The 56,474-nt window shown below is 73.0% G+C and carries 54 protein-coding genes and 1 pseudogene (1 of these 55 running past the window's edge); 20 read left to right on the top strand and 35 right to left on the bottom strand.

Going from position 1 to position 56,474, the window contains the following annotated elements; genetic code table 11:
- Window positions 1–506: the 5' portion of an NADH-quinone oxidoreductase subunit B gene (locus tag A8711_RS09980; protein ID WP_043328197.1), read on the bottom strand. 55 nt of this gene lie to the left of the window's left edge; only the first 506 of its 561 coding nucleotides appear in the window; its start codon is at window positions 504–506; the stop codon falls past the left edge of the window.
- A gap of 169 nt (window positions 507–675) precedes the next feature.
- Here A8711_RS09980 and A8711_RS09975 point away from each other — a divergent pair, with 169 nt between their 5' ends.
- Window positions 676–1,605, top strand: a complete 930-nt coding sequence (locus A8711_RS09975; RefSeq protein WP_069088033.1) for a hypothetical protein — start codon at window positions 676–678, stop codon at window positions 1,603–1,605.
- A 49-nt stretch (window positions 1,606–1,654) separates the two neighbouring features.
- On the opposite strand, the gene A8711_RS09970 is transcribed toward A8711_RS09975, so the two are convergent.
- Window positions 1,655–3,133, bottom strand: a complete 1,479-nt coding sequence (locus tag A8711_RS09970; protein WP_069088051.1) for an aminotransferase class V-fold PLP-dependent enzyme — start codon at window positions 3,131–3,133, stop codon at window positions 1,655–1,657.
- 28 nt (window positions 3,134–3,161) lie between these two features.
- Window positions 3,162–4,529: an MFS transporter gene (locus tag A8711_RS09965; RefSeq protein ID WP_069088032.1), complete on the bottom strand. Its 1,368-nt coding sequence runs from the start codon at window positions 4,527–4,529 to the stop codon at window positions 3,162–3,164.
- Between the two features lie 123 nt (window positions 4,530–4,652).
- Between A8711_RS09965 and A8711_RS09960 the strand changes: the two genes are divergently transcribed.
- Window positions 4,653–5,009 (top strand): hypothetical protein, encoded by a 357-nt coding sequence (locus A8711_RS09960; protein WP_043328193.1) that lies wholly within the window; start codon window positions 4,653–4,655, stop codon window positions 5,007–5,009.
- Window positions 5,010–5,011: 2 nt separating this feature from the next.
- On the opposite strand, the gene A8711_RS32780 is transcribed toward A8711_RS09960, so the two are convergent.
- Entirely contained in the window at window positions 5,012–5,419 is a 408-nt protein-coding gene (locus tag A8711_RS32780; protein WP_255365605.1) for a hypothetical protein, read from the bottom strand.
- Here A8711_RS32780 and A8711_RS32775 point away from each other — a divergent pair.
- On the top strand, window positions 5,418–5,654 hold the full coding sequence (locus A8711_RS32775) for a hypothetical protein (RefSeq protein WP_146074908.1): 237 nt from the start codon (window positions 5,418–5,420) through the stop codon (window positions 5,652–5,654). The two genes, A8711_RS32780 and A8711_RS32775, sit on opposite strands and share 2 nt — an antisense overlap.
- A 58-nt stretch (window positions 5,655–5,712) precedes the next feature.
- On the opposite strand, the gene A8711_RS09950 is transcribed toward A8711_RS32775, so the two are convergent.
- Window positions 5,713–6,024 (bottom strand): MGMT family protein, encoded by a 312-nt coding sequence (locus A8711_RS09950; protein WP_043328189.1) that lies wholly within the window; start codon window positions 6,022–6,024, stop codon window positions 5,713–5,715.
- A gap of 13 nt (window positions 6,025–6,037) precedes the next feature.
- Between A8711_RS09950 and proB the strand changes: the two genes are divergently transcribed.
- Both proB and A8711_RS09940 read left to right on the top strand, forming a co-directional pair.
- Entirely contained in the window at window positions 6,038–7,195 is a 1,158-nt protein-coding gene (gene proB / locus A8711_RS09945; RefSeq protein ID WP_051611346.1) for a glutamate 5-kinase, read from the top strand.
- A 74-nt stretch (window positions 7,196–7,269) separates the two neighbouring features.
- Window positions 7,270–8,511, top strand: coding sequence for a glutamate-5-semialdehyde dehydrogenase (locus A8711_RS09940; protein ID WP_064446638.1), 1,242 nt, complete (start codon window positions 7,270–7,272; stop codon window positions 8,509–8,511).
- 883 nt (window positions 8,512–9,394) lie between these two features.
- On the opposite strand, the pseudogene A8711_RS33150 reads toward A8711_RS09940, so the two are convergent.
- The 6 genes and pseudogenes from A8711_RS33150 to A8711_RS33145 form a co-directional block, all read right to left on the bottom strand.
- Window positions 9,395–10,264, bottom strand: a pseudogene (locus A8711_RS33150) (hypothetical protein); the annotation flags it as partial.
- Window positions 10,265–10,394: 130 nt separating this feature from the next.
- On the bottom strand, window positions 10,395–11,642 hold the full coding sequence (gene moeZ, locus A8711_RS09930; protein ID WP_176722780.1) for an adenylyltransferase/sulfurtransferase MoeZ: 1,248 nt from the start codon (window positions 11,640–11,642) through the stop codon (window positions 10,395–10,397).
- A 41-nt stretch (window positions 11,643–11,683) separates the two neighbouring features.
- On the bottom strand, window positions 11,684–12,529 hold the full coding sequence (locus A8711_RS09925; RefSeq protein ID WP_069088031.1) for a DUF3152 domain-containing protein: 846 nt from the start codon (window positions 12,527–12,529) through the stop codon (window positions 11,684–11,686).
- 78 nt (window positions 12,530–12,607) lie between these two features.
- The gene (locus A8711_RS09920; protein WP_069088030.1) at window positions 12,608–13,462 is read right to left on the bottom strand and encodes a DUF3152 domain-containing protein; all 855 of its coding nucleotides are present in this window, start codon (window positions 13,460–13,462) and stop codon (window positions 12,608–12,610) included.
- A gap of 5 nt (window positions 13,463–13,467) precedes the next feature.
- Window positions 13,468–14,463: an alpha/beta fold hydrolase gene (locus tag A8711_RS09915; protein ID WP_069088029.1), complete on the bottom strand. Its 996-nt coding sequence runs from the start codon at window positions 14,461–14,463 to the stop codon at window positions 13,468–13,470.
- Window positions 14,464–14,502: 39 nt separating this feature from the next.
- Entirely contained in the window at window positions 14,503–17,613 is a 3,111-nt protein-coding gene (locus tag A8711_RS33145; RefSeq protein WP_069088028.1) for a hypothetical protein, read from the bottom strand.
- 149 nt (window positions 17,614–17,762) lie between these two features.
- Between A8711_RS33145 and A8711_RS09905 the strand changes: the two genes are divergently transcribed.
- Both A8711_RS09905 and A8711_RS09900 read left to right on the top strand, forming a co-directional pair.
- The gene (locus A8711_RS09905) at window positions 17,763–18,401 is read left to right on the top strand and encodes a TetR/AcrR family transcriptional regulator (RefSeq protein WP_069088027.1); all 639 of its coding nucleotides are present in this window, start codon (window positions 17,763–17,765) and stop codon (window positions 18,399–18,401) included.
- Window positions 18,402–18,466: 65 nt separating this feature from the next.
- Complete coding sequence (locus A8711_RS09900; protein WP_030502928.1) at window positions 18,467–18,694, top strand: DUF3107 domain-containing protein; 228 nt, start codon at window positions 18,467–18,469, stop codon at window positions 18,692–18,694.
- A gap of 45 nt (window positions 18,695–18,739) precedes the next feature.
- On the opposite strand, the gene A8711_RS09895 is transcribed toward A8711_RS09900, so the two are convergent.
- Window positions 18,740–19,426: a ferritin-like fold-containing protein gene (locus A8711_RS09895; protein WP_069088026.1), complete on the bottom strand. Its 687-nt coding sequence runs from the start codon at window positions 19,424–19,426 to the stop codon at window positions 18,740–18,742.
- Between the two features lie 285 nt (window positions 19,427–19,711).
- Between A8711_RS09895 and A8711_RS09890 the strand changes: the two genes are divergently transcribed.
- Together A8711_RS09890 and A8711_RS09885 are read left to right on the top strand one after the other, a co-directional pair.
- Window positions 19,712–21,364 (top strand): DEAD/DEAH box helicase, encoded by a 1,653-nt coding sequence (locus tag A8711_RS09890; protein ID WP_069088025.1) that lies wholly within the window; start codon window positions 19,712–19,714, stop codon window positions 21,362–21,364.
- Window positions 21,365–21,543: 179 nt separating this feature from the next.
- Window positions 21,544–22,692, top strand: coding sequence for an SAM-dependent methyltransferase (locus A8711_RS09885; protein ID WP_043328170.1), 1,149 nt, complete (start codon window positions 21,544–21,546; stop codon window positions 22,690–22,692).
- 8 nt (window positions 22,693–22,700) lie between these two features.
- On the opposite strand, the gene A8711_RS09880 is transcribed toward A8711_RS09885, so the two are convergent.
- Window positions 22,701–23,129, bottom strand: a complete 429-nt coding sequence (locus A8711_RS09880; RefSeq protein ID WP_069088024.1) for a hypothetical protein — start codon at window positions 23,127–23,129, stop codon at window positions 22,701–22,703.
- A 192-nt stretch (window positions 23,130–23,321) separates the two neighbouring features.
- On the opposite strand from A8711_RS09880, the gene A8711_RS09875 reads away from it, so the two are divergent.
- Window positions 23,322–23,741: a helix-turn-helix domain-containing protein gene (locus A8711_RS09875; RefSeq protein WP_043328166.1), complete on the top strand. Its 420-nt coding sequence runs from the start codon at window positions 23,322–23,324 to the stop codon at window positions 23,739–23,741.
- 8 nt (window positions 23,742–23,749) lie between these two features.
- On the opposite strand, the gene A8711_RS09870 is transcribed toward A8711_RS09875, so the two are convergent.
- The 11 genes from A8711_RS09870 to A8711_RS09820 form a co-directional block, all read right to left on the bottom strand.
- Window positions 23,750–24,784 (bottom strand): hypothetical protein, encoded by a 1,035-nt coding sequence (locus A8711_RS09870; protein WP_069088023.1) that lies wholly within the window; start codon window positions 24,782–24,784, stop codon window positions 23,750–23,752.
- Window positions 24,777–25,007 (bottom strand): heavy-metal-associated domain-containing protein, encoded by a 231-nt coding sequence (locus A8711_RS09865; RefSeq protein WP_043328162.1) that lies wholly within the window; start codon window positions 25,005–25,007, stop codon window positions 24,777–24,779. Before A8711_RS09865 ends, A8711_RS09870 begins: the two co-directional genes overlap by 8 nt.
- Window positions 25,008–25,130: 123 nt before the next feature.
- Window positions 25,131–27,251: a RecQ family ATP-dependent DNA helicase gene (locus A8711_RS09860; protein WP_069088022.1), complete on the bottom strand. Its 2,121-nt coding sequence runs from the start codon at window positions 27,249–27,251 to the stop codon at window positions 25,131–25,133.
- Window positions 27,252–27,298: 47 nt separating this feature from the next.
- Entirely contained in the window at window positions 27,299–28,048 is a 750-nt protein-coding gene (locus A8711_RS09855; protein ID WP_069088021.1) for an SDR family NAD(P)-dependent oxidoreductase, read from the bottom strand.
- A 119-nt stretch (window positions 28,049–28,167) separates the two neighbouring features.
- A complete protein-coding gene (locus A8711_RS09850) occupies window positions 28,168–29,277 on the bottom strand; it encodes a branched-chain amino acid ABC transporter permease (RefSeq protein ID WP_069088020.1) in 1,110 nt (369 codons plus the stop codon).
- Window positions 29,274–30,164 (bottom strand): branched-chain amino acid ABC transporter permease, encoded by an 891-nt coding sequence (locus A8711_RS09845; protein WP_069088019.1) that lies wholly within the window; start codon window positions 30,162–30,164, stop codon window positions 29,274–29,276. The genes A8711_RS09850 and A8711_RS09845 overlap by 4 nt, the downstream gene beginning before the upstream one ends.
- The gene (locus A8711_RS09840; protein ID WP_069088018.1) at window positions 30,161–30,895 is read right to left on the bottom strand and encodes an ABC transporter ATP-binding protein; all 735 of its coding nucleotides are present in this window, start codon (window positions 30,893–30,895) and stop codon (window positions 30,161–30,163) included. The genes A8711_RS09845 and A8711_RS09840 overlap by 4 nt, the downstream gene beginning before the upstream one ends.
- Window positions 30,895–31,638: an ABC transporter ATP-binding protein gene (locus A8711_RS09835; RefSeq protein ID WP_043328151.1), complete on the bottom strand. Its 744-nt coding sequence runs from the start codon at window positions 31,636–31,638 to the stop codon at window positions 30,895–30,897. Before A8711_RS09835 ends, A8711_RS09840 begins: the two co-directional genes overlap by 1 nt.
- A 3-nt stretch (window positions 31,639–31,641) precedes the next feature.
- A complete protein-coding gene (locus A8711_RS09830; protein ID WP_069088017.1) occupies window positions 31,642–32,847 on the bottom strand; it encodes a substrate-binding domain-containing protein in 1,206 nt (401 codons plus the stop codon).
- 216 nt (window positions 32,848–33,063) lie between these two features.
- A complete protein-coding gene (locus A8711_RS09825) occupies window positions 33,064–33,309 on the bottom strand; it encodes a hypothetical protein (RefSeq protein ID WP_069088016.1) in 246 nt (81 codons plus the stop codon).
- A complete protein-coding gene (locus tag A8711_RS09820; protein WP_043328146.1) occupies window positions 33,306–33,608 on the bottom strand; it encodes a DivIVA domain-containing protein in 303 nt (100 codons plus the stop codon). Before A8711_RS09820 ends, A8711_RS09825 begins: the two co-directional genes overlap by 4 nt.
- A 283-nt stretch (window positions 33,609–33,891) precedes the next feature.
- Here A8711_RS09820 and A8711_RS09815 point away from each other — a divergent pair, with 283 nt between their 5' ends.
- Complete coding sequence (locus A8711_RS09815) at window positions 33,892–34,119, top strand: GntR family transcriptional regulator (RefSeq protein ID WP_069088015.1); 228 nt, start codon at window positions 33,892–33,894, stop codon at window positions 34,117–34,119.
- Window positions 34,120–34,379: 260 nt separating this feature from the next.
- Here A8711_RS09815 and A8711_RS09810 read toward each other — a convergent pair whose 3' ends face one another.
- On the bottom strand, window positions 34,380–35,498 hold the full coding sequence (locus tag A8711_RS09810; RefSeq protein ID WP_043328144.1) for a glycerophosphodiester phosphodiesterase: 1,119 nt from the start codon (window positions 35,496–35,498) through the stop codon (window positions 34,380–34,382).
- A gap of 106 nt (window positions 35,499–35,604) precedes the next feature.
- On the opposite strand from A8711_RS09810, the gene A8711_RS09805 reads away from it, so the two are divergent.
- A complete protein-coding gene (locus A8711_RS09805; protein WP_069088014.1) occupies window positions 35,605–36,939 on the top strand; it encodes a TrkH family potassium uptake protein in 1,335 nt (444 codons plus the stop codon).
- A complete protein-coding gene (locus A8711_RS09800) occupies window positions 36,929–37,597 on the top strand; it encodes a TrkA family potassium uptake protein (protein ID WP_064446653.1) in 669 nt (222 codons plus the stop codon). Before A8711_RS09805 ends, A8711_RS09800 begins: the two co-directional genes overlap by 11 nt.
- 62 nt (window positions 37,598–37,659) lie before the next feature.
- Here A8711_RS09800 and A8711_RS09795 read toward each other — a convergent pair whose 3' ends face one another.
- The 7 genes from A8711_RS09795 to A8711_RS09765 form a co-directional block, all read right to left on the bottom strand.
- The gene (locus tag A8711_RS09795) at window positions 37,660–39,282 is read right to left on the bottom strand and encodes a serine/threonine-protein kinase (RefSeq protein WP_069088013.1); all 1,623 of its coding nucleotides are present in this window, start codon (window positions 39,280–39,282) and stop codon (window positions 37,660–37,662) included.
- A 71-nt stretch (window positions 39,283–39,353) separates the two neighbouring features.
- Window positions 39,354–40,886 carry a fused MFS/spermidine synthase gene (locus tag A8711_RS09790; RefSeq protein WP_176722783.1) on the bottom strand — a complete coding sequence of 511 codons (1,533 nt, stop codon included), beginning with the start codon at window positions 40,884–40,886 and terminating at the stop codon, window positions 39,354–39,356.
- 60 nt (window positions 40,887–40,946) lie between these two features.
- Complete coding sequence (locus tag A8711_RS09785; RefSeq protein ID WP_064446656.1) at window positions 40,947–41,984, bottom strand: hypothetical protein; 1,038 nt, start codon at window positions 41,982–41,984, stop codon at window positions 40,947–40,949.
- A 184-nt stretch (window positions 41,985–42,168) separates the two neighbouring features.
- On the bottom strand, window positions 42,169–42,978 hold the full coding sequence (locus tag A8711_RS09780; RefSeq protein WP_064446657.1) for an inositol monophosphatase family protein: 810 nt from the start codon (window positions 42,976–42,978) through the stop codon (window positions 42,169–42,171).
- Window positions 42,971–43,423: a response regulator gene (locus A8711_RS09775; protein WP_043328130.1), complete on the bottom strand. Its 453-nt coding sequence runs from the start codon at window positions 43,421–43,423 to the stop codon at window positions 42,971–42,973. Before A8711_RS09775 ends, A8711_RS09780 begins: the two co-directional genes overlap by 8 nt.
- Window positions 43,420–45,138, bottom strand: a complete 1,719-nt coding sequence (locus A8711_RS09770) for an ATP-binding protein (protein ID WP_069088049.1) — start codon at window positions 45,136–45,138, stop codon at window positions 43,420–43,422. Before A8711_RS09770 ends, A8711_RS09775 begins: the two co-directional genes overlap by 4 nt.
- Window positions 45,139–45,170: 32 nt before the next feature.
- A complete protein-coding gene (locus A8711_RS09765) occupies window positions 45,171–46,364 on the bottom strand; it encodes a PP2C family protein-serine/threonine phosphatase (RefSeq protein WP_064446658.1) in 1,194 nt (397 codons plus the stop codon).
- A 311-nt stretch (window positions 46,365–46,675) separates the two neighbouring features.
- Here A8711_RS09765 and A8711_RS09760 point away from each other — a divergent pair, with 311 nt between their 5' ends.
- Entirely contained in the window at window positions 46,676–49,054 is a 2,379-nt protein-coding gene (locus A8711_RS09760) for a M28 family peptidase (RefSeq protein WP_069088012.1), read from the top strand.
- Window positions 49,055–49,151: 97 nt separating this feature from the next.
- Here A8711_RS09760 and A8711_RS09755 read toward each other — a convergent pair whose 3' ends face one another.
- Window positions 49,152–50,036: an NAD(P)-dependent oxidoreductase gene (locus A8711_RS09755; protein ID WP_069088011.1), complete on the bottom strand. Its 885-nt coding sequence runs from the start codon at window positions 50,034–50,036 to the stop codon at window positions 49,152–49,154.
- 29 nt (window positions 50,037–50,065) lie between these two features.
- On the opposite strand from A8711_RS09755, the gene A8711_RS09750 reads away from it, so the two are divergent.
- From A8711_RS09750 to A8711_RS09740, 3 genes are all read left to right on the top strand, one after another.
- Window positions 50,066–50,416, top strand: a complete 351-nt coding sequence (locus A8711_RS09750; RefSeq protein ID WP_069088010.1) for a helix-turn-helix domain-containing protein — start codon at window positions 50,066–50,068, stop codon at window positions 50,414–50,416.
- A 109-nt stretch (window positions 50,417–50,525) separates the two neighbouring features.
- Complete coding sequence (locus A8711_RS09745) at window positions 50,526–51,119, top strand: YciI family protein (protein ID WP_069088009.1); 594 nt, start codon at window positions 50,526–50,528, stop codon at window positions 51,117–51,119.
- A 10-nt stretch (window positions 51,120–51,129) separates the two neighbouring features.
- Window positions 51,130–51,864, top strand: a complete 735-nt coding sequence (locus A8711_RS09740; protein WP_069088008.1) for a hypothetical protein — start codon at window positions 51,130–51,132, stop codon at window positions 51,862–51,864.
- A 631-nt stretch (window positions 51,865–52,495) separates the two neighbouring features.
- On the opposite strand, the gene A8711_RS31975 is transcribed toward A8711_RS09740, so the two are convergent.
- On the bottom strand, window positions 52,496–53,704 hold the full coding sequence (locus A8711_RS31975; protein WP_124779088.1) for a hypothetical protein: 1,209 nt from the start codon (window positions 53,702–53,704) through the stop codon (window positions 52,496–52,498).
- Between the two features lie 264 nt (window positions 53,705–53,968).
- Here A8711_RS31975 and A8711_RS32425 point away from each other — a divergent pair, with 264 nt between their 5' ends.
- Window positions 53,969–54,307 (top strand): hypothetical protein, encoded by a 339-nt coding sequence (locus A8711_RS32425; protein WP_124779087.1) that lies wholly within the window; start codon window positions 53,969–53,971, stop codon window positions 54,305–54,307.
- Window positions 54,308–54,805: 498 nt separating this feature from the next.
- Here A8711_RS32425 and A8711_RS31970 read toward each other — a convergent pair whose 3' ends face one another.
- Window positions 54,806–55,168 carry a hypothetical protein gene (locus A8711_RS31970; RefSeq protein WP_069088004.1) on the bottom strand — a complete coding sequence of 121 codons (363 nt, stop codon included), beginning with the start codon at window positions 55,166–55,168 and terminating at the stop codon, window positions 54,806–54,808.
- Window positions 55,169–55,363: 195 nt separating this feature from the next.
- On the opposite strand from A8711_RS31970, the gene A8711_RS31965 reads away from it, so the two are divergent.
- Both A8711_RS31965 and A8711_RS09710 read left to right on the top strand, forming a co-directional pair.
- On the top strand, window positions 55,364–55,675 hold the full coding sequence (locus A8711_RS31965; RefSeq protein ID WP_233607908.1) for a tyrosine-type recombinase/integrase: 312 nt from the start codon (window positions 55,364–55,366) through the stop codon (window positions 55,673–55,675).
- Window positions 55,676–56,082: 407 nt separating this feature from the next.
- Window positions 56,083–56,474: IS5 family transposase (locus tag A8711_RS09710; protein ID WP_141707656.1), on the top strand; the 392-nt coding region annotated here is incomplete at its 3' end.

Here is a 56,474-nt window from a genome sequence, read left to right as displayed (position 1 = left end):
ACAGCGTCCGCCGGAGAGGCGAGCGCGTCGGGGCGGGCCACGCCGCCGACGCCGGACTGCTCGGCGGCGATCTTCTCCTGGAGGCGCAGGATGCCGTGCAGCAGCGCCTCCGGGCGCGGCGGGCAGCCGGGCACGTACACGTCGACCGGGATGAGCTGGTCGACGCCCTTGGTGACCGAGTAGGAGTCCCAGTACGGGCCGCCGCAGTTGGAGCACGCGCCGAACGAGATCACGTACTTCGGTTCGGGCATCTGGTCGTAGAGCCGCTTGACCGCCGGGGCCATCTTGTCGGTGACGGTGCCGCTGACCACCATCAGGTCGGCCTGCCGGGGGCCGTGGGCGAACGGGATCACGCCGAGCCGCATGAAGTCGTGCCGGCCCATGCTGGTCGCGATGAACTCGATGGCGCAGCAGGCCAGGCCGAAGTTGAACACCCAGAGCGAGTAGCGGCGGCCCCAGTTCAGCACGAACCGGATCGGCTCGCCGAGCACGCCCGGCAGCTGCATCTCCGACCTCCCGCTGTCCGTGAACCCCGAGCAGACAGTCAACCACAGCGGTCCGGTGTCGTACCCACGACAGGGAACCCGGGCAACTGTCCCCGGGGCCGGCGGGTGTCTTCACTGTCGGGCGGACGGAACCACCGCCGCCCACCACGGGGATCACGGAGGACCTGTCATGACCACACGTACGGCACGAGTCGCCACCGCGCTGCTGGCCGGGGCGGCAGCGCTGTTCGCGCTGGCCACGCCCGCCGCCGCCACGAGCGGCACCGCTGCGGCACGGCTGACCGTCGACACCGGGCCGCTGGTGCTGACGCCCACCGACCGGGGGTACGTCGGCACGCTGACCGCGACGATCAGCAACCGGGGCCGGGCCGACGGCGTCGCCGACCTGCGCATCACCGAGCCGGCCGGCGCCTCGTTCATCGGCCTCGACGACGGCACGCCGTGGTTCACCGAGGACCTGGTGGACAACCGCCGGGTCATCGGCAGCTTCGGCGGCCGGGTCGCGGCGGGCGACAGCCGGGCCCTGCGGCTCAACTTCCAGGTCTGGACGACAGCGCGCGCCTACCCGATGATCGCGCCGGGCGGCTCGATCGCGGTGGTGCCGGGCGGCGGCGCCCGGGTCGCGGATCGCGACTCCTTCCCGACCGTGTTCCGGTCCACCTCGGGCAGCGTCCGCGCGCCGCGCGTCTACCGGCAGGCCACCGAGACGGACCTGACCGTAAACGGTCGTGACGTGACGCTGACCCGCCAGGCCGACGGAAGCCTGCTGGGCCGGATGCCGGTGACGGTGCGCTACGGCAACGACGCGCCGTCGTTCCGGCTCGCCGCGCGGGCGGCCCTGCCCGCCGGGGTCGAGGTCTGGAGCACCGATCCGCAGGACCTGCCCAGCTTCCCGGACTCGTTCGACGTCCCGGGCGGCCGGTTCATGCCCGGCGAGGAGCGCACGTTCGACGTCGTCCTGCGGGCACCGGCCGGAACGCCGGCCGGCGTGCTGGGCAACGGCACGTTCACCGTCGAGGCCCGCTACGTGAACGAGCCGGTCGCAGACGTCGACCCGGCGGACAACACCACCACGTTCAGCGTCGGCGCGGCCGGCTGAGACACCGCACGACGCGGCCCGCCCGGAATCCGGGCGGGCCGCGTCCGCGTCACCAGGCCGGGCGCTGGAGCAACCCGACGAACTCGGCGAGCAGCCGCTCCCGCAGCCGGGCCGGCGCGGCGTCGAGCAGCGTGTTGACCACCGCCATCCGCTCCGGCGCACCGGCGTCGGCCGCCAGGCCGAGCCCGCCCGCCAGCCCGGCCACCAGATCGGGGGTGAGCGCCTCCGGGGTGAGGCTGCCGGCCAGCGCCAGCAGCTCCGGCGGCAGCACCACCGGCCCGGCGGCGCGGGCCGCCGCGACCGCCTCGGCCAGCGCCGGGCCGAACTCGGCCACCCGGGGCGCCACCGCCGCGGTCACCGTGAGGTGCACGCTGGCCGGCAGATCGGCGTACGTGAGCTGGGGCTGGGTGTGCCAGCCGCGCGCGGTCAGCTCGTCGACCAGCACGAACAGGTCGAGCCCCGGATCGTCGCTGGTGAAGCAGACGACAGTGGTCTCCGGTTCGGCCATCAGCCGCAGCCCGTCGGTGGCCCGGATCGCGTCGGCGAGCCCGGCGACCGCGTCCCGGGTCGCGGCGGCAAGCCGCAGGTACCCGTCCTCGCCGAGGTGCCGCAGCGTGGCGTACGCGGCGGCGATCGGCCCGCCGGAGCGGGTGGAGGCGATCACCGGGTTGACCATCGTGTACCCGGGCCAGTCCGCGTACGCGAAGAACTGCGGGGCGCGCAGCGCCGGATCGCGGTGCAGCAGCACCGAGACGCCCTTCGGCGCGTACGCGTACTTGTGCAGGTCCACCGAGACCGAGGTGACCCCCGGCACGGCGAAGTCGAACGGCGGCACCGGCGCGCCGAGCCGCCGCAGCCAGGGCAGCGCCCAGCCGCCGAAGCAGGCGTCCACGTGGCAGCGCACCCCGGCGGCCTGCGCGACGGCGGCGATCTCGGTCACCGGGTCGACCACCCCGTGCGCGTACGACGGCGCGGACGCGACCACCAGCACGGTCTCCGGGCGGATCGCGGCGGCCACCGCTGCCACGTCCGGGCGCAGCGTCACCGGGTCGACCGGCACCGTGTCCAGCGCGACCCGCAGGTAGTGCGCCGCCTTGGCGAACGCCGCGTGCGCGCTCGCCGGCGCCACGATCCGCGGCTCGGTCAGGTCGGGGCGGGCGTCCCGGGCCGCCTTGACGGCGAGCAGCAGCGACTCGGTGCCGCCACTGGTGACGCTGCCGACGACATCCGGCGCGCCGGTGCCGGGGCCGCCGCCGAGCAGCCGGGCGGCGGCGCCGACGAGCGCGTTCTCCATCGCCAGCAGCGACGGGAACGCGGTCGGGTCGAGGCCGTTGACGTGGGCGCTCTGCGCGTACGCGGCCTGCGCCAGCTCGTCCAGACCGGCCACGCCGGGGTCGTAGACGTACGCGAACAACCGCCCGCCGTGCGTGGGCCGGTCGGCGTCCCGCAGCGCGCGGATCTCGCCGAGTACGTCCGCCGCGGGCATCCCCTGGGCGGGCAGCGCACCGGCGCCTGCCGTGTCGGTCATCGGGTGGTTCCTCTCGTGGACGGGGTGCTCACGCCCGCGCGGCCGGCGCGGCGTCATCGGCCTCGGGTGCGGCGGCGGTCAGCTGGGCCGGGGTCAGGGTGTAGCCGCGCAGCAGCACCAGCGGGATCGCCACCAGCAGGGCGGGCAGCACGGTGAAGCCGAGCAGCACACCGAGCCGGGCCGTGTCGGACTGGACGGCGGCGGTACCGGTGGACGAGGAGACATAGCCGGAGAGCTGCAGCACCAGCCCGTAGATGCCCGGCCCCAGCGCCAGCCCGAACGTCTCCCCTGCGGTCCACAGCCCGGTGAACACCCCGGCCTGCCGCCGCCCGGTGCGCGCCGTGTCGTACGCGATGCAGTCCGGCAGCATGGCCAGCGCGAACACCTGCTGGCCCGCGTACCCGACGCCGATCACCGCGACCACCGCGTAGGCCGCGGCGGCGGGCAGCGCGGGCGCGGCGACCAGGGTCAGCGCGCCCACCGCGAAGATCAGCGACGCGGCGACCAGCGAGGCCCGCTTGCCGAGCCGGGCACCCGCCCGCGACCACAGCGGCATGACCAGCAGCGCGGGCGCGACGAAGCAGGCGAACAGCAGCGTCGGGCCGCTGTCCGGCTCGCGCAGCACCTGGCCGGCGAAGTACTTCACCCCGGCCAGCACGGTGGCCACCCCGGCGGACTGGATCACGAAGCAGATCAGCAGCACCCGGAACGGCCGGTTGCCGGTGGCGACAGCGAGCTGGGCGCGCAGGCTCGGCTCGCTCTCCCCCACCGTGCCGGTCGGCGCGGACCGGGTGCCCAGGAACACGCCGACGGTGCCGGCGACGATGAGCGCGGCGACGAACAGGCCCATCCACCGGTGACCGGGCACGCCGTCGCCGCCCGCGCTCACCACGGCCGGGGCCACCGCGCCGGAGACCAGGATGGCCAGCGCCAGCACCGCGATCCGCCAGGTCATCAGCCGGGTACGCTCCGCCGGGTCGGCGGTCAGCTCGGCCGGCATGGCCACGTACGGCACCTGGAAGAACGCGAACGCGGTGGCTGTCGCCAGGAACGCCAGCGCCACGTACGCGGCGGCGGCCGGACCGTTCGCGAACGGCGCCGCGAAGATCGACGCGAACAGCACGGCGAGCGCCAGCCCGCCGACCAGCAGGTACGGACGGCGGGCGCCCCAGCGGGAGCGGGTCCGGTCGGAGATCCGCCCGGCGACCGGGTTGACCAGCACGTCCCACGCCTTCGGCAGGAGCACCAGCAGCGCGGCCAGCCCGGCGGCGACGCCGAGCGTGTCGGTGAGGTACGGCAGCAGGAGCAGCCCGGGCACGGTGCCGAACGCGCCGGTGACCAGGGAACCGAGCGCGTATCCGAGGTGCACCCGGCGGGGCAGGCCCGAAGCTGTCATGGAGCCGAATGCTACTCACGTTATGGCTCGCGTCACATCCCCTCCCGGACGCTGCTTGTTCGATGCCGCCAGGCGCTCGCGAGTCGCAACAAGCCGCAGGTCGGCACCGTTACCCTGTAGGGCATGGACCCGGCCCGATCCGTTCGCAGCTCGCGGGCACCGTACGAGGCCCGCCCCGGCCGCCGTGCGGTCGTGGTCCCCGCCCTGAGCGAATTGCAGGGCCCGGTTACCGGCATCGTCGAGTTGCCCCACCGGCTGTTCTGGCAACCCGACCGGCACGTCGACCTCGACGTTCCGGGGCTGCTCGCCTGGATGTACGAGACGGTGCTCACCGAAGCCGTTCATCCCGACGAGCTGCGCACCTGGCTGCACGGACCCACCCTCGTCCGGCTGTGGCCCGAGCTTTACGTGCCCCGCGGTGTCCGCCGCGCCTGGGAAGAGAGCCACCCGGTGCTGCGCGCCCGGGACGTCGCCGCCTGATGTCACCCGCGCCGGACCCGTTCCAGCACGAGGTCGCCCGTATCGCGCTCGCCGTGGCCGGCCGACACGGCTTCGCCCTCGCCGGCGGCCAGGCCCTCATCGCCCACGGCATCGGCGCCCGTCCCACCGAGGACGTGGACCTGTTCACCGATCTCGACGGCGGGGTCACCGCAGCCGCCGAGCTGGTGCACGCCACCCTGCTCGATGCCGGGTTTCAGGTCGAGACCATCGCCGAGCCCACCGAGCTGGACGATGTCTTCTACGGCTTCGAACACGACATGACCGAGTTCGAGGTTCGCCGCGACGACCGGACCGTACGACTGCAACTCGTGCAGCGCCAGCCCGATCGTGCTCGACGTCGGGCCGGTGCTGCACCTGGACGACGTGATCGGCACCAAAGTCGCCGCCATGGTGACCCGTGCTCAACCCCGCGACTACATCGACGTAGCCGCCGCGCTCCGCCGGTACAGCAGGAACGACCTGGTGGACCTCGCACGGCGTGCCGACCCGGCGCTCACCGACGAAGAGTTCCAGGACGCGCTGCAGCGCCTCGACCGCCTCCCCGACACTGTCTTCGCGCTCTACCGCCTCACCCCGGCTGAGATCCACGACCTCCGGCACGCGTTCTCCGAGTGGCCGCGATGACTCGGCCCCGTTGAGCGGAGTCGCGATCGATCGACCGGCCGCCTCCGACGCGGTCGGGTCACCCCTCGTCCGGCGACCAGGACGCCGCCGCCAGGTCCACCCGGTCGCCGCGCAGCGGGCACCCCTCGGCGAGCAGCCGTTCCCGCGCCTTGCGCTCGTGACCCGGCGGCAGCCGGCCGGCCGAGTTCACCACCCGGTGCCACGGCACGCCGCCCCCGTGCCGCGCCATGATCGAGCCGACCAGCCGCGGCGACGCCCGCCCGGAGCGGTCGGCGAGCGCGTCGGCCACCGCCCCGTACGACATCACCCGGCCCGGCGGGATCCGCTCGACAAGTGCCAGCACCGCCTCGACGTACTCGTCAGGTGTCACGAGCTGCCACGATATGGGAACGCGCCGCGGCGTCACAGACCGCAGCGCGCAGAATGGTCGGGTGCGCGAAGCAGTCACCTCGGCCCGCCGGATCGTCGTCAAGATCGGTTCGTCCTCGCTGACCACCGCGACCGGCGGCCTGGACGACGCCCGGGTCGACGCGCTCGTCGACACGCTCGGCGGGCTGGCCGCCGCCGGACGCGAGGTGGTGCTGGTCTCCTCCGGCGCGATCGCCGCCGGTCTCGCCCCGCTGCGGCTGCCCCGGCGCCCGCGCGACCTGGCCACCCAGCAGGCCGCCGCCAGCGTCGGCCAGGGCCTGCTGATCGGACGGTACGCTGCCGCGTTCGCCCGGCACGGCCGCACCGTCGGGCAGGTGCTGCTCACCGTGGACGACGTGACCCGGCGCGCTCACTACCGCAACGCGTACCGGACGCTGCGGAAACTGCTCGACCTGCGGGCCGTGCCGATCGTCAACGAGAACGACACGGTGGCCACCGAGGAAATCCGGTTCGGCGACAACGACCGCCTCGCCGCGCTCGTCGCCGCGCTCGTCGACGCCGACCTGCTGGTGCTGCTCTCCGACGTCGACGCGCTCTGGACCGGCAACCCGGCCCGCCCGGGCAGCACCCGCATCACCGAGGTGCACGGCGAGGGTGACCTCGCGGGCGTGGACATCGGCGGGGCCGGCCGGGCCGGGGTGGGCACCGGGGGCATGGTGACGAAGGTGGAGGCGGCCCGCATCGCGACCGGCTTCGGCATCCCGGTGGTGCTGACCGCCGCGCCGCTGGCCGCGCCGGCGCTGGCCGGGGAGCCCGTCGGCACGTACTTCCACCCGAGCAGCCGCCGTCCCGCCGCGCGCCTCTTCTGGCTGGCGCACGCCACCGCGCCCCGGGGCCGCCTGCACCTCGACCCGGGCGCGGTACAGGCGGTGGTCGGCCGCCGAAAGTCGCTGCTGCCCGCCGGCATCACCGCCGTCGACGGCGCGTTCACCGCCGGGGACCCGGTCGACCTGGTCGACACCGCCGGCGCGCCGGTGGCCCGCGGGCTGGTCAACTACGACGCGGTGGAACTGCCCGGCCTGCTCGGCCGTTCCACCTCCGAACTCGCCGCGGCGCTCGGCCCGGCGTACGAACGTGAGGTCGTCCACCGCGACGACCTCGTCCTGCTGTAAGCAAGGGCCCCTTATTAACAGACGTCTGTTAATAAGGGGCCCCTCCTTAAAACACCTCCGAAGGAGTACGCACGATGAGCGTCGTCGAGCAGGCCCGGCGAGCCCGGGACGCGGCGGAAGCCCTGGCCACGGCCACCCGTACCGTGAAGGACGCCGCGCTGCACGCGATGGCCGACGCGCTCGTGGCGCGTACCCCCGAGGTGTTGGCGGCGAACGCCGCGGACCTGGCGGCCGGGCGCGAGGCCGGGCTGTCCGCGGCCGTGCTGGACCGGCTCGCGCTCGACGAGGGCCGGGTGGCGGCGATCGCCGACGCGCTGCGCCAGATGGCCGCGCTGCCCGATCCGGTCGGTGAGGTGGTACGCGGCTCGACGCTGCCCAACGGCCTGGAGCTGCGCCAGATCCGGGTGCCGTTCGGGGTCGTCGGCATCGTCTACGAGGGCCGGCCGAACGTGACAGTCGACGCGGCCGGGATCTGCCTGAAGTCCGGCAACGCGGCGCTGCTGCGCGGCTCCTCGTCGGCCGCGCACTCGAACGCGGCGCTGGTCGAGGTGCTGCGCGACGCGGTCGCCGGCGCCGGACTGCCGGCCGACGCGGTGCAGCTGCTCGACTCCAGTACCCGTGACTCGGTCAAGGAACTGATGCGCGCCCGCGGCCTGGTCGACGTGCTGATCCCGCGCGGCGGCGCGTCGCTGATCCGCGCCGTGGTCGAGGAGTCGACGGTGCCGGTGATCGAGACCGGCGTGGGCAACTGCCACGTGTACGTCGATGCCGCCGCCGACCTCGGCAAGGCGCTGGCGGTCACGTTGAACGCCAAGACCCAGCGCCTGTCCACCTGCAACACCGCCGAGTCGCTGCTGGTGCACCGCGACGTCGCGGACGCGTTCCTGCCGGCGGTGCTCGCCGCGTTCGCCGAGGCCGGGGTGACCGTGCACGGCACGCCCGAGGTGGCCGCCCACTCCGACGCCGTGGTGCCGGCCACCGAGGAGGACTTCGGCACCGAGTACCTCTCCGCCGACATCTCGGTCGCCGTGGTCGACTCGCTCGACGCGGCGGTCGCGCACATCCGCCGGTACGGCACCGGTCACACCGAGGCGATCGTCACCGACTCGCAGCGGGCGGCCCGGGAGTTCGTGGCCCGGGTGGACTCGGCCGCGGTCATGGTCAACGCGTCCACCCGGTTCACCGACGGCGGCGAGTTCGGATTCGGCGCGGAGATCGGCATCTCGACGCAGAAGCTGCACGCGCGCGGCCCGATGGGCCTGCCGGAGCTGACCAGCACCAAGTACGTGGTGACCGGCGACGGTCACCTGCGCTGACCGACCTTGCCCGTTGTGGCGCGCCGGCGCCACCCCCGCACCTCTGATGCCGCCACTTCCCCGAACTGGTGTTGATCATCAGCTGGCCGGGCTAGGCGATCTGGAGTGGATCTCCGTCGGCCGGTGCGGCGGGGTCGACCGGCGGAACTGTGCCGGGCTGCGGCGGTGCGGCGATCACCTGGGCGGTGGGCTCCGATGGCGGCGTGACCAGCGGAGGCAAACCCGGGGACACCGGGGCGGCCGGTGGCACCGCAACCGCCGGAGGCAGAGCGGGCGGCACCGGGCCGGGCAGCAGCTCCGACACCAGCTGCGCGGCAGGCCCGGCGCTCTCGTCGGGAAGCAGATCGGGCGTGACGATCCAGGCGGACCACGGCCCCTGCCCGCTGTCCGCACCGGCCGACACCTCAGCACCGGCCGCCGGATCAGGCCCTGCTCCCGATCCGGGCATCGCATCCGGCCCGGTGTCCGGACGGAACCAGGTATCCGGCCCGAGACCCGGGGCCGGAAACAGCTCCGGCGCGCCGTCCGACAGCGCGGGCGCGATCCCGGCCGACGGGTCGGTGCCGAAACTGGACGACAGGTCGGAGCCGAAGCCCGCCGAAGGGTCGGAAGCGGGACCCGCCGATGCGACCGATGCCTCGGCCGGGCCGGTCAACGGGCGAGCCGGGCCGGTCAACGGGCGAGCCGGGGCGGGCTGCGGAGACACGGGCGCAGGCGACGCGGGCGTGGAGGCGGGCGGCCCAGAGTCGGGCGCGGGCGGCGGAGACGTCGATGCGGGGAGCCGGCGCGGGCGCGGGGCCGGCACCGCGGGCGGCGGGGGCAGCTCGGCGGGGCGCGGCGCCACGAACGGCGCGCCGGACACCGGGACCTCGGGCGTGTTCGGACGGCACGCCCGGATCGCCCGCAGCGTGGTGTGCACGTCGAACTGGTGACCGTCGTCGCTGTCCCAGCCGCCGTCGCTGCGCTGCGTCTCGGCGAGCCGCCTGCGCGCGGAGACCAGCAGCCACTGCTCCTCGCCGACGTCGACCCGGCGCAGTGTGGCGGCGAGCCAGGCCACGTCGGCCGGGGACATCTGCGGGATCCGGTCGGCCAGCACCGCCTGGATGCGCGCCGACTCGTAGTACATCTGCTGGCGGTGCAGCACCGCGGCGGCGAGCCAGCCGGCGGGCAGGAAGGACGGCCAGCTCCCGTCCGGCGCGAGCTGGGCGGCGAGCGCCTGGGCCGCCGCCTGGACCACACCGGCGTACGCGCCGCCGACCCGGTGGTCCAGCGGCCCGGCGGCCCGGGCGTCCAGCCCGGCCACCGTGAGCCAGAATCCGGCGTTGGCGGTCTGGTAGAGCCGGGCCTCCGGATCGCCGGGGGTGGCCCATTCGGGGGCGAGCCCGGCCAGCGACGGATCCTCGTCCCAGCCGCCGTCTGGTAGTTGCCGGGCGGCCAGCCAGTCCAGCGCGTGCCGGGCCGCCGGGCGGCCGAGCGCGCCGAGGTCGTCCAGCTCGGCCAGGCGGAAGCAGGTCGCGTCGATCGAGGCGACTTCGCCGTCGAGTACGGCGGGCCAGCCGCCGCCCGGCGCCGGCCCGGACTCGGCGGCGTCGAGCACGTCGGACGGCACCGGAGCGCCGGTGCGCAGCCGGGAGAGACGGGCGCGGTCCACCGCGTCTCCGTGAGCGACGACGAATCCGATCGCCGCGTCCAAGTCCACCACGGCCCTGACGGTACTGGCGCGGCCGGGGTTACGCCTCGGTAGCTCGGTCAGGGCCGGTACCGCCCACCGGTCGCCGAACGCATCCACCTGCGGGTCGGGCGACCAGGCGTTTGTCCACGCCACGGGGTACGGAGAGCACGATGGGCCCGCCCGGGGAACCGGGCGGGCCCATCGACGCGACTCAGTACGACGGCAGGGACGGGTCGATCTGCTTGACCCAGGACAGCACACCGCCCTGGACGTGCACGGCGTCGTTGAAGCCGGCCGCCTTCAGCGCGGCGAGCGCCTCGGCCGAGCGGACGCCGGACTTGCAGTGCAGCACGATCTGCCGGTCCTGCGGGAACTTCGCCAGCGCCTCGCCGGAGAGGATCTCGCCCTTGGGGATGAGCGTCGAGCCGGGGATGCGGACGATCTCGTACTCGGCGGGCTCGCGCACGTCGACCAGGAAGATGTCCTTGCCGGAGTCCTGCCAGTCCTTCAGCTCCAGCGCGGTGATGGTCGAGTCGACCACCGCCTCCTGCGCCTCGTCGGAGACCGCGCCGCAGAAGTCCTCGTAGTCCTCCATCAGGTCGGTGAGGGTCGGGTTCTCGCCGCAGAGCACGCAGTTCGGGTCCTTGCGGACCTTGATCTTGCGGTAGCTCATCTCCAGGGCGTCGTAGACCATCAGCCGGCCGACCAGCGGCTCACCGATGCCGGCGAGCAGCTTGATCGCCTCGTTGACCTGGATCGACCCGATGGACGCGCAGAGCACGCCGAGCACGCCACCCTCGGCGCAGGAGGGGACCATGCCGGGCGGCGGCGGCTCCGGGTAGAGGCAGCGGTAGCAGGGCCCGTGCTCGGCCCAGAACACCGACGCCTGGCCGTCGAAGCGGTAGATCGAACCCCAGACGTACGGCTTGCCGAGCAGCACCGCGGCGTCGTTGACCATGTACCGGGTGGCGAAGTTGTCGGTGCCGTCCACGATCAGGTCGTACCGGGAGAAGATGTCCCGGACGTTCTCCCGGTCCAGCGCGGTGTTGTGGATCTCCACGTTGACCAGCGGGTTGATCTCGCGGATCGACGCGGCGGCGGACTCGGCCTTGGAGCGGCCCACGTCGGAGACGCCGTGGATGACCTGGCGCTGCAGGTTCGACTCGTCGACGGTGTCGAAGTCGATGATGCCGAGCGTGCCGACACCGGCCGCGGCCAGGTAGAGCAGGGCCGGCGAGCCGAGGCCGCCGGCGCCGACACAGAGCACCCGGGCGTTCTTCAGCCGCTTCTGCCCCTCGACCCCGACGTCCGGGATGATCAGGTGGCGCGAGTATCGGCGGATCTCGTCTACGGTCAGCTCGGCGGCGGGTTCGACGAGCGGGGGCAACGACACGGTGGACTCCCCGGGATCGGCGGTGTGACCGCGCCATTGTCGCTCGCCCGGACGGGGATCGGCCATGATGAGGGACACTCGGCCCGAACTGCGGGACCGGGAATAACTCAGACCCCGTCGGTGGGCTCGCCGGAGTATCGGGCCCCGTCGACGTACGGCCAGGCGTTCGGCAGGCAGCCGTCCAGCCCGTACGTCTGCTGCTGCATCACCGGGGCGGGCGCGCCGGGCGCGGGGCACGCCTGGTGCAGCTCGCCGAACTCGTGCCCGACCTCGTGGTTGATCACGTAGGTCCGGTAGACGTCCAGCGGGGCGCTGTAGTCGGGCACTGCCGTCATCCAGCGGGCCAGGTTGAGCACGACCCGGCCGGGCAGCCGGCAGGAGGTGTACCGGTCGGTGCGCAGTCCGCCCTCGGCGCACATCCGCTCCGAGGTGACGGGGGTGGCGAGGTAGACGGTGAAGTCGGCGGCGGCCGCCTCGGGCACCCGCTGCACCCGCAGTTCCCCCGAGGCAATCCAGCTGCGCGGGTCGCCGAGCACCGCGTCCACGGTGGCGGCGAAACCGTCGGCGTCCTGCCCCGTACCGTGCTCGACCTCGACCCGGTAGCGGCGCAGCGGCCCGGCGTGTCCGCGTACCGGGGATCGGCCCTGGGCCACGGCGAACGTGCCGGGGCCGGCGGTGGGGTAGCCGGTCGGCGGCGCGGCCGGGACGTCGGCCTCGGCGGCCCCGCGGGCGAGCGACGGCTCGGCCGCGAGCGACGTCCCGCCGGGCCCGGGGGCGTTCAGCCGGGTGACGCCGACCGCTCCGCTGCCGGCGGCCAGCAGCATCGCCAGCAGCAGCACCGAGCGGCGGCGACGACGGCGCATGCGGCGCACCGTGGGACGCTCGGCCGGGTGACGGGGCGGCGGTCGGCGGCGCGGCTCGGCGTGCATGTCGTAAGGGGACGACGAGGTCATGACATCAGCGTGCCATGCAATTCGGGCATTTAGCTGCTTTTGCCGCCTATGCCGCGAATGTTCTTCACGAACCGGCGGTCACAGGCTCGGCCCGGCGTACCGCTTCCCGCCCACGTAGGGCCACGGGTTCGGGCGGCAGCCGTTGAGGAAGAGCGTCTGCTGCTGCATCACCGGCGCGGCCCGCCCCGCCCGCGGACACCCCTCGTGCCGGTGCCCGAGCTGGTGGCCCACCTCATGATTGATCACGTAGAGCCGGTAGTCGTCGAGCGTCATCCCGGCGGCGACGAGGTGCGGCGCGGAGGTCCGCCACCGGTCCAGGTTGATCACCACCTTGCCCGGAACCCGGCAGGACGTGTACGGCACGCCGCCCACGCGGATGTCGATCCCGCCCGCGCCACACAACCGCCGCGCCGTCTCCCGGGTGGCCAGGTAGATCGTGAAGTCGTACCCGCTGCCCGGCCCGACCCGCTGCAACCGCAACCGGCCGCCGTCCACCCAGCTCCCCGGGCCGGCCAGCGCCCGCTGCACCGCATCGCCGAAGTCGCGGACCTGCTCGCCCGAGCCGTTCTCGACCGCCACCCGGTACCGCTGCAGCGGCCCGGATCGGCCCAGCACCCCGCCGGGCCGGTCGTCGTAGCCGAAGCTGCCCCGCCCCTTCGCCGGCCCCGGGTCGGACAGCGTCAGCACCGGCGGCGAGGAACTGGGCGTCACCACCGGCGACGGGGACACGCTCGGCGGCGTCCGCGTCGGCGCCGGAGGCTGGGCCACGAACCCGTCGGTGACCCGCGTCCCCGCCCCCGCCGACGGAAGTTGCAGCGCCGCGCCGACGCCGACCGCGGCGACGGCGAGGAAGGCGCACACCACGAGGGCGGAGCGCCAGGGACGAGCGGAGGCCCGGGACCGGGCGGTGCGGGGAGGGCGTGAGCTGGGCATCCGGCTCAGCCTGCCATGTCGCGCCCCGTTCCGCTCTCCCCCGCACCGGCGTCCGGCGACGACGGCTCGCCGAGCAGCCCCAGCACCGCCCGCGCCACCGTCCGCGGGACCTCCAACTGCGCCACGTGCCCGACGCCGTCGAGCATCAGCAGCCGGCTGTCCGGGATCACGCGGGCCGCCTGCGGCGCCACCCGGACGTCGACCAGGCGGTCCTGCCTTCCGCCCACCACCAGCGTGGGCGCCCGCACCGCCGCCGCCTGCCGCCACAGCGCGCCCTCCCCCGGCAGGTACGAGCGCAGGAAACTGCCGACCAGTCCCCGGAAGGTACGCACGTACGCGGCGGCGTGGTGCGCGGCCTCGTACCGGACCCGGATCTCGTCGATCGCCTCCTGCCGGCGCTGATCGCTGATCCGGGTCAGGTCCGCGACGCACGCCTCCATCACCTGCTGCGCCGCCACCTCGGGCGTGAACTGGGCCAGCCGCCAGGCGGCCAGCCGCTCACCACGGGGGATCGCCAGCAGCGGAAGCATCCGCCCCTGCAACGAACGCCGGAAGTCCAGGAACGGCAGGGCCGGCGAGATCAGGGTGAGCGTGCGGACCAGGTCCGGCCGCAGCGCCGCCACCCGGACCGAGATCGCGCCGCCGAGCGAGTTGCCGAACAGGTGCACCGGCCCCCGGTCGGTGTGCTCGATCCAGCGGATCACCCGGTCGGCGAAGGCCGGGATGGTGTAGCGCGGTCCGGGCTCGCTGCGCCCGAAGCCGGGCAGGTCGATCGCCTGGCCGTCGAGCCGGCCGGCGAGCAGGCCGGCCAGGTCGGTCCAGTTCTGCGCGGACCCGCCGAGGCCGTGCACGTACAGCGCCGGTTCCGCGCCGGGCCCGGTCGCCGGGGTCTCCCGGACGTGCACGAGCGTGCCGTCGAGCCGGACGTGCCGGCCGGGCCAGGGCGGCGGGACCTCGTGCGCGGGGAGGCTGTGCTCCGGCCAGAGTGCGGCGCGTTTCATGTCTCCAGTCTTCCCCGCGCGCGCCGTACCGCACACCGTTCAGGCGAGCAGCGCCTCCAGCCGCCGGTTCACCGCCGCCAGCGTGGCCCGCACGACCGCCTGCCGGGGATCCCCGGCGACCAGGGCCGACCCGGCCAGTTGCTCCACCCAGCCGTCGCAGACCAGCAGCACGACAACGGTCGCCACCTCGCAGTTGCCGAACGGCACCACGGCGGCGTGCTCCACGAAGCACCGGCCGTGCTCACCGGCCGGGACGCCCCGGCCGAGCAACTCGTCCACCGCCGCGGCCGCCGCCACCGCGCACAGCCGCAGCACGTACCCGTCGACGGCCGGCCCGGTCGCGTGGCCCTCGGCCGTCCGGTCGCCCGCGATCAGGCGGACCTCAGTGGTGGCGTCCAGGCCGAACGTGCTCACCAGGACGTGCTCGATGACCACCCGGGGCCCGGGCGCGCCGCCGGTGTCGAGCGGTCGCGACGGCGCGGTCTCCGTCGTGGTCATCTGCCCACCGGAGTACGAGGTGCCGAGCGTCACCGGGCTGCCGGTGGACATGCCGGTCGGCGCGGCGGCCAGCGACGTCTCGTCGACAGCGGCCCGGCCCCGGTGGGTGGCCTGCCGGCGGCGGCGCGGCGGCTCGTCGCCCTCGGCCGGGGCGTCGGCCGGACGCGCGGCGCGGTCCGTGCCGCCGAACCGTCCCTCACCGGAGCGGTTCGCGGCCGGGCGCACCACACCGGTACGCGGCGGCGTCTCGTCCCCGGCCGGTCCGGGCTCGTCACCGTTGCGGGGCGCGGGCACCGCCGTCCGCGTCTCGTCCGGCAGGGCGCGGGCGTGAATCGGCCCGGGTGAACGGCCCTCGCCCGCCCGTGCCTCACCGGCCCGGTCCAGCCGGGCCGATCGGCGGCGCAGTGGGGCCGGCGGCGGCACGACCGGCGCGCCGGGCAGGTTCTGCGGCGCCGCCGCCAGGCCCATCCGCTCCTGGAGCAGCCGGGCCACCAGGCGGCTGACCTCTGCCGGGTCCGCGCCGTCGGCCAGGTCGAGCCGGAGGCTGTGCGCGCCGGCCGGGGTACGGCGCAGCGCCGCGTCCCGTACGCCGGCCACCTCGCGGACCGCGTCCAGGATCGCGTTGACGTCGAAGCCCTCCGGGCGCTCACGCAGCGGCGCGGGTTCGTCGTCCCGGCGCAGGTGGGTGGCGATGCGGGCGAGTTCGGGGGTCTCGGCGGACGGTTCCACTGCAGGCGGCTCCGGCACGACTGGCACGTCCGGCTCGGCGGGGACGCGCTGCGGCAGCACCACTGGGGCCGGTTCCTCCGGTCGGGGCTCGGTGGCCGCGTCGGCGGCCGGCACGGGTTCCGGCGCGGACCGGCGGGCGGCGTAGGGGGGCGCGCTCGCCGGCTGGGGCGCGGAGGTGCGGTCGGTGTGGGCCGCGCCGCTCGTGGCGGGGACGCCGGAGGTCGGCCCGGCCGGCACACCGGAGATCGGCCCGGCCGGGACGCCGGACGTCGGCCGGGCCGGCACGCCCGAGATCGGCTGTGCCGGGAGGCCGGACGTCGGCTGCGCCGGGACTCCGGAGATCGGCCGGGCAGGGGCGGCCGGCGGCTGCCGGGGATCGTCGGCGGTCTCACCGGTGGCCCGGGTCGCGGGGTTGGCGACGGGCGCGGCGGCAGGCGGCGGCCCGGCGGGCGCGGCGGGGTAGCCGGGGAACGTCGGCGTGTACCCGCCGGCCGGGGCGGGTGGGGCGCTCGCCGGCTCGGGACCGGTGGCCGGGTTCACCGGCGGGACCGGCACCGGCGGCCCGGCCCACGAGGGTCGCTCGTACCCGTGCGGCGGCTCGCCGTCGCCCCGGGCCAGCCGGAACGGCCGGGTCGCCTCACGCGCCGGCTCCGGACCGGTGCCCGGCTCGGACTCGTACTGACGCGGCGGTTCCGGCTCGTACGGCCGGGTCGGTTCCGGTCCGGCGGCCGGCTCGGCGCGCAGCGGCTCGTACGGCCGTACCGGCTCGGGCCGGGGCGGCTCGTAGCCGGACGGCGGCTCGACGCGGGCCGGCATGTACGGCCGCACCGGCTCGGGCGCCCACTCGGCCGCGCGCTCGTCGCGGGCCGGCCGGTCGTCCCAGCCCGCCCGGTCGTCCCAGCCCGCGCGGTCGTCATGGCCGGCACGGTCGTCGTGGGCCGCGCGGTCGTCGTGGCTGGCACGGTCGTCGTGGCTGGCACGGTCGTCATGGGCCGAGCGGTCGTCGCGGGCGGCGCGGCGGCCGGCGGTGTCGTCCTCCCGCTCGCGCCGGTCGGCGGGCTCCGCGGCGCGGCGCGCCGCCGGCTCGTCGGTGCGGGCCCACGGCGGGGCCCAGCCGTCGCCCCAGCTCGGGCGGTTCCAGGACGGTCCGGACCAGTCGGGTTCACCGGCGCCCGGGTCGTCCGCGGCGGGCTCCCGGGAGTCGGCGGCGGCCCGGGGCCCGGCGGCGCCCGCCGGTCCGTCCGGCGGGCGGACGTCGCCCACGGGCTGCGCGGAACGGCCGGCCGGATCGGCGGACGGCTCGCCGGGCGCCCGGTCGGCCCAGCCACGGGAGAGCGACGGGGTGGACTCGGTGTTCGGCGCGTGGAAGCCCGGTGGCACCTCGAAGCCGGATGCGGCGGCGCCGACCGGCGGCACCTGCAGGGCCGGGGGCGCGGAGGCGGGGCCGCTCTCGGCCCAGCGGGGCGCGGCGGCCGGGTCGTCGGCGGCGTGCCGGGAGCCGGCGGCGTCGGCCGGGTTCACCTGCTGCTCGGCCGGGGGCACCGGTCGCGGGGCCGGTACGGCCAGCCGCTCGCCGTCGCTCTGCCGGGGCGGTTCGTCCGCCGGCGGGGCACTGACCGGCGCCTGGCGGGTCACGCGCGACTCCTCCCCGGCGTGGTGCACGCCGTTGACGTGGCGGCCGTTCACCGGTCCCGGCTCCGGTCGGCCGGGTAGCGGAGCCGGCAGGTCACCGTGCCGGGGCGAGGAGGCGGCCCAGCCGCCGAGATCGCCGTAGGGCCAGCCGCCGGGCGCCGGAGCACCACGGGACCAGCCGTTCGGCGGGGGCGCCCAACCGCCGCCGGTACGGGCGGGTTCGTCCTGCCGGCCCGTCCCGTCGCCGTGCTCTCCCGGGGTGGCGGCTCCGGGTTGCCCTGTTTCACTCACCGCGCGCTCCTTGGTCGCCCCCGCTGAGGCTACCGTGTGGTGACAGTGGCGATAAGTTACAGCGGCGGGCCAATTCCGCGACGGGTTCACGAACCCGCACCGGTTCGGGTGATACGTGCCGGCTCGTACGCAGATACTCGGAGGTTCCCATGACCGCAGTGGGGAACGGTGCACAGACCGCCGGTCGGCCCACCCGCCTGCCCCGCTCGGCACGCCGTAAGCAGCTGCTCGCCGCTGCTCAGGAGGTGTTCGTCGCGCAGGGCTACCACGCCGCCGCGATGGACGACATCGCCGRGCGGGCCGGGGTCTCCAAGCCGGTGCTCTACCAACACTTCCCCGGGAAGATGGAGCTCTACCTGGCGCTGCTGGACACGCACTGTGACGCGATAGTGGCAAACGTGCAGGGCGCCATGAGCAGCACCAGCGACAACAAGGAACGGGTCAGCGCCGCGGTCCGCGCGTACTTCGACTTCGTCGACCACGAGAGCGAGGCGTTCCGGCTGGTCTTCGAGTCCGACCTGCGCAACGACCCGGCGGTGCGGCAGCGGGTGGAGCGGGTCGAGCAGGGCTGCATCGCGGCCATCACCGACACGATCATCTCGGACACCGGCGTCAGCCGGTCGCATGCCGAGCTGCTCGCATCGGGCCTGGTCGGCGCCGCCGAGACGGCCGCCCAGTTCTGGCTCGCCGGCGGCCGGCAGGTGCCCAAGGCGGAGGCCGAGGCGCTGGTCGCGGCCCTGTCCTGGCGGGGCATCGCCAGCTTCCCGCTGCAAGGTGAGTCAGCCTGAACATCGGGCCGCCGGATCGGATAGCCTTCCCACGGTGGCTTTTTCGCCCCAGTTGAGGAGGCACAGTGGAGGTCAAGATCGGCGTGCAGTACGCGCCGCGGGAGCTGGTCCTGGAAAGCGCGCAGTCGCCGGCCGAGATCGAGCAGATCGTGACCGACGCCTTCGCCAGGAGCGAGGGCACGCTCTCCCTGACCGACGAGAAGGGCCGGCGCGTGATCGTGCCGGTCGGCAAGGTCGCCTACGTCGAGATCGCCGAGGCGTCGCCTCGCGCGGTCGGGTTCACCGTTCGCTGATTCCCGCGGCGCCGGCCGCCGTGGCGGGCCTCCCGCCACGGCGGCTCAGTTGTTCAGCCCGACCGCCGTCATCCGCGCGGTGTGCGCCTCGGTCAGCCGGCGCAGCAGCCCCGGCACGTCCCCGCCGGTCCGGCCGATCAACGCGCTGAGCGCGCCCCGGTCGGCGGCGGCGACCCGGCCGGCCTGGGACAGCGCCTCCCCGAGCAGCCGCCGGGCCCACATGGAGAGCCGGCCCGCGGCCCGGGGATCGGCCTCGATCGCGGCCCGGATCTCGGCCGCGGCGAACTCGGCGTACCGGGAGTCGTGCAGCACGTCGAGCAGCAGCGTCCGCTCCGGCCCGTCCAGGCCGTCGGCGATCCCGCGCAGGAAGTCGTCGGTGATCGCGTCGCCCACGTACGCCTTCGTCACCGCCTCCGCCCAGTCCCGCGGCTCGGTCGAGTCGTGGTACGCCCGCAGCGCCTCGACGTAGGGGACCATCGCCTCCTCCGGGGTGACGCCCCACGCGGCGAGGCGGTCGGTCAGCCAGCGATAGTGGGCGATCTCCGCGGCGGCCATCTCGCTGAGCGCGGCGCGGCGGCCCAGGTCGGGCGCGAGGCGGGCGTCGGCGGCGAGGCGGTCGAAGGCGAGCAGTTCGCCGTACGCGACGAGCCCGAACAGGTCGATCGCGGCGGGATCGGGGGCGGTGGGACCGGCGGCGGCAGTGCCGGTCGCGGCGGGGTCGGGGGCGGCCACGAGCGCAGGCTACCGGCGCCAACGCTGTGACTCAAGTCACAGCGAGCCGCCCCGCGCGCACGGCCACCACCTGGGAATCGGGACGACTCAGGGGCCGTTCAGGTAGGATGAGACAGTTGCCGTGGGCACCGATTCGGTCAGCTTCGCTGATCAAGACCGGTCCCCGACGCGCGTGCGGCCCGGTCCGGCTCGGCGATTCGCCCCCGACCGCGTGGCCCGCGCCACACACCGAACGCGCCCTGAGGACATGAGGGGCGCACCACGAGAGGGCACCCCCACATCCACATGAGCGACCAGATTTCCGGCCAGCCACTGGCCCCCACCGCTCCGGTCCCGCCGGAGGCACCCACGTTCGCCGCGCTCGGCGCGCGGCAGGAAACCGTCGAGGCGCTGGCCGCCGCCGGCATCACCCGCGCCTTCGCCATCCAGGAGTACGCGCTGCCGATCGCGCTGCGCGGCGTCGACCTGATCGGGCAGGCCCCGACCGGCACCGGCAAGACGCTCGGCTTCGGCATCCCGCTGCTGGAGCGCGTGTTCGCCCCGTCCGAGGGCAGCGACGGCGTCCCGCAGGCGCTCGTCGTCGTACCCACCCGTGAGCTGGGCATCCAGGTCGCCAAGGACCTCGACGCCGCCGGTCGCACCCGGGGCGTCCGGGTGCTGCCGATCTACGGCGGCGTGGCGTACGAGCCGCAGATCGAGGCGCTGCGCAGGGGCGTCGAGATCCTGGTCGGCACCCCCGGCCGCCTGCTGGACCTGCAGAAGCAGAAGCACCTGCGGCTCGACCGGGTCCGCGCGCTCGTCCTCGACGAGGCCGACCGCATGCTCGACCTGGGCTTCCTGGACGACGTCGAGAAGATCCTGGCGATGCTGCCGGAGGACCGGCAGACCATGCTGTTCTCGGCCACCATGCCGGACCCGATCGTCGCGCTGTCGCGGCGGTTCCTGCGCCGGCCGGTGACGATCCACGCCGGGCACACCGCCGAGACCGGCCCGTCCCCGCAGACCACGCAGCTCGCGTACCGCACGCACTCGCTGAACAAGGTCGAGATCGTGGCGCGCATCCTCCAGGCGGAGGGCCGTGGCCTGACCATGATCTTCACCCGTACGAAGCGGGCCGCCGACCGGGTCGCCGAGGATCTCGACTTCCGTGGTTTCGCCGTGGCCGCCGTGCACGGCGATCTCGGCCAGGGCGCGCGGGAGCGGGCGCTGCGGGCGTTCCGCGCCGGCAAGATCGACACGCTGGTCGCGACCGACGTGGCGGCCCGGGGCATCGACGTCACCGGCGTCACGCACGTGATCAACTACGACTGCCCCGAGGACCAGGACACCTACACCCACCGCATCGGCCGTACCGGCCGGGCCGGGGCCACGGGTGTCGCGGTGACGTTCGTCGACTGGGACGACATGCCCCGCTGGCGGATCATCGACAAGACGCTCGGGCTGGACATGCCCGAGCCGCCGGAGACGTACCACACCTCCGCGCACCTCTACACCGACCTGGCCATCCCCACCGACGTCAGCGGCACGCTGCCGACCGCCGAGCGCACCCGCGCCGGCCTGTCCGCCGAGGTCGAGGAGGACCTGGGTGGCGGCGGCCGGGCACGCCGGGGCGCGCGTCGGGGTGACAGCCGGGGCCGCGAGCGCGGCGACCGTGGTGACCGCGGTCGGGGCCGTACCAGCGACGGCGGGGACGCGCCCGCCGGGCAGGCCGAGGCCGGGGACGGCGAGGCGACCCGTACGCCGCGTCGGCGGCGGCGTCGCCGGGCCGGCGAGACGGTGGCCGGCGAGCCGACCGCGGTGATCAGCACCGAGGGCTCGACCGAGGCCCCCGCCGCACCGCAGGCCGCGGAGGGTGAGACGGCGAGCAAGCCGCGTCGCCGTCGTCGCCGCCGCAGCGGCAGCACCGGCGCGCCCGCCGAAGCCAGCAACGCCGACTGACGAACACCAACGGAAACGGCCTCCCGGACCCCGGTCCCGGAGGCCGTCCCCGTCCCACGACCGCCGGACCCACGCGGTGATCATGAAGTTGACGGCGCGACACGCCGTGCTCACGTACGGCCAACCTCATGATCGACCAGGTCGGCGGGGTGGGTGGAGAACTGGAGAGGTAGGTAGGGATGCCGGAAGCGCTGGAATCGGCGCTCGCCGAGGTACGGACGCTGCTGCTCGCGCCGGGGCTGACCCGGGCGGTGGCCGCCGGGCGGCGTCGTGGGCAGCGTCCCTCGGTGGTACGCGCGGAACTGCGCCCGGTCGCGCTCAAGAGCGGCCCCCGGTTGCAGATCGCCACTTCCGACGGGTCACGGCCGCACACCCGCAACGTGGCGCCGGGAGCCGAGGCCGACGCCGCGGTGGACGAACTGCTCGCCGAGCCGTTCGGCAACTGGCACGTCGAGACCGCCGACGCCACGATCCAGCTCCGGGTGACGAAGTCCGGTGAGGCGCAGGTGCACCGCGCGGCGGCCAGCCGTACCGCCGGCGAGCCGGAGCGGCACGACCGGGCCAAGGAGTGGCTGCTCGACCCGGGTGATCCCCTCTTCAAGGAGATCGGCGGCTCGGCGGCCAAACGCCGGCAGGTCGACGCGTTCCTGCGCGCGCTGGCCGCGACGCTGCCCGACGACCTCACCGGCGCGCTGCGGGTGGTGGACCTGGGCTGCGGCAACGCGTACCTGACCTTCGCCGCCTACCGCTACCTGCTGCGGCGCGGCCTGGACGTGACACTCGTCGGCGTGGACGTACGCGAGGACCAGCGCCGCCGCAACACCGAGCTGGCCGAGCGGCTGGGCTGGGCCGACCGGGTCAGCTTCGTGGCCGGCACCATCGCCGAGGCGCCCGTCGAACCGGCGCCGGACCTGGTGCTCGCGCTGCACGCCTGCGACACCGCCACCGACGAGGCGCTGGCCCGGGCGGTGCGCTGGGACGCCCGCTGGGTGCTCGCCGCGCCCTGCTGCCACCACGACCTGGCCGCCCAGCTCCGGGCCCGCCCGGCGCCGGGACCGTACGAGCTGCTGACCCGGCAGGGCATCCTCCGGGAGCGGTTCGCCGACGTGCTGACCGACGCGCTGCGGGCCGGTCTGCTGCGCCTGCACGGGTACCGCGCCGAGGTGGTGGAGTTCGTCGACTCCCAGCACACGCCGCGCAACCTGCTCATCCGGGCACGCCGGACGGCCGGAGCGCCGACCGACGGGCAGCGCGCCGAGTATCGCGAGCTGGTCGGCCAGTGGGGCGTGACGCCCCGGCTGGAGACGCTGCTGGCGGAGCGGGCCTGAGGGGCGCGCTACCGCCCCCGGTCGCCCCGGTTGCGATCGCCCCGGTCCAGCACAGACACGCGCTCACCACGGTTGGCGGGCCGCTCGCCGTCCTCGGCCGCGGTCGGGAACGGCACCACCTTCCCGCCGAGCTGCTCGGCGTTGCCGGCGGCGGCGAAGGCGTTCCACGAGATGTCCACGAGCATCCGCTTCAGCTCGGCATGCCGGAGGGCGGCGTTGCGCTGCAACGCCATCCGCGCTCCCAACACGACCGAGGCCAGCGTGGTGCAGATCGCGCCGGTCGCGGCGATCAGGTGTACGCCGGTCGCCTCGCCACCGCGTACCGCCAGCACCAGCAGCCAGATCCAGAAGCCGAGAGCGAACAACGCGGCCTTGGCCACGAAGAAGAGGCTCACCGCGCCGGGGCGATGCGGTACGGGACGGTCCGGCTCGGCCATGCTTCTCCTCCATCGATTCTCAGGGTTCACTCAGCCTATTACCCGAAGCGCATTACCCGAAGCAAGCTTCCGCATTCACCGAGTCCCGCCGACGAGATCTCCGGACCGATCAGTCAGTTACTTCTGCGCCCCGGCGTACTAGGCTCGATCGGCAGAGCCGGGCCACCGGCGGGAGGGGCAGATCCGACAGGGATGGGTTCGGCAGACGTTTCGCCGCAGATGGCCTTCGCGCGCTTCGTACGCCGGGCCATCGACGACGCGCGCGAGGAACGCGGCTGGACGGTCACCGATCTGGCCACCCACACCGGAGTCGGCCGCTCGACGGTGTTCCGCTGGCTGGCCGGCGACTGGCAGGACTACCCCGAACTCGCCAAGGTGCGCGGCTTCTGCGCCGCTCTCGACCTGCCCGTGGCGGCCGCGTTCCGCGCGCTGGGCCTGCCCGACGCCGGGCCGGTGCCGCGCCGCCGAGGTGCCGAGGAGGGTCCGGTGGAGGCCGACGTGCGGGTGATCCTGGACCGGCTGGCCGACCCGAGCGTGCCCGCCGAGGAGAAGCACCACATCCGCGATCTGCTCCGCTACCTGGCCCGCCGCCCGGTCCGCCGCGCCGGCTGACCGAGGGCTCAGGCCACCGTCAGCGTGAACTCGGCGGTCCGCACCACGCCGCCGACCTGGAAGTCCAGGAACATCCGGTAGTTGCCCGGCCCCGGCGCGGTCAGCCAGAACGTCACCTCGTCGCCGTCGCGCACCGGCTCCGGGTGTACGTGCAGGTAACCGAGGTCGCCCTCGCGCAGCGCGACCAGGTGCCCGAACGCGCCGAGGTACGGCTGAAGCGGCGCTGCCGCGCCGTCCGCGCCGGTGATCCGGAACCGCAGCGGCACCGAGCGTCCCACCTCCGGGGTGCCCGTGTACGCGGCGGTGAACCCGTCGACGGTGGCCGACGTCGCGGCGGCGGGCAACGGCCGGGGCCGGTACGCGCCGGGCGCGGCCAGGTCGGCGCCGAGCACCACGGCGACCTGTCCACCGTCGTCGGCGACGGCGGTGAAGTCCGCGTACATCCGCCAGGAGCCCGCCTCGATCGGCCCGAGCGGCACCGACCAGGTGCCGTCGGCGGCCATCGTGGGGTGCAGGTGCAGGTAACCGCTCAGGTCACGGCGCACCACGATCACATGCATCGGCTTGTCGTGCACCACGGCGAACCGGGTGACCGCGCGGCGCTTGTCGTCGCGGATCTGGAAGCGCAGCTCACCGGCGCGGCCGGCGGTCAGCTCGGCGTTCGACGGGACCAGCGTGTAACCGGCCGAGGTGATCGACAGCCCGGCCGCGCCGTCGCCGCCGCCCTGGGTGACGGTGGCGCCGTCGTGGGAGTGCGCGCCGGTGCCGGGCGCGTGGGCGTGCATGCCGCCGTCGCCCGTGGTGGCCCCGCTCGCCGTGGCTGCGGGCCGCGCCGGGTCGGCGGGCGCGTTCATCCGGCCGAGCCCGAACCCGAGCAGCACGGCGAGCACGAGCCCGCCCACCACCAGGGCCAACCGCAGCGTCTCCCGATCCACCGCGACCGGGCCGCCCGCGGCCACCCCGGCGCGGGGCGGTGTCGCGCCGGCCACGGCGTCGTCGGGGACGACGCCGGTGCCGGACGTGCCGGACGACGACTCAGGCACCGCCGCCGACCAGCTCGTAACCCGCCTCGTCCACGGCGGCACGGACCGACTCGACCGCCAGCGGGGCGTCACTGGTGACGGTGGCGGTGCCACCGGCCAGATCGATCCGGACCTCCTCGACGCCGGGCAGCGCGGACAGCTCCTCGGTCACCGCCCGGACGCAGTGTTCGCAGGTCATCCCGGTCACGGCATACGTCTGGACGACGGGTAGCTGCTCGGTCATGACCCCACGGTACCGCCGGTCACCTGCGGCTCCGCCGACGGTCCGCCGACGGTGGCGACGCTCGCATTCCGGCCGCGCCGGGAACTTTTCGACGGCCGGGACCTGTCACGCGGACGCGACGGGTCAGGCGGCCACCGCGAGCGCCAGCGGCAGCACGTCCGGCGCGCCGGCCCGGCGCAGCAGCCGCGCCACCATGGCCATGGTCCAGCCCGAGTCGACCAGGTCGTCCACCAGCAGCACCGGCCCGTCCAGCCCCGGCAGCGCGTCGGCCAGCTCGTCCGGCAGGCGGAAGGCGTCGTGCAGCGTGCGTACCCGCTGGGCGCTGTTGCCGCGCGGCCCGCCGGCGGCGGTCGGACCGGCCGGGACGACGTGGCCGAGCAGCGGCAGCCGGCCCACGGCGGCGATCCGCTCGGCCAGCGAGCCCACCAGCAGCGGTCGCGTCCGCGAGCCGACCGCCACCACGCCCACCGGCCGCCGGGGCCACGGGTCGTCGCCGTGCGCCCACGCCTTCAGCACCTCGACCACGGCCGCCACCACGTCGTCGGGCACCGGGCCGTCAGGCGCCTCCGGCCCGACCAGCCCGCGCAGCCGCCCGCCCCACCCCAGGTCGGAGAGGCGTCCCACGGCCCGGCCGGGCAGCGCCTGCTCCGCCGGGGGGATGCGGCCCTTCAGGGGTACGCCGACCGCGTCCAACCCGGTCGGCCAGAGCTTCTTCGGCGGGATCGGCACGCCGGGGCGCCCGAGGAACGTCTGCGCGGCGGTCAGCGCCTCGTCGGAGACGGCTGCCTCGAACAGCGGGCCGGCGCAGTTGTCGCACCGCCCGCAGTCGGCCGCCCCGGTGTCGTCCAGCCCTTCCCGCAGGTAGCGCATGCGGCAGCCGGACGTCGACGCGTACTCCCGCATGGCCCGCTGCTCGGCGGCGCGCGCGTCGGCGACGCGCCGCAACCGGGCCTCGTCGTAGACCCACGGCTCGCCGGTGGCGAGCCAGCCGCCGCGCACCCGGCGGACCACGCCGTCCACGTCGAGCACCTTGAGCATCAGCTCCAGCCGGGCCCGGCGCAGGTCGACCACCGGTTCGAGGGCCTGGGTGGAGATCGGCCGCTCGGTGTCCAGCGCGGCCAGCACGGCGCGGACCTGTTCCTCGGGCGGGAAGGCGAGCGAGGCGAAGTACCGCCAGATGGCCGCGTCCTCCACGCCGGGCAGGAGCAGCACCTCGGCGTGCTCGACGGCCCGGCCGGCGCGGCCGACCTGCTGGTAGTAGGCGATCGGCGACGGCGGCGCGCCCAGGTGCACCACGAAGCCGAGGTCGGGCTTGTCGAAGCCCATGCCGAGCGCGCTGGTGGCGACCAGCGCCTTGATCTTGTTGTCGAGCAGGTCCTGTTCGGCGGCCCGCCGGTCGGCGTCCTCGGCCTGCCCGGTGTAGGAGGCGACCGACCAGCCCCGGCCGCGCAGGAAGTCGGCCGTCTCGGTGGCCGCCGCGACGGTGAGCGTGTAGACGATCCCCGAGCCGGGGAGCCGGTCCAGGTGGTCGGCCAGCCAGGCCAGGCGGTGGGCCGGGCTCGGCAGGTCGAGTACGCCCAGGCGCAGCGACTCCCGGTCCAGCGTGCCCCGCAGCACCAGCGCGTCACCGAGTTGCTCGGCCACGTCCTGCGTGACCCGGGCGTTGGCGGTGGCGGTGGTGGCGAGCACCGGCGTGCGCTCGGGCAGGTTGGCCAGGAACGTCCGCAGCCGCCGGTAGTCGGGGCGGAAGTCGTGCCCCCAGTCGGAGACGCAGTGCGCCTCGTCCACCACCAGCAGCCCGGTGGTGGCGGCGAGCTTCGGCAGTACGCCGTCGCGGAAGTCCGGGTTGTTCAGCCGCTCCGGGCTGATCAGCAGCACGTCGACCGCCCCGGCGTGGATCTCGGTGGTGATCTCGTCCCACTCGTCCAGGTTCGCCGAGTTGATGGTGCGGGCCCGGATGCCGGCGCGGGCGGCCGACTCGACCTGGTTGCGCATCAGCGCCAGCAGCGGCGAGACGATCACCGTCGGCCCGTGCCGGTTGCCCTCGCGCAGCAGCGCGGTCGCCACGAAGTAGACGGCCGACTTGCCCCAGCCGGTGCGCTGCACGCAGAGCACCCGCCGCCGGTCGACCACCAGCGCCTCGATGGCCCGCCACTGGTCCTCGCGCAGCCGGGCGTGGTCACCCGCCAGCCGCCGCAGCACCGCTTCGGCGCGTTCCCGTACGGCCGTCCGATCCTGGCTCATCCGGCATTTCTACCAGGAGCGGCGGGGGCCGCCGTCCCTTCCGCGTGTCAGCGGCCGAGTACGGAACCGCCGTTGACGCCGAGCACCTGCCCGGTGACGTACCCGGCGGACGGGCCGACCAGGTAGCTGACCGCCGCCGCGATGTCGTCCGGCACACCGGCCCGGCCGACGAGCGTGGCGGCGACGCGCTTGGCGTGCCCCTCGGGCGTCATCCGGTCGCCGAAGAACTCGGTCTCGGCCACGTAGCCAGGGCTGACCACGTTGACGGTGATCTGGTCCGGGCCGAGTTGGGCGGCCAGGTCGTACGCCCAGCCGTGCAGCGCAGCCTTCGCTGCCGAGTACGGCCCGCCGCCGCCGCGCTGCGCGGCGATCGAGCTGAGCAGGACAACCCGGCCGCCGGGGCGGCGCAGGGCGGGCAGCAGCGCCTCGGTGAGCAGTACGGCGGTGAGCACGTTGGCGTCCAGGTTGGCCCGCCACCAGTCCGCCACCCCGTCGAGCGAGTCGGTGGACCCGCCCAGGAATCCACCGGCGTTGTTGACGACGGCGTCCACGGCGCGCTCACCCACGGCGTCCACGACCGCGCCGACCTGCCCCGGATCGGTCAGGTCGGCGACGACGGCCGTGACCGCCCCGTCCCGCCCGCTCTCGTCAGAGATCCGCCGCGCGGCGGCGTCGAGCACGTCCCCCCGCCGCCCCACCACGAGAACGTCGAATCCGTCCCCGACGAGCCCCCGCGCCACGGCAGCCCCGATCCCGGTCCCACCCCCACTGACCACAGCCAGCCGCCGCTCCCCCATGACCGCTCCCCTTCCCCGCTCCCCACCTCTCCCCGTTGATCAAGGAGTTTGCGTCATCCTAACCGCGAAATCAGGACACAAACTCCTTGATCAACGGGGTGGAGGGAGGGGGCCGGAGGTCAGCGGGGGCGGTGGAGGGCCTTCAGGAGGGGGGTCACGCGGGAGCGCAGGCTGGCCAGGCCGCCGGGGAAGAAGTAGACGGCCAGGATGAACACCGTGCCCAGGACGAACAGCGGCTGGCTCAGCGGGTGACTGAGGAACGCGGGCAGGCTGTTCACCGCGTCGCTGCTGCCGAACGCGGTGAGCCGGTGGTCCAGGTACATGTAGAGGACGCCGCCCAGCACCGGCCCCCATCGCGTACCGGGGCCACCGAGCACCACCATGACCAGCAGCGACAGCGTCAGCTCCGACGAGGTGATGTGCGGGCTGGCGCCGCCGACGATCAGCACGTAGACCACCCCACCGGCCGACGCGAGCCCGCCCGCGAGCGTGAACGCGACCAGCTTGAACCGGTACGGGTCGAGCCCGAGCACCCCGATCCGCCGCTCGTCGTCGCGCAGACCGGCCAGCACCCGCCCGGTCGGCGAGGCGCTGACCCGGTGCACGACCAGGACCACCATGGCCAGGTACGCCAGCGCCAGCCAGTACAGGTTCACCGTGTTGGTGACGCCCACCAAGGCAGCCGGCAGCCCCGACACGTCCAGCGGCAGGCCCTCCTCGCCACCGGTGAGGCCGCCGAAGTCGCGGGCCACCAGGATCGCCCCGACCTGCGCGAACGCCAGCGTCACCATGGCGAACGCGATACCGACGGTGCGCAGCGCCACCGCGCCGAGCAGCGCGGCGAGCGTGGTCCCGCCGATCACCGTGAGCACGGCGGCCTGCCACAGCGGCAGCCCGGCCTTGGTGACCAGGATGTCGGTGCCGTACACGCCGGCGGCGAAGTAGAGGGCGTGGCCGAAGGAGAGCATTCCGGTCCGCCCGAACAGCAGGTCGTATCCGGCCGCGAGCCCGCCGAACACCAGGCAGATGGCGAGCAGTTGCAGCGTGCCCGGCGAGTTCAGCGGCCCCTCGAAGACCCCGGGCAGGTTCAGCGTCGAGTACGGCAGGATCGCCGCCACCACCAGGGCCACCAACGGCAGGTACGGACGCAGGCCGTGCCAGCGGGAACGCCCGGGGGTCAGTTCGTCGGGCACCTGCGCCGGAGGCGCGTCGACCACCGAGTTGGTCATGCGTGAGCCACCTTTCCGGCCAGGCCCTGCGGACGCAGCAGCAGCACCACGGCGAGCAGACCGACCACGCACAGGTCGCCCAGCCCGGACGTGCCGTAGTAGTTGACGAACTGTTGCAGCAGCCCCACCGCGACTGCCGCGTACGCGGACCCGACCACCGAGCCCATCCCGCCGATCACCACCACGATGAACGCGAAGATCAGCAGTGAGCCGCCCTGCCCCGGCGAGACGGTGCCGAAGTAGACGCCGCCGAGCGCGCCGGCCAGCGCGGCGGCGGCCCCGCCGATCGCGAAGACCAGCGTGAACGCCTTGCGCACGTCGATGCCGAGCGCCGTCACCATCTCCCGGTTCTCCACCCCGGCCCGGATGATCAGGCCGTACCGGGTCCAGCGCAGGAACGCCAGCAACGCGCCGAGCACCACGACGGCGGCGACGATCAGCAGCAGCCCGGCGTTCGGCACCTGCGCGCCGAGCACCGACGTCACGTTCCGGCTCCACTCCGGGCGCGGGAACGGTCGCGGGTCGGCGCCCCAGGTGGCCTGGAGCAGCGCCACCCCGGCCAGCGACAGGCCGACRGTGACGAGCACCTGCTCGATGGTGCGGGAGTAGAGCGGCCGGATCAGCACCAGCTCCACCAGCACGGCGACGAGCGAACCGGCCAGCACGCCGAAGACGACGGCGAGCACGAAGCCGAACCCGTCCGGTCCGGCGCCGGGCAGGTTGCCCGAGGCCCACCACGTCGCGTACGCGCCCACGCCGAGGAACAGCCCGTGCGCGAAGTTGAGCACGTCGGCGAGGCCGAACACCAGGGACAGGCCGGAGGCGACGAGGAAGTAGAGCGCCGCCAGGCCCAGCCCGGTCAGCGTCAGCAGGACCACGGTGTTCACGCGTGCACCTCCCCGGAACCAGAACCCACACCGAGCAACGACTTCGTCAACGCGGTCTCCAGCAGCAACTCCTGGGCGTCACCGGTCCAGGCGACCTTGCCGGCGGAGAGCACCACCGCGTCGGTCGCCAGCCGCCGTACCACCGCCAGGTTCTGCTCGACCAGCAGCACCGGCACGGATTCCGCGACCCGTTCCAGCACCTCGGCCACTTCGGTCACCACCTTCGGCGCCAGCCCTTTCGTCGGCTCGTCGACGAGCAGCAGCCGGTTGTCGTTGAGCAGCACCCGGCCGATCGCGAGCATCTGCTGCTGCCCGCCGGACAGCGAGCCGGCCCGTTGCCGTCCGCGCCGCTCCAGCTCCGGGAAGAGCGAGAAGACCTTGTCGTACGCGGGCGCAACGCCGCGCCGTTCCGCGAGCCGCAGGTTCTCCGCGACGGTGAGCCCGGCGAAGACGCAGCGGTCCTCCGGCACGTAGCCGAGGCCGTCGCGGACCAGCCGGTGGGTGGGGCGGGCGAGCAGGCTGCGCGCCCCCATGCGTACGCTGCCGCGCACCTCGCCGCCGCGCGGCGTCAGCCCGACGATCGCGCGCAGCGTGGTGGTCTTGCCGACGCCGTTGCGCCCGAGCAGCACCGTCACGCCGGTCGGCGCGACCTCGAACGACACGCCCTGGAGGATGTGCAGCCCGGCGATCCGCACGGACAGGTCCGCCACGGACAGGACAGGTTCGGTCATCAGAGCGCCTCCCCCAGGTACGCCTCCTGCACTGTGGCGTTCGCCATCACCGTCTCCGGGGTGTCGCACGCCAGCAGCGCGCCGTGGTGCATCACGGCGATCCGGTCGGCCAGTTCCAGGATCACGTCCATGTGGTGTTCCACCATGAGCACCGCCCGGCCGCTGTCCCCGGTCAGCGACTTGATCACGCTGACCAGCTCGGGCACGTCCTCGGCGCTCACCCCGGCCATCGGCTCGTCCAGCAGCATCACCCGGGGCTCCCCGGCGAGCAGCAGCGCGATCTCCAGCTTGCGCTTCTCGCCGTGGGCCAGGGTGCCGGCGAGCGCCGTACCCCTGTGGTGCAGGCCGACCCGGTCGAGCGCCGCGTCGGCGGCGGCGGCCACCTCCCGGTCGGCCGCCGCCCGCCGCCACAGCTTCATCGAGCCACCCCGGTGTGCCTGTACGGCGAGCCGGACGTTCTCCCGCACGCTCAGCGAGCCGAAGACCGAGGACGCCTGGAAGGTACGCCCCAGTCCGAGCCGGGCACGCCGGTGCGGCGCAAGCGCGGTGATGTCCGCGCCGTCCAGCAGGACCGTGCCCTCGGTGGGCCGGCGCAGGCCGGTGATCAGGTTGAACAGGGAGGTCTTGCCGGCGCCGTTGGGCCCGATCACGCCGAGGAACTCCCCCGGCGCCAGATCGAGGTAGACGGAGTCGACGATGGCGACCTCACCGATCCGCCAGGTCAGACCGCGGGTGGCGAGCATCGGTCAGCCCTTCATCTGCGCGACCGGCGGCGCGCTCTCGTCACCGGTGAGCGACTTCTGCGCGGTCGCCGTGAAGGTGGTGCCGCTGCCGGAGAGCTTCGCCTGGTACATCGGCTGGAGCAGGGCGTGGTCCTCGGCGCGGATCTTCATGGTGCCCTTGACGCCCTCGAACTCCCAGCCCTCCAGCGCGGTGACCATCTTCTCCACGTCGTCGCCGCCTTCCTGCACGGCCCGGACGACCATCTGCGCGGCGGCGAACCCGTCCGGGTGGAACAGATCGAGCGTGCCGCCCGGCACCTTCGCCTTCGCGGCCTTCGCGGCCTCGGTGTCGCTGGCGCCGTCGAAGTAGTGCGACAGGAACGAGATCTTGCTGCCGGCCGCACCGAACGTCGGCCACGAGGCGCGGATGTCCAGGCCGGTGACGACGGTGGTGGAGGCGAGGACGCCCTGCTGGTCGAGCGTCTGCCACATGGCGCCGGCGGTGGTGCCGGCCCAGGCGACGAAGAGCAGGTCCGGCTTGGCGGCCTTGATCTGGCTGGCGAACGGCGTGAACTCGGTGGCGCTGGCCGGTGCCCGGACGCTGCTCACGTTCGCGCCGGCGCCCCCGATGACGGCCTTGACGGCGGCCTCGTTCGCGTCGCCGAACGCGCCGTCCTGCGCGAACACCACTACCTTCTTGCCGCCCGCGTCTCCGATGAACGACCGGGCGGTCACCACGTCCTGCCACGACTGCCGGCCGGAGCGGAACGTGTACTTGTTCGCGCCGGTCACCGCGTCGGTGGCGGCCGGGCCGGAGATGAACAGCACCTTGTTCTGCGCGGCGATCGGCGCGACCTGGAGCGCCACCCCGGAGGAGGTGGACCCGGCGATGATCTTCGTACCCTTGCCGATCAGGTCCTTCGCGGCGGACACGGCCTTGGCCGGGTCGCCCGCGTCGTCGGCCTCGGTCACCTCGATCGTGCGGTCACCGACCTTGCCGGTGCCCTTGGTGGCGAAGTCGAGGCCGGCCTTGAAGCCCTCGATGTACTGCTTGCCGTAGCTGGCGAGCGGCCCGGACTGGGAGTAGACCAGACCGACCTTGACCGGGGCGGCGGCGTCGCCGCCGCCGGATGCGGTGTCCTGCGGGCTGCCACAGGCCGTGGCGGCCAGAGCGACCGCCACCGAGGTGGCGGCGGTAAGGAACACCCGTCGCGTGTGCCGGATCGTCATTGCGACTCCAGGTGAGGACAGGGGGAATGTCAGTTGTCGGCTCACGCTAGAAGTGACGTCACCCACGGGCTATGTGGTCGGCGCACACAAGTGCCCGGGACAGGGTGGCCGCTCGTTACAACGCCGGACATCGGCACGTAACCGCGCCGACCCGGGATGGCCGCACCCACCACGCGCACCTCGCCGGGAATGTCGGCCCACGCCATCGCGCGCCGGTCACCGCCCGCCGCATTCCCCGTCATGGTCGGCCGCCCGTGCGCATCGCCGGCCACCGTCACGCGGCCGGTCGCACCAGACCCAGTGGCGTACCGACTGATCGTCCTCCCGCGACACGGTCGTCCCGGCGCGCTCCACGTCGGCCAGGAACCCGAGCGCCCGGCAGATGGCCCGCGCGAACCCGCGCGCGCCGTCGAGGTCGGCCGCGAGAACCGGCAGGTGTACGACGAACCGCTCCCGGCTCACCGCTGCGCGCCCGGCGTGAACCGGGACTGCCAGCTCTTGAGCGCCGCCTTGATGCGGGTGTTCTCCTCGGCGTACCGGGACGCGTCGCGCCGGGCCAGCGCCAGGTCACCGGCCACCCGGTAGAGGAAGGCGTGCACCTCCGCCGGGTCGAGTCCGTGCCGCACGGTGCGGAACTTCCGCTCGCGGATCTGCCCGACGCTCAGCGGCCGGCACGACTCCGAGCGGTACCAGCCCTGGTTCGGCGGCCTCCGGGTCCGGTTACGCCGCGCCGACTGGAACAGGTTGAGCACGTTTCGCACGCCGATCCTCCTCACCGAGCCGTGGAGGCGGCCCGCCCGCAGACAGGGGACGCGGGCGGGCCGCCGACCCCGAGACCGCAGCCCGTTCGGCGGTACGACCCCGGAGCCCAATCCGGGTCCGACTCCCGAGGTTTGCCGAACCAACCGGAGCCGGACGCGACTCAACCTACACCAGTATCTGGTTATGCGCGAGCCTCCACTCTCGACGCGCTGGGCAACTTGTTGCAGTTACTTGTGCAGGTAGGGCAGGATCGGATTCGCCGAACCAACCGGAGTCCCCACCATGCCCACAGCAGAAGCACCGTTCCGCCGTATCGCCAACGACATCGCCGCGAAGATCAAGAGTGGCGAGCTGAAGCCGGGCGACCGGCTGCCCTCGACCCGCGAGTTGGCCGAGTCCTACGGCGTCCACATGAACACGGCCTACCGTGCGATGTCGTTGCTGCACGATCGCGAGCTGATCACCGGCCAGCCCGGCCGAGGCACCTACGTAGCCGAACCGCCGGCCTGATCAACTCCACTACGCCGAGGTGGCGGCATCGCCCCGCCCCGCCGATCTTGGAGTTGTGGCGCCTCAGATGCCCGGTTCGCGGCTTACGCGAGGCACCACAAGTCCAAGATCGATGGAGCGGCCCGAGATCTTGGTACGGGATGGCCCCTCGGGGGGCCGTTTCGTACCAAGATCTCGGGCGCGGGCGAGCGCGACGGACCCCGGGCACGCTAACGGGGTGCCCGCCGGAACGGCGGGCACCCCGTGAACAGGAGCAGGGGTCAGCGGCCGGCTCGGGCGGCCACCGCCGTGTCGGGGTGGTCGCTGAACACGCCGTCCAGGCCCAGGTCGAAGAACAGCTCGTACTCGGATGTGATGTCGCCACGCGCGTTCGGGTCGGCACCGATGCGGAAGTCCACCGGCAGGAACTGGTTCTCGGCCCGGAACGTCCACGCGTGCACCACCAGCTTCTGCCGGTGCGCGTCGCGGATCACCGGGGTCGGCGCGAGCAGCCGTCCGGCGGAGTCCCGGGGCACGATCAGGTTCTTGTTCAGGCCGACGCCGTCGGCGTACCGGGAGATCCAGGCCAGCCCGGCGGGCGTGGCCAGGTCCGCGTAGGTCCGCTTGTCGCCGCCCGCGACGAAGTCGTAGGGCGCGCCGCTGGCGTCCATGAGCTGCACCAGCCGTACGTCGATCATCTTGTCGAGTTTGCGCAGGTTGGCGGTCTCGAAGCTCTGCACGAACACCGGGTCGGCGCGGTGGGTGAGCCGGTTGCGGCGCAGCACCGCCACCAGCGGCTCCTCCAGCGGGCGGCCGATCGAGGCGAAGTAGGTGGGGTGCTTGGTCTCCGGGTAGACACCGATGGTCCGGCCCCGGGCCTTCGACTCGGCCCGTGCCAGGTCGATGACCTCCTGGAAGGTCGGGATCTCGAACCTGCCGTCGAACGCGGTGTTCGCGACCCGCACCTGCGGCAGCCGCTCCTTGGCCCGCAGCGTCTTCAGCTCGGCCAGCGTGAAGTCCTCCGTGAACCAGCCGGTGACTGTCACCCCGTCGATGGTCTTCGTGGCCTTGCGGGCGGCGAACTCGGGGCGGGCGGCCACGTCTGTCGTACCGGAGATCTCGTTCTCGTGCCGCGCGACCAGGACGCCGTCCCTGGTCGCGACCAGGTCCGGTTCGATGAAGTCGGCGCCCTGCCGGATGGCGAGCCGGTAGGCCTCCAGGGTGTGCTCCGGGCGGTAGCCGCTCGCGCCGCGGTGGCCGATCACGATCGGCCGCTGGGTCGCGCGGGCCTGCTCGGCGGCGCGGTGGTCCGGGCCGGCCTGGGCGGCCACGGCCGGCACCACCACAGCCGCCGCGAGCAGCGCGCCGGCCACGCCGAGGGCGGAAAGGGTACGTCGCAACGCCGTCTCCTGTCGTCGATGGGTACGCACAGCAGACCGGGCGCGGTTGACCGCCAGTTGGTCGGTTCCTGACCTGCCGGTGAATCTCCGGACGGAAGATGACGGGATGCGCCGCCTGCTCCGGAAGCCCGTACGGCTGGTGCCGTTGGGGTTCCTGGCGGTGATCCTGGTCGGCACCGGTCTGCTCATGCTGCCCTGGGCCACCAGCGAGGAGCGGTACACCCCGTTCGTCACCGCGCTGTTCACGTCCACGTCGGCGGTGTCGGTGACCGGGATGGCGGTGACCGACACGCCGAACTACTGGAACGGCTTCGGGCTCGTGATGATCACCGTGCTGACGCAGCTCGGCGGCCTGGGCATCCTGACCGGGGCGTCGCTGGTGATCCTGGCGGTCTCCCGCCAGCTCGGCCTGCGCAACCGGCTGCTCGTGCAGGCGGAGACCGCCGAGTTCGGCCTCGGCGACGTACGCCGGCTGCTGTTGCGCATCGCGGCGACCGTCTTCGTCACCGAGGCCCTGATGACGGCGGTGGTCGCCGCGCGCCTGTTCCTGGCCTACGACTACCGGCCGGGCCGGGCGCTCTCGTCGGCGGTGTTCCACTCGGTGCAGGCGTTCAACAACGGCGGCTTCGCGCTCTACTCGGACGGTCTGATCGCGTTCTCCCGCGACGGCTGGGTGGCGCTGCCGCTCAGCATCGGGGCGATCATCGGCGGGCTCGGTTTTCCGGCGCTGTTCGAGGCGGTACGCGAGTGGCGGCAGCCGGCGCGCTGGGCGGTCGCCACGAAGCTGACCGTCTGGGGCAGCGTGGTGCTGACCGTCTTCGGCGTCGCCTACCTGCTGATGGCCGAGTGGGGCAACCCGTTCACGATCGGCACCTTCGACGTGCCGGGCAAGCTGCTGGCGTCGTTCACCCAGATCGCGTTGAGCCGTACCGGCGGCTTCGACGTCATAAACGTCGGGCGGCTCACCGACGAGAGCTATCCCATGCTGATCGGCCTGATGTTCATCGGCGGCGGCAGCGCCAGCACCGCGGGCGGCATCAAGGTCTCCACGTTCTTCCTGCTCGGCTTCGCCATCTGGGCCGAGTTGCGGGGCGAGCCGGACACCACTGTCGGGCACCGCCGGGTGGCGGCGGCCAGCCAGCGGCAGGCGCTGACCGTGGCGCTGCTGAGCGTGGCGCTCGTGGCGGGCGGGACGGTCGGCCTGATCGGTTTGACCTCGCACGTGTCGTTCTCGGCCGCGTTGTTCGAGGTCACCTCCGCGTTCAGCACCACCGGCCTGACCGTCGGGGTTTCCGGGCAGCTCTCCCCACCCGGTCAGTACGTGCTGATCGCGCTCATGTACATCGGCCGGGTCGGGCCGCTCACGCTCGGCTCGGCCATCGCGTTGAACACCCGTCGACGGCTGTACCGCTACCCGGAGGAGCAACCCATTGTCGGCTAGACGCCCGGAGGAGACCGGCATCGCGGTGATCGGCCTGGGCCGGTTCGGCTCGCGCCTCGCGGACTCGCTGTCCCGGCTCGGTTACGAGGTGCTGGCGATCGACCACGACCCGGCGCGGGTCCAGCACTGGTCGGCCGACCTCGACCGGGTGGTGCAGGCGGACACCACCGAGGAGGTGGTGCTGCGCCAGCTCGGGCTGGCGGACTTCCGCCGGGTGGTGGTCGCGATCGGGGCGTCGCTGGAGGCGAGCGTGCTCACCGTCCTGGCCCTGGCCGAGCTGGGGATCGAGCAGATCTGGGCGCGGGCCACCTCGGAGAAGCACGCCAAGATCCTGCACTCGGTCGGCGCGCACCACGTGGTCTTCCCCGAGGCGGAGACCGGTGAGCGGGTGGCGCATCTGATCGTCAGCCGGATGCTCGACTTCATCGAGTTCGACGACGACTTCGCCATCGCCAAGGTCAAGGTCCCGGCGCCGCTGGTCGGGCGGTCGCTGCGCGACATCGCGCCGCAGGACCGGTACGGCGTGATGGTGGTGGGTGAGAAGCAGGCCGGGGAACGGTTCCGGTACGTCGGACCGGACACGGTGCTGGAGGCGGACAGCGTGCTCATCGTGGAGGGCGGCATCACCCAGGTGCAACGCTTCTCCGCGCTGGCCTGACCGTCAGTCCTTCTTCGGGCCCTTGCCCTTGCCCTTGCCCGGCCCACCCCCCTTCGACTGGTCTACTGTGCTTTTCCCTTGGGGCCCTCCTTGCCCTTGCCGGGCTTCGGTGCGGCCTTGGGCTTCGCCGGTTTGGGCTTCGCCGGCCCGCTCTTGGTGGTGGTCTTCGCGGTGGTCTTGGTGGGCGACTTGACCGGCGTCTTCACCGGCGGCGCGGTGGTGGGCGCCGAGCCGGCGATCCCGGACACCTGCACGCCGCAGCTCTTGCCGCCGACGGTGAACTCCACCGGCAGCGTGTTGCTCCCGGTGTAGCGGCCGGCCAGCGTGAGCTTCGCCGACGCGCCGGGCGCCAGCGCCGGGGTCGCGGTGGGCGCGGGAATCGACACGGTACGCCCCTCCTGCCGGGCCGGCGGCTGGGCCGTGGTGACCGTCTGCTTGCCGGGGAACGTGAAGTTCATGGTCCAGCCGCGCAGTTCCCGGTCACCGGTGTTGGTGAGCGTCAACTCGGCGGAGAAGTCCTTGCCGGTGTCGCGGCGCAGCGAGTAGTCGACGGCGCAGGGCGTCGGCTCGGGCGGGCTCATCCGCGCCTCGGTCGGCTCGACGCCGCCGCTGGCCGGGCTCCGCGACGTCAGTCCCCACATCGTGGCGGTCACCGCGATCAGGCCGACGGCGGCGACACCGGCCTCCACCTTGCGCCGCCGTGCCACCGCCCGCCGCGTGCGGGTACGCACCGCCGAGAACGGCAGCGCGTCGGTCTCCGCCGACCACGGCAGGATCGTGGTGCCCGCGTTCTCGGCGAGCGCCGGGTCCATCCGGCCGAACGCCGGTGACACCGGCACGATCGCCGCGATACCGGCCGCCTCGGCGAGCGTACGGGCCACCTCGGCGGTCGCCGGGCGGTCCTCGGGGCGCTTGGCCAGGCACCGCTGCACCAGCGCGGCGACCGGCTCGGGCAGGCCCGGCACCGGCGGCATCGGGTCCGGGTCGCGGTACATGTGCGCGCGCAGCATCTCGGTGGTGGTGCTGGCCTGCCACGGCAGACGGCCGGTCAGCATCCGGTACAGCAGCAGCCCGACCGCGTACACGTCGGTGGCGGGCGAGACGTGCCCGTTGTCCAGCCGTTCCGGCGCCAGATAGGCCGGCGTGCCGAGCAGCGCGCCGTCCGGCCCCTTGTCGCTCTCCCCCACCAGCGCCGAGATGCCGAAGTCGACGACCTTCACGCCGGTCGGGGTCAGCATGACGTTGCCCGGGGTCACGTCCCGGTGCACCACGCCACGGGCGTGCGCGGCGGCGAGCGCCGAGGCGACCTCCGCGCCGATGGTCATCGCCTCCCGCCAGGGAAGCTGCCCGTCGCGGCCGAGCCGCCCGCTGAGCGGACCGCCGTCGACAAGCTCCATGACCACGTACGGCACGGTCAGGCCGACCTGGACCGACTCGCCGTAGTCGTACACGTTTGTGATGTTGGGGTGGCACAGCCGCGCGGCGGCCTGCGCCTCCACCCGGATCCGGTGCCGGAACGCCTTGTCGCTGGCCAGCCGTGAGGCCAGCACCTTGACCGCCACCTGGCGGCCCAGCACCTCGTCGTAGCCGCGCCAGACGACCGACATGCCGCCCGCACCCAACTGCTCGACGAGCCGATAGCGCTCGCCGAGCAGTTGCACGCCGTTCCTGACCGGTCCACCCATGGTCGGTCCTGTTGCCCGAAGTGGGCCCCGGTACACCTCAGCGGTCGGAATCGGTCAGGAAAGTCACCCGTTCAGGCGGTCGCGAGGAGTTGGTCCACCGGCGCGTAGTCGTCGGTGAGCACCATCGCGTCGCCCACCCATTCGGTCACCGCCGCCTCGTCCATCAGCTCGGCCCGCTCCGGCAGCAGCTTCAGACCGGGCGGGATCGCGGCCAGCGGCAGCGGCGCGTCCGAGGCGACGATCACGAAGTTGGCGCCCTGCTCCCCGTCGATCGCGCCGGGCGGCGCGATCAGCGCGACGTGCGCGAACTCGGCCTTCACCGTGGCCAGCTCGGCCCGGATGAACCGGCCCGGCGGGTAGTCGATGACGTTCTGCACGTAGATCCCGTCCGGGCGCAGCACCCGCCGGATGTCGGCGGCCATCTCCCGGGTCGCCAGGTGCCACGGCACCACCAGGTGCCCGAACGCGTCGCCGACGATGAAGTCGCGGCTGTCGGTCGGCTCGCCGCGCAGCAGCACCCGCGCGTCGCCCACCTCGGCGCGCATCTTCGGGCCGGTGCGCAGGCCCAGCTCCCGCCGGTCCAGCTCGACCAGCCCGCCGTCCAGCTCGAACACCAGGTTGTCGGTGCCGGGCCGGGTCGCGGCCAGGTAGTTCGGCACGGTGAAGCCGCCGCCGCCCAGGTGCAGCGCGTCCATCGGCTGCTTCGCCGGCCGCGCCACGTCCGCGACCAGGCCGATCCACTGCGTGTACGCGTACTTCAGGTGGTTCGGCTCGTTCAGGTCGACGTAGGAGTGCTCGGCCGAGTTGAGGTAGAGCGTGCGTCCCTGCGGCCACGACGGGTCCACCTCGACCCGGGCGCAGTGGTACGCGGTCTCCACGTCGCACGGGTTCGGCGCGGCAGCGGTGAGCCCCGCCGCGGCGAGACCGAGCAACGCCAGCGCGGCCTTGACCCGGCCCGGCGTGGACGGCCCGCCGGCCCCGGCCTGCCGTCGCAGCCACACGCCGAGCCCCAGCCCGGTCACCCCGAGCGCGGCAGCGAGTCCCAGCACGATGACGGAGCTGGACAGCGCGGCCACCAGCACGAAGCCGGTGCCCAGCGTGGCGGTGATGCCGCCGAGCGTGCCGATGCTGGACAACTTGCCCACCACCTGGCCGGTGCGGCGCAGGTCGGCGAGCTGAAGCTTCACCACGAGCGGGGTGATCCCGGCCAGCAGCGCCGCCGGCAGCACCACGGTCAGCGCGGTCAGCAGGAGCACCGCGCTCGCCGCGCCGCCGCGCAACACCTCACCGGCGTACCTGACGATCGGCAGCGTGACGGCGGTGGCGATGCCGGCCAGCACCAGCGCCGGGGCGAGCAGGGTACGCGGGTCACGCCGGTCGGCGAGCCACCCGCCGAACCACGCCCCGTACGCGATCGCGGCCAGCGCCATGCCGATGACCGAGCTGGTCACCTGGAGCGTCACCCCGACGTACGGGCCGACCAGGCGCAACGAGACGGTCTCCAGCACCAGCACCGCGCCGCTGGAGAAGAAGACGAGGAACGCGGCGAGCCCGTTCGGGAGGGCCCGCGGCGGAACCGGGGCGTCGGCCGCCGGTTCCGCCATGACGTCGGACGATGTGCTGCTCACCGTGGCGATGGTACGCAGCGCCGCCGGCGGGCCGCGTCAATACATCGAGATGTGAACATGGTTTGTGTGGTCGGCGGCCGGGCTGCCGCCACCGCTGTACGCGCGCCAGCCGGTGTTCGGCATCCAGATCTGCCGATACCAGATGACGTACATGATGCCGAGGCGGTTCGCGTTGTTCTTCGCCCAGGCGGCGAGGCTGTCGCCGTACGCCTTGTCGCCGCCGGTGGCCGTCTTGTCCTCGAACCCGCCGCTGGCGGCGGAGAAGTCGCAGGCCCGGCCCTTGGGGTGCTCGCCGCCGCCACCGCTGCGGTGACACGAGGCGTAGCGCTTGTAACCGGCCGCCTTGGCCTGCTGGAGCATGTGCAGCGTGCGCGGCGTGATGCAGCCGGACGCGGGCGTCGGGTCGTCCACCGAGCACGACTCCGACGGCCACGAACCGTCCGAGTTGCGCGGCGCGGGCTTCGCCGACGAGGAGGTGCCGTTGAACCCGGACCCGGCGCCGGAGCTGACCTTCGCCAGCGCCACCTCGGCGTCCTTCTTCTTGCGGGCCTGCACCGCGACCTGCTTGGCCTGCTCGCGCACCTCGGCGTCGATGGCGAGCTTCGCCTCGGCCGCCTGCGCCTTCGCGTCGGCCAGCTCCCGCAGCCGTTTGCTGTCCCGCTGGGCCATCACGTCCAGCTCGGCGGCGCGCTTGAGGAAGTCGTTCGGGTCGGCGCTGGCCAGCAGCATCGACGTCGCGGTCAGCCGGCCCATCCGGTACGACTGCGCGGCCACCTCACCGGCCTGCGCGCTGAGCCCGACGAGGCGTACCTCGATGTCCTTGAGCTGGGTGTCGAGCGCCTTCTGCCGGCGCTTGGAGTTCTCCAGCTTGTTCTGGGCCTCGATGTGGCCCTTCGCCGCCGCCTCCAGCGCCGCCCGCAGCTGCTTGCTGCCGCCCTCGTTCGGGGCGTTCGGGCTGGGTACGGCGGCGGCCGGCCCGGCGGCCACGCCGGAGCCGAGAAGCACGGCCAGCGCGGCGAACGCGGCGAGCAGCGACCGCCGGGCGCGCCGGCCGGTAGAGCTGGTCCTGGGCACGTGTTGGTCCTTCCGTCGACCGCCGGCCCCCGTACACCGAGCGGCGTCTCCGCCGGCGCCGGTCGGCGGCCTGCTGGCGGAGACCGCCGGTCACGATACCGGAACACGCGCGACACGCCAGGCCGGAGACGGCGTACGGCGGCTGGCGTCGACGCAGCGTGCCGTGGCCGTCGCGCAGCGCCGCTCAACCACCCAGCAGGGCGGCGCTCACCTCGTCCCAGACGTCCGGGCTGGCCGCCACGAGCAGTCCCGTGCCGTCGTCGGCCGGGTGGTAGTCGGCGCCGTCGAAGCGGCGGGCCACACCGCCGGCCTCGCGCACCAGCAGGGTGCCCGGCGTGTGATCCCACGGCAGGGTGCGCCAGAACAACACGAACTGCTGCGCGCCGGTGAGGATGTCCAGGTACTCCCGGCCGGCGCAGTGCTGGCCGGGCAGCAACTCACCGATGCGGCGCCCGCCCTCCTCCACCTGGCGGCGGAAGTCCGGCGGCAGGAACTTCGTCGCCGCGGTGCCCCGCAGCGCGCCCACCCGCGGCTCCGCCGGCGGCGTCCGCAGCGTCGCTCCGTCCAGCCGGGTGCCCGCGCCGAGCCGGCCCGCCGCCATCGTGCCGTCCAGCGGGTCGTACACCCAGGAAGCCACCGGTACGCCGTCCGTGAGCAGCGCCGCCATCAGCGCGAACGGCCGCCGCCCGGCGGCGAAGTTGGAGGTGCCGTCGACCGGGTCGACGAGCCATACGTCACCGCTGCCGCGCAGGTGCCGCAGCAGGTCCGGGTCCTCGGCGACGGCCTCCTCGCCGACCACCACCGAACCGGGCAGCAACTGACGCAGACCCTCGGAGATCAGCGCCTCGGCCTCCCGGTCGGCGACAGTCACCACCTCGCCGGGCGCCTTCTCGGAGATGTCTGCCTCGTCGAGCCGGCGGAACAACGGCACGACGACCTTCGCCGCCGCCTCCCGCAGCAGCGCGCCGACGTCGTCCAGCAGCGGGTCAGCCACGCGGAGGCAGCTTGACCACGCTGACGAAGAACTCGTCGATCTGGCGGACCACCGAGATGAAGCGTTCGAAGTCCACCGGCTTGGTCACGTAGGCGTTGGCGTGCAACTGGTAGCTGCGCAGGATGTCCTCGTCGGCCTGCGAGGTGGTGAGCACCACGACCGGGATGCGGCGCAGTTCCCCGTCCTTCTTGATCTCTTCCAGCACCTCCCGGCCGTCGCGCCGGGGCAGGTTCAGGTCGAGCAGGATCAGGTCGGGCGTCACCGCGTCCGCGTACTGGCCCTCACGGCGCAGGTACGCGAGCGCCTCGGCGCCGTCGGAGACGACGGTGAGGCGGTTGCGGAGCTTGTGCTCCTCGAACGCCTCCTGGGTCATCAGCACGTCGCCCGGATCGTCCTCGACGAGCAGGACCTCGATCGGGCTCTTGCCGTCCGCGGGCGCGGTCATCCCACCGTCTCCTTCATGCCACCGTTTGTACCGTGTCCGTCCGCCTCCGCGGGCGGCTCTTCGCGTGCTTCGCCGTCCGGCTGACGCCCGACGGCCGCCGGGTCACCCTCGGCGGCCTCGGCCTGCTCCCCGGCCTCGGCCACCTCCGCCGCCTTGGCGGCCTCGATGTCGGCCTCCAGCGCGGGCAGCGTGAACCGGATCGTGGTGCCCTCGTCGGCGTCGGTGTCCACCCAGACCCGGCCGCCGTGATACTCCACGATCTTCTTGACGATCGCCAGCCCGATGCCGGTGCCCGGGTACGCGTCCTTCGAGTGCAGCCGCTGGAAGATCACGAAGATCTTGTCGGCGAACTCCGGCTCGATCCCGATGCCGTTGTCCCGGCAGCTGATCTCCCACTCGCCGTCGACCAGCCGCGCCGACACGTGCACCTTCGGCGGCACATCCGGGCGGCGGAACTTCACCGAGTTGCTGACCAGGTTGACCAGCAGGTTGGTCAACAGCGGCTCCTCGCCGCGGATGGTCGGCATCTCGCCCCAGGTCAGCTCCGCGTCGGCGTACTGCACGGCCGCCTCGGTCTGCCCCGCCACGTCGCCCATCACCTTGTTCAGGTCGACCTCGGTGAAACCTGTGGTCAGCCGGCCGATCCGGGAGAACGCCAGCAGGTCGTTGATCAGCCGCTGCATGCGCTGCGCGCCGTCCACCGCGAACGCGATGTACTGGTCGGCGCGCTCGTCGAGCTGTCCGGCGTACCGCCGCTGCAGGAGCTGGCAGAAGCTGGCCACCTTGCGCAGCGGCTCCTGCAGGTCGTGCGACGCGACGTACGCGAACTGCTCCAGGTCACGATTGGAGCGGGTCAGCTCCTCGGCCTGCTTCTGCAACTGGCTGTTGACCCACTCGATGCGCTCCCGCGCCTCGCGTACCTCGTCCAGCTCGCGGGCGATCTTCATCCGCATCTGGTCGATGTCCTCGGCGAGGCGGCGGAACTCCGGCGGCCCGGACCCCTCGATGCGGTGCCGGTAGTCGCCGTCGGCCACCTCACGCACCTGGCCGACCAGGGCGGCCAGCGGGCGGATCAGGATCCGGTCCAGCGAGAGCAGCATGACCACGCCGGCCGTCGTGACCACCAGCGCGGCGATGATCAGCAGCACGACAAGCGTGTTGCTCGTCGCGTTGACGCGGTCGGCGGTCTCCTGCCGGACGGTGAGGATCTCGTCCTGGAGCGTGTTCACCGACGAACGGATGCCGTCGAACTGCTGCCGCGTCGCGTCGGTGATCAGCGCCTGGCCCGCCGCCGCGCCGTCCCGCTCGACCGTGCTGATCACCGGCTCGGCCACCTGGCTCCGCCACTGCGCGGTCTTCTGCTCCACCACGTCCAGCGACCGGCGCACGTCCGGGTAGTCGGCGGAGAGATCGCGGATCGAGGCGGCCAGGCTCTGCTCGCGCTTCACGCCCTCCTGGTACGGCTCCAGGTCGGTACGGTCGCCGTTCACCGCGTACCCGCGCACCGAGGTCTCCTGGTCGAGCAGCGCGCTCATCAGCTCCTGCGCCTGCACCCGCAGCGGACCGGTCTTGAGCAGCACCGCGTCGATGTTCTGGCGGTTCTGCGCGGCGACCGCCGCCTCCGCGCCGGCCAACCCGAGCAGCAGCACAACCACCACGCCGAGCAGCGCGGCCACCCGCCGCCGCAGGGTCCACCCCTGCTGGTACGCCTTCACCGGTTCCTCCCCGTCGCCCTTCGCGCTCGCGCTCACCGGCCGCTGCCCCGCGTGACCAGCAACATCGCCACGTCGTCGGCCAGCGGGCCACCGTTTATCTGCTCGGCGCGCCCCACCAGCCAGGCGGGCAGCTCGGACAGCGGCACCGCCCGGTTGGCCGGGTCGGCGAGCAGATCGGTCAGACCGGGCACGTCGAGCCGTTCGTCACCGCCGTCCACCCGGCCCTCGATGAGGCCGTCGGTGTACATCAGCAGGGACCAGTCGTCGGTGTCGAACTCCAGGTCGAAGGCGATCGGGCGGCGCGGCCGTACGCCCAGCAGCAGCCCACCCCTGGCCGGCACCGGCGCGACAGTGCCGCCGCTGAGCAGCAGCGGCGGCGGGTGACCGGCGAGGCGTACGGTGGCCCGCGCCGACGCCAGGTCGAGCCGGGTGGTGGCCACCGTCGCGAAGATCTCCTGGAGGCGGCGCTCGCTCATCAGCACCTGCTCCAGCGCGGGCAGCACCTCGTCGTCCGGCACCCCGGCCAGCACCAGCGCCCGCCAGGCCACGCGCAGCTCGACGCCGAGCGCCGCCTCGTCCACGCCGTGCCCGCAGACGTCGCCGACGATCAGGTCGATCCGGTCCGGCCGGGTTTGCACCACGTCGTAGAAGTCGCCGCCGATCAGCGCGGCGTGCCGGCCGGGCCGGTAGAACGTGTGCACCGACACCTCGTCGGTGGTCATCAACGGCTGCGGCAGCAGGCCGCGCTCCAGGCGGGCGGACTCGGCCTGGCGCAGCTCCACCTCACGCAGCCGGCGGGCGTTCTCGTCGGCCCGCTTGCGCTCCACCGCGTACCGCAGCGCCCGGGTCAGCAGGACCCCGTCGACCTGGCCCTTGACCAGGTAGTCCTGCGCGCCCTCGGCGACCGCGACGATGCCCAGGTGCTCGTCGGACCGGCCGGTCAGCACGCAGACCGCCGCGCCGCTGGCCATCTCCAGCACCCGGCGCAGCCCGTCCAGGCCCTGCGCGTCCGGCAGGCCCAGGTCGAGCAGCACGCAGTCCACGCCCATCACCCGCTGCCGGGCCTCGCTGAGACTGGTCGCCACCAGCAGGTCGATCATCGAGTTGGTCTCGGCGAGCAGCTCGCCGACCAGGAAGGCGTCGCCCTCGTCGTCCTCGACCAGCAGCACCCGTAGCCGCTCGCCCGGCGGTACGCCGCCGTGCAGCCCCGCCCCGGCCGACGGCACGTGGACGGCGCCCGACGCGCCGGAACCCCGCTGCGGTCGGGTAACCGCCGCGAGTCGCGGGAGTTCGCTGGTGATGTCGGGCTCCTTCCGAATGCCCTGCTGATCCTGACTCAGACCACAGTCATACACAACGCGGCCGACACCGGCGCGGCGGAGCGGGTGACCGGTCCACCTCCACAGCGGCACGGTCGACAGACGATGTTACGCCGGGAGCGCTGTCACACCCGCAGCGCACCGTCCGAGGACTGCCGCCGCAGCCCCCGGGGGTGCAGGATGATGCCCACCCCGTTGATCCACCCCGAGGAGTCCCCGTGGGCGCACCCCCCACCCGTCCCGCCGACCGGGCGCTCACCAAGCCCCGCCGCCGGCTGACCAGCGCCGTCGCCGCGCTGATCGCGCTGCTCGCCGTCGGGGCGGGCGTCCTGGTCGGCCTCTCCACCCCGGCCCCGGCCCCGGCGGACGCGCCCGAGCGCGAGTTCAGCGCCGCCCGGGCGTACCGGAACGTCGAGGTGATCGCGGCCGAGCCGCACGTGGCGGGCAGCGCCGCGAACGACCGGGTACGCGAGCACCTGGTGGCGACGCTGCGCGGGCTGGGGCTGCAGACCGAGGTGCAGGACGCGGTCGCGCCCGAGGCCGGGCAGCTGTCCGGCGCGGCCGGCGGGGCCACGCTGGCGCGGGTCCGCAACGTGGTGGCCCGCCTGCCCGGCACCGATCCGACCGGAAGAGTGTTCCTGGTCTCCCACTACGACTCGGTGCAGACCGGGCCGGGCGGCAACGACGACGCCGCCGGCACCGCCACGATCCTGGAGGTGGCACGGGCGCTCACCACCGGCCCGCGCCCCCGCAACGACATCGTCTTCGTGCTGACCGACGCGGAGGAGGCGTGCCTGTGCGGGGCCGCCGGGTTCGCCGGCGACCACCCGCTCGCCCGCGACGGCGGGGTGGTGCTCAACCTGGAGGCGCGCGGCTCCACCGGCCCGGTGATCATGTTCGAGACGTCCCGGAACAACGCGAAGCTGGTGGGGGTGTTCGGCAAGGCCGCGCCGCACCCGGTGGGCACCTCGTTCGCGGTGGAGATCTACCGGGCGCTGCCGAACGACACCGACTTCACCGCGTTCCTCGACCGCAAATTCGTGGGCCTGAACTCGGCGTACATCGACGGCGGCGCGATCTACCACACCCCGCTGGACGTGCCGGCCCGGGTGGACCGGGGCAGCCTCCAGATGCACGGCGACAACGCGCTCGGCCTGGCCCGCGAATTCGGCCGCACCGACCTGGGTGACCTGAGCGCCGACCACGACGACACCTACTTCCCGGTGCTCGGCGGGCTCGTCCGCTACCCCGGCTGGCTGACGCTGCCGCTCGCCGTCGCCGCGCTGCTCGCCGTCGGCGCGCTCGGCTGGCTCCTGCGCCGCCGGGGCCGCGCCACCGCCGGCACGCTCGCCGCCGGCTTCGGCCTCACCCTGCTGCCGGTCGTCGTGGCACCGCTCGGCGCGTGGCTGCTCTGGGCCGCGATCACCACGATCCGCCCCGGGTACGCCGAACTGCTCGACCCGTACCGTCCGGTCTGGTACCGGCTCGCCGTGGTGGCGCTCTCCGCCGCGGTGCTGTTCTGCTGGTACGCGCTGCTGCGCCGCCGGATCGGCCCGGCCGCACTGGCGTTCGGCGGGCTGGCCTGGCTCGCCGTGTTCGGAGTGCTGCTCGCGGTGGCGGTGCCCGGTGGGGCGTACCTGACGACACTGCCCGCGCTGGCCGGCGCGCTCGCCGGTTTCGCCGCGCTCGCCACCCGGCGCGACGGACCGTGGCCGGTGGTCGCGGTGACACTCGCCGCCGCGGTGGCGGTGGTGATCCTGCTGCCGCCGGTGGTGCTGCTGTTCCCGGCGCTCGGCATGGGCATGGGCGCGGTAGCCGCGCTCGTCGCGGTGCTGCTCGGCCTCGCCGTACTCCCGGTGGTGGACCTGCTGCACCCCCGGGCCGGCGGCCAGCGCGGCCTGCTCGCGCTGCGCGCACGCCGGCTCGGCGCGCTGCCCGCCGCGGCCGCCGCGCTGGCGGCGGTGGTGCTCGCCGGGGTCGGCCTCGCCGTGGACCGCTTCGACGCCGCGCATCCCGTGCCGACCCACCTGATGTACGCGCTGGACGCGGGCACCGGGAAGGCGGCTTGGCTCACCCGCGAGGAGAAGCCGCAGCCCTGGACCGACGGCTACGTCGACCGGAGCATCGCGGTGGCCGACGACTTCCCCGGGCTGGGCAACAGTGAGATGCGCGCCGGGCCGGCCGCCGCGGCGCCGCTGCCCGCCCCGAAGCTGGACCTGCTCTCCGACACCCGTACCGGTGACCAGCGCGTGCTGCGGGTGCGGGTGACGCCGCAGCGGCAGGTACGCCTGCTCACGCTGCACGTCGACACCAGCACCGCGACGGTGCGGTCCGCCTCGGTGGCCGGGCGGGACGTGCCGGTCGAGCCGGGCGACGGCAGGTGGGGGTTCGGGATCGTGTTCCACGCCCCACCGCCGGAGGGTGTCGAGGTGACGCTGACGCTCGTGCCCGGCGCCGGGGCCGTTTCGGTGCGCGCGATGGACGCCAGTGACGGGCTCTCCGGGGTGCCCGGGTTCCGGGAGCGGCCGGAGGGTGTGGGCGTGGTCGGCTCGCACAGCTCGGAGATGCTGGCGGTGGCGCGCACGTACCCGCTCTGACCGGCCGTGATCGACACCACGGCTTGATCGGCACCACCTCGCCGAAGTGGCGGTATCCCCACACCGGGATACCGCCACTTCGGCGTACTGGAGTGGATCAACGCCGCCCCAGCACCTCGGCGACCCGCAGGAAACCGTCCGTGCCGTGGCCCAGCCCGACGGCCCGGCGGGTCATGCCTTCGACCGCACGCATCACCCCGGCGTCGATGCCGTGCGCCTCGGACGTGTGGACGATGTGCGCCATGGACGACACCGCGGAGGTGATCGGGTTGCCGTCTCCGGGGAACGTGCCCGTGTCCATCTCCACCGCGCCCTCCTCGAAGATGGGCGGCAGGATCGCGGCGATGCCAGTGGCGAACGGCGCGAGTTCCCGGGCCGTGACGCCTTCCGCCCTGGCCACCGCCAGCGCGTGCGCGTAGCCCGCCATCGCGGTCCAGAAGATGTCGAGCAGCGCGATGTCGTACGCCGCCGCGCGCCCGATCTCCTCGCCGAGGTGGGTGTGGGTGCCGCCCAACGCGCCGAGCACCGGCTGGTGCTCCTGGTAGAGGCCAGCGGGACCGCTATAGATGAGCACCGCGTCCGCGGTGCCGATGGTGGTGGTCGGCGTCATGATCGCGCCATCCAGATACCGGATGCCGTGGTCGGCCGCCCACCGCGCGGTGTCGCGGGCGCGGTCCGGGGTGTCGGCCGTCAGGCTGACGACCGTGCGCCCCTCCAGCGCGGCGGTCACCGCGTCGCCGCGCAGGATCGCATCCGAGGCGTCGTAGTTCACCACGCAGACCACAGTCAGCCCGCTCGCGGCGACCGCCTCCTCGGCGGTCGGGGCGCTCGTCGCGCCCCGCTCGACCAGCTCGCGGTCCTTGCCGGTCGTGCGGTTCCAGACCGTCGTGGGCACTCCGGCGTCCAGGAAGGCGCCGGCCAGCGCGCGACCCATCGGTCCCAGGCCGAGCACCGTGACAGACTTGTCGGGATTGGTGTTCACGCAGACTCCTCTTGTCGAACGGGACGCAGATGACGCGCAGCCGGGCCCAGGACCTGAACGTCTGTGGAGTGACAGCCGCGATCGCCGTGATCGACGGCAAGTGGAAGACAGCCCTGCTCTGGCTGCTGGAATCCGGCCCGCGCCGCCCCGGAGAGCTGCGCCGGCAGCTTCCGGGCCTCACCGAGAAGGTGCTGACTCAGGCGTTACGGGAGATGGAGGGCGACGGACTGGTGCACCGGGAGGCGTACGAGGTGCTGCCGTTGAAGACCGAGTACTCGCTGACCCCGTTCGGCCGCGACCTCGCCGAAGCGCTGGCTCCCCTCTCCGACTGGGGCCACCGCCGCCTGGACAAACTCGCCGAAGCCCGCACCGCCTCCTGACCTGCCCTTTTCCGCCTCCACCCACAACCAGGTTCGTCGCGGTCGCGCACGCCGACAAGTACCCACAAAAAAGTGGCTACGCCTGTTGGTCGACGGCGAGACTCGGGTCATGGAGTTCTTCTGCTACCACAGCGATCGGCTCGGCTCGGCACCTCTGCGCCAGAAGCTGGTCGAGGAGCACTGGTCCTACATGGACCGGTACGTGGAGCAGATGATCGCGCGCGGCCCGACCCTCGCCGACGACGGCACCCCGACCGGCAGTGTGCACATCCCGAGCCTGCCCGACCCCGCCGCCGCTCGGGCGTTCGCCTTCGACGAGCCCAACTATCAGGCGGGCGCGTACCGGGACGTGGTGCTGCGGCGGTGGCGGAACATGCTGGGCCGCACCATGTGGGACTTCTCCGGGGGCCGGACGGGCGGCAATCGGTACCTGGTGCTCGGTCTCGGTCCGGAGCAGGGCGCCGGTCCGGTGCTGCCGCAGCGGCAGGACGAGCTGATCGCGTACGGGCCGCTGCTGTCCGACGACGGCGCGACGTGGGTGGGCACGGCAGTGCTGGTGCGGGCGACCGGGCCGGACGAGGCGCGCGCCGTGCTGGCCACCGACCGGTACGCCGAGGTGGAGTCGCACAACTGGATGTTCGGCGGCCGTCCGGACCAAGCATCGCCACTTCAGCGCAGCAGACGGGGTGAACCCCGGTTGTAGGGTCGCCGGAGTGATCGACGCGATCTCGGCCGCCGTGGCACGGCACCGACGTCCCATCCTGGTGACGGGTCTGCTGGTGGCGGGTGGAAACGCCGCTGCGATGGGCTACGCGCCGGACGTGGCGCGGGCATCCTCCCTCCCGCTCCTCCTCCTCGCTCTGACCTTCCTGCTCCTTGCGATCATCAGCATCGGGAAGCGGTCCGCCGCTCTGGTAGTGCTGCCGCGGAGCGCGGCCTTCGCCTCACCGGTCCCGGCGTGGCGGGTTCTCCTCACCCTGGGCCTCCTCGGCCAGTCCTCCGCGACCGTCGGCGCATACCTGCGTTCCACAGAAGCGGGCATCGCAACCACGTTCGACGTCCTCGTGAGCCTGCCCTGGCTCGTGCTGATCGGGCTGCTGGTAGCTGCGGCGTGGAGCGGGCACAGCGTGCGGCTCAGCCCGGACGGCGTACGCACGACGGGACTCCTCGGGTCGCGCATGATCCCGTGGGAGGCCGAGCCGCGCGTCGAGGCGTCGAGCAACGACATGCAGTCGCGCCTGCGGCTACCGCTGACGCTCGGGAACCCCACGCTGGTACGGCGTCGTGGCGTGGTGGGCCGCCCCGCGATGCCCGTCGACAGCGTCCAGCCGCGCTTCCTCGCCTCCGCGATCGACCACTACGTGGCCCACCCGGGCCATCGGGCCGCCATCGGCACGCCTGACGAATACCGTCGGCTGGTCGCCCACCTGCACGGTACGGCCGGTTGAGCTGACTGCCGATTCCCTCGCAGCGAGCGTGGCCGCGGCTGCGGCCCGATCTACAAGCGGCGAACCGGTGTCCTACTTCCAGCGGCATTGATCTAGGTCAACGTGCGTAGTCCATCGAACGAGCAAGACCGCCTCTGACCTGCGGGCAGAACCGTGGTGGGTGGTCAATGATGGTCGCTTCCGGTTGCCCTTTGGACAGCCTGACTAGGGGTTGATCTTGACCTGCGGTTCAAGCCTCCGGGGACTCAAACCCTAAACCCCTCCGGTGGTCGATGGATCACCCTAGATCGGGCGGATCGGTGTCCTGACCTGCGCGAGGTTTCTCGTTGCCTTACAGCGGTTGAGAGCGCTTGTCGATGCCATTTGTGCCCGCCCTGTGCCCGATGATCTTCCCCAGCGAGCCGGCAACCTCGTCGGTGGGACGCGGGGAGTGCCCTTGTACGCTTTCCAAGTCTGCCTGGCTGGCTCCTGTCCGGCTGGCAGCGTTCTAGCCGCAGGTGGGGAAGAGAGGCTGGATCTTGGCGATTGCGGTCGGCTGGCCATGATCGACGGGAACTGAGACGACCGCGCACCACGCCTAGGCGAATAGCAGCCGACCCAATCGGGAGAGTGGAGTTAGGTGCCGTTCGCGTTAACGGTCGGCAAGCAACACTCGCTCAAGCTGCGTCCACTTTGGCCGGGGGGCTGTGACTGGGCGGACGACCGTGAGGAGCCGTCCGTCGAGACAGACGTCAAAAGAGCCCTCGCTTCGAGCAAGCCTCTCCTCTACGTCTACGCGCCTCACGTCTCCACGATCTCGGGCTGGCGCAGCAAGTACCCCGAGCAGGACCTCGTACCGCGCGTCACCTAGCTGATCAGCAGGTGCCCACGTTCCGCGGACCGGAATGCCGGCCAGCTCCGCATCCGGCCCAGCCTCCGGGGCGGTCCTGAAAAGACTGTCGATAACCCTCGTAGCCCGCTCCTGCGAATCAAGCTCGAGCAGGTCCAGTGGCAGTGTTGGCGCGGAGGCGGCGAACCGCGCTTCGTCTACTACATGGAGTAAGTCCTCATCGTCTGGTACGGGGCGACGCCGGGTTGGACGCCGCCCCGTCCACCTAGGCAAATCATCCTGCAGCGGAAAGCGCCACTCTTGTGCATCATCCTGCTCCTCATCTGCCTGGAAGGTCGCGGCTCTCAGGCCGGTGCCCCAGTCCCAGCGGGGATTGGCGGGAAGAAAGATGTCAACGGCCACTCCAGATGGTCCGATGTAAAGCCAACTCATGAAGTACGAGTGGTCGTTGTGCACCGATGACCAGTTAGCTAGCTCTCGGAGTCGATCCTTCTGCGGGCTTAGCGGCTTCTTCGGAAGAATGTATTTCGCCCTGCGGTAGCGACCACGCGCCTCACCTGCGACAGGACCCGTAGGCAGATGGAACAGCAGGTCGGGGCGTACGCCCTTGGCATCGTATTCCCAAAGCAACTGTCTGGGCAAAGCATCGAAATTGTGCAGATCGTGGGTTCCATGCTGCCAAGCAAAAATCGCCTCACTCGCAGCCGTCAGAACCCCAAGTCCGGAGCACTCGCTGACAAAGCCGCGTATGTGACGTGAACTCGCAGCGAAGGCGCGGTGATCCAGTTGAAGCGCGTTGCCGCCGGGAGCGCCAAGGTAACTGAGTAGCAAGCGGACCTCGAGCTGCTTGGTCCGGTAGTCGAGCACCTTGCGAAGGTCACAGGCCATCGCATTGATGTGAAGGAGACGCGCAAGGCTCACTGCCAACGTGCCTCGCCCAACCACCGTGGCCACCACCTGGATGTTGCGCTCCAAACGGAACTGCCACACTCTGGCGCGTACTGTGTTCAACTACGCCCTCCTATGCTCACGTGGTTGGGCCAGGGGTCAACGCGTTCCGGCGCTGTGCCAGGCTTCGGCTGGCACGGAGGGCCGCAACTGTGCCGATCCATCTAATTCTGAGACCTGGCCGCCATAGGGCAAGGGCACCTCTGCCAGACGTGGCGCTCTACTGCCCGATCTGATGTCGGCCCACCGATGCGACGTCTCGCTTACAAGCTCTGTGCGTCGCGTCCGCACACGTCCAGCAACGGCTGGACGCTCGGAGCTCCGTCCGTGCCAGCACTCATCGGCGTGCTGCCGTCCGGGGCCGTTGCTGTCAGCGTTGCTGTCGACAGCCGTTCCGCCGGCGCCCCTGGTGGAGGTACGCGGACCTGGTGGAACGGAAGCTGGGGCCGCATGGCCAGGCGCGACATCTGGTTGGTCTCCGACAGCGAACTCTGGCGGGTTCGTGGCCGTCTCGGCGGTGACGGAGGGCAGGAGGTGTCGTACGACTTCACCGACGAGGCATCCGCCTGCGCGGTGGTCGAACGGATGATGAAGACCTCGGCCGGCACCTGGCGGGATCTCACGGAGGCTATCCGGCAGGAGTCCAACCGCCGGCGGACTCACTAGCTGGATGGGTTGCCCCCGTTTGCCCAGACACCCAACCCTGAAGGTCAACTTATCCCGGAAACTCGGGCTAGGATCCGCCGCGTGGCATGCACAGTTTGTGGTCTCGGCGGGCACAACAGCCGCACCTGTTCGGGCGAGCACCCTACTTGTCCGAACTGCGGCAGGCCCACAGCCAACATGAGGGACTACTCCGAGCGCCACGACAGGGCCTATTGCTCGCCGTTCACGTCCCCCGATTGTTGGAACTGGGACGCTGCGGAGCCGGTGTGAGGGGAGAGCGAGAACATGACGACGCTCACATGCGAGGGTTGCGGTGACCCGATCGAGGACGACGGCAGTCACCTCGACTCCAATGGGGAGGACTGGCACGAAGCCTGCTACGAGGTCAGCGGTGGGTCGTCGTACTGCTGCGGAATGATTTACGAGGACGGCGAGGACACCTGCCAGAGTTGCGGCGAGCCTCTCTAGCCATCTGCCACTGGACGCGCCCGACAGCGCTCAGTGGCAGGCGTCTGCCTGGACGTGCACACCGCACCACGGCGGCAGGTACGCTACCCACACCCGCCAACCGCCGGCGTCTCGCCGAGTCTCGAACCGCCACGGGTGAGCTGTGCCGCTGAGGTTGACCTGTTCGTTCCACCAGACCGCATGGACCTGAGCGGTCACACTCGCACGGTCGTCGGCCTGGTCCTCGACCTCGATCGGTCCGACCACTTCAAGCTTCGACGGAACATTGCCGCGTTCCATCTCGCCGCGGTACTCACGCCACTGCCGCAGCAGCTCGTCATGACGCCTGCCGGCCAGCACCCGCGACAGGCCGATCCGCTCGCCGCTGCTCATCTGGAGCACGTACACGTTCACGGCCGCCTCCGGCGTAGCTTCACCTCGCTCTGCCTCTGCCTGCCGCAGCGCGGCCCACGACACGGGCACTGCTACGACCCCGGTACACAGCACCGCTACAAGGGAAAGCACTACCCATGGCCAGTGACGGGAAGAGCTGACCGGTGCGGGCTTTCTGGCAGCTCGGCGGCCCGGCAGAGGCGGCCCGCCCTGAGGGTGCGGCGACGGCGAAGGCTGTGGGCGGACTGGCGGCAGGCCGCCGAGTGGCCGAAGGAAGGCACCTTCCACTCCCTGCGCCACTTCTTCGCCACCACGCTCATGAGCAACGGTGCCGAGCCCCAGGAAGTGCAGAAGGCGCTGAGGCACGCCAACCTGCGGATCACGTTGGAGACCTACGTGCACTGGCTGCCGAAGAAGGACCGCCCGCGCGGCCTGGTCGGCAACCTCCTGCGGCAGGCAGACGGCAAGTCATCTGAACGCCCACCGGCCAAGATCAGAACTGAGTTGTGCCCTGGTTGTGCCCGATGATCTTCGGCCGACGTTTTCGCAGCTCAGGTGCGCTGTTGTGTGGGCCGCCAGGGACTCGAACCCTGAATCCGGCCGGTCTCACGAGAATGCGCCGCGACTAGAAAGATCGGGCTGCTGAGCAGGGCTTCCGCTCACGGACCTTGTCGCGAGGGAAGGCGGGCGCGACCGGCCGCAGGGCTACTTGAAGACACCGATGATCCCCGTGACCGTGCCGACGATGCCGCTGACCGTTGCGAGCTTCGCTGACGCGCCGGTCCAGATGCCCTTGGACTTCTCCCGCCAGCCGAGAGACCACCAGTCACGCCCGAACTTCTGCCACTTGTGCTGTCTTAGAGCGTGTTTGAGAAGGTCTGTTGTGGACGGCGTGGTGGCATGACTTCCACCGGCGAGACGGGCAGGGTGGCGCGGTGTCTGCACGCCGTGGCTACCCGTCCGACCTGACCGATGCCCAGTGGGCGTTGATAGAACCGCTGCTTCCGGAGCCGAATACCGACGGTCGTCGGGAGAAGCATCCGCGGCGGGAGATCGTCAACGCGATCCTGTACGTGGTGCGGTCGGGATGTCCGTGGCGGTACCTGCCGGCTGACCTGCCGCCGTGGCAGACGGTGTACTGGTACTTCACCCGGTGGGAAGAATCCGGCGTGACGGAGAAACTCCTGACCACGCTCCGGATCAAGGCCCGGGTGCAGCAGGGCCGCCAGCCGGAGCCGTCGGCCGGGATCATCGATTCGCAGAGCGTGAAGGGCGCCGACACCGTCGGCCGGGACAGTCGGGGCTACGACGCGGGCAAGAAGATCAA

The sequence above is a fragment of the Micromonospora sp. II genome, from assembly GCF_001709195.1.
Lineage (GTDB): Bacteria > Actinomycetota > Actinomycetes > Mycobacteriales > Micromonosporaceae > Micromonospora > Micromonospora chalcea.
The sequence above is the reverse complement of the archived record's forward strand: the minus strand, read 5'-3'. Positions and strand labels throughout refer to the sequence as shown.

Excerpts from the sequence above, each read along its gene's own strand:
- A8711_RS09840 (WP_069088018.1), bottom strand. The coding sequence starts at position 30,895 with ATGACCGAACCTGTCCTGTCCGTGGCGGACCTGTCCGTGCGGATCGCC.
- A8711_RS09805 (WP_069088014.1), top strand. The coding sequence starts at position 35,605 with ATGCGCCGCCTGCTCCGGAAGCCCGTACGGCTGGTGCCGTTGGGGTTC.
- A8711_RS09815 (WP_069088015.1), top strand. The coding sequence starts at position 33,892 with ATGCCCACAGCAGAAGCACCGTTCCGCCGTATCGCCAACGACATCGCC.
- A8711_RS09965 (WP_069088032.1), bottom strand. The coding sequence starts at position 4,529 with ATGACAGCTTCGGGCCTGCCCCGCCGGGTGCACCTCGGATACGCGCTC.
- A8711_RS09890 (WP_069088025.1), top strand. The coding sequence starts at position 19,712 with ATGAGCGACCAGATTTCCGGCCAGCCACTGGCCCCCACCGCTCCGGTC.
- A8711_RS09745 (WP_069088009.1), top strand. The coding sequence starts at position 50,526 with ATGGAGTTCTTCTGCTACCACAGCGATCGGCTCGGCTCGGCACCTCTG.
- proB (WP_051611346.1), top strand. The coding sequence starts at position 6,038 with ATGGGAACGCGCCGCGGCGTCACAGACCGCAGCGCGCAGAATGGTCGG.
- A8711_RS09920 (WP_069088030.1), bottom strand. The coding sequence starts at position 13,462 with ATGCCCAGCTCACGCCCTCCCCGCACCGCCCGGTCCCGGGCCTCCGCT.
- A8711_RS09855 (WP_069088021.1), bottom strand. The coding sequence starts at position 28,048 with ATGGGGGAGCGGCGGCTGGCTGTGGTCAGTGGGGGTGGGACCGGGATC.
- A8711_RS09775 (WP_043328130.1), bottom strand. The coding sequence starts at position 43,423 with ATGACCGCGCCCGCGGACGGCAAGAGCCCGATCGAGGTCCTGCTCGTC.
- A8711_RS09960 (WP_043328193.1), top strand. The coding sequence starts at position 4,653 with ATGGACCCGGCCCGATCCGTTCGCAGCTCGCGGGCACCGTACGAGGCC.
- A8711_RS09750 (WP_069088010.1), top strand. The coding sequence starts at position 50,066 with ATGACGCGCAGCCGGGCCCAGGACCTGAACGTCTGTGGAGTGACAGCC.
- A8711_RS09830 (WP_069088017.1), bottom strand. The coding sequence starts at position 32,847 with ATGACGATCCGGCACACGCGACGGGTGTTCCTTACCGCCGCCACCTCG.
- A8711_RS09970 (WP_069088051.1), bottom strand. The coding sequence starts at position 3,133 with ATGACCGACACGGCAGGCGCCGGTGCGCTGCCCGCCCAGGGGATGCCC.
- A8711_RS09860 (WP_069088022.1), bottom strand. The coding sequence starts at position 27,251 with ATGAGCCAGGATCGGACGGCCGTACGGGAACGCGCCGAAGCGGTGCTG.
- A8711_RS32775 (WP_146074908.1), top strand. The coding sequence starts at position 5,418 with ATGGTGACCCGTGCTCAACCCCGCGACTACATCGACGTAGCCGCCGCG.
- A8711_RS09975 (WP_069088033.1), top strand. The coding sequence starts at position 676 with ATGACCACACGTACGGCACGAGTCGCCACCGCGCTGCTGGCCGGGGCG.
- A8711_RS09915 (WP_069088029.1), bottom strand. The coding sequence starts at position 14,463 with ATGAAACGCGCCGCACTCTGGCCGGAGCACAGCCTCCCCGCGCACGAG.
- A8711_RS09835 (WP_043328151.1), bottom strand. The coding sequence starts at position 31,638 with ATGCTCGCCACCCGCGGTCTGACCTGGCGGATCGGTGAGGTCGCCATC.
- A8711_RS09795 (WP_069088013.1), bottom strand. The coding sequence starts at position 39,282 with ATGGGTGGACCGGTCAGGAACGGCGTGCAACTGCTCGGCGAGCGCTAT.
- A8711_RS09865 (WP_043328162.1), bottom strand. The coding sequence starts at position 25,007 with ATGACCGAGCAGCTACCCGTCGTCCAGACGTATGCCGTGACCGGGATG.
- A8711_RS32780 (WP_255365605.1), bottom strand. The coding sequence starts at position 5,419 with ATGGCGGCGACTTTGGTGCCGATCACGTCGTCCAGGTGCAGCACCGGC.
- A8711_RS09790 (WP_176722783.1), bottom strand. The coding sequence starts at position 40,886 with ATGGCGGAACCGGCGGCCGACGCCCCGGTTCCGCCGCGGGCCCTCCCG.
- A8711_RS09925 (WP_069088031.1), bottom strand. The coding sequence starts at position 12,529 with ATGACCTCGTCGTCCCCTTACGACATGCACGCCGAGCCGCGCCGCCGA.
- moeZ (WP_176722780.1), bottom strand. The coding sequence starts at position 11,642 with ATGGCCGATCCCCGTCCGGGCGAGCGACAATGGCGCGGTCACACCGCC.
- A8711_RS09880 (WP_069088024.1), bottom strand. The coding sequence starts at position 23,129 with ATGGCCGAGCCGGACCGTCCCGTACCGCATCGCCCCGGCGCGGTGAGC.
- A8711_RS09875 (WP_043328166.1), top strand. The coding sequence starts at position 23,322 with ATGGGTTCGGCAGACGTTTCGCCGCAGATGGCCTTCGCGCGCTTCGTA.
- A8711_RS09850 (WP_069088020.1), bottom strand. The coding sequence starts at position 29,277 with ATGACCAACTCGGTGGTCGACGCGCCTCCGGCGCAGGTGCCCGACGAA.
- A8711_RS09885 (WP_043328170.1), top strand. The coding sequence starts at position 21,544 with ATGCCGGAAGCGCTGGAATCGGCGCTCGCCGAGGTACGGACGCTGCTG.
- A8711_RS09940 (WP_064446638.1), top strand. The coding sequence starts at position 7,270 with ATGAGCGTCGTCGAGCAGGCCCGGCGAGCCCGGGACGCGGCGGAAGCC.